Source organism: Insulibacter thermoxylanivorax (assembly GCF_015472005.1).
Taxonomy (GTDB): domain Bacteria; phylum Bacillota; class Bacilli; order Paenibacillales; family DA-C8; genus Insulibacter; species Insulibacter thermoxylanivorax.
This window is the reverse complement of record NZ_BMAQ01000003.1, coordinates 115,344-173,014: the sequence shown is the minus strand read 5'-3', so window position 1 is coordinate 173,014 and position 57,671 is coordinate 115,344. Positions and strand designations below refer to the sequence as shown.

Sequence of the window (57,671 nt, the reverse complement as noted above, 5' to 3'; positions counted from 1 at the left end):
ATGACCTGAATAAACAGAGGAGAGGCATCGAGTTTAAACCTGTTGAAACGGGGTATGTGGATATTCGAAAGAGGTTTTTGATAGCCGAAATAAATCCATATAACAACCGTAAAGAAAACTTATTAAAAAATGTCCACAAGTTAAGATCAGATCGCAGCAATATACAGGGCCGGGAAGAATTAATAGCATCATTGAAATCCAGCATAATTGATTATATGGAATTACCATCTTTAAAGATGAAGTCCGTTAATGAGAATGTTTGTAATTATTGCAATCTAAGAGACATGTGTTTAGAACATTTTAAAGCAGACACTCAGAATAAAGAAGAAGTGGAAATTTTATAATAAAAACAGCTCCGCCTATGCGGAGCTATTAATTTAATTAAGATCCTCGGGCTGGCTTTTCTACCAAATACAATAGATAGTTATCTAAGGAGGACAGTTGATCCATTTCGTTGCCCATAATTCTCAGTCCAGCTTCGATTAATTTGTGCATATACGGATCAATATCCTTATCATCAATCGGCTTATGGAGCTTTTCAATAATTAGATGTTTATACATCACATAGTCATCATCTTTGGCAATGACGCCATGGGGAACCTCGAAACCGCCGCCTTCTAATTGTTGCGGAATTTCGTCTAACGCTGCATCAACCAGCCCTTTGGCCAAAGCAAGTCGAAGGGCTTCTGGACGCGGTATATTTAATTCCACGATGACACGATCCAATAATTCAGTCGCTTCTTTGGAGAGGACAAATTTTCGATTAGCCATATTGCCTCCTAGAATTCAAAGTAACCTTCTCTAATTGTTGTTGACTGGAGCTTCTCATCATAGACCAACTCATAGCTTCGAACAAGATAATTTTGGACTTGTTTGAGATATTCCTTAGTAATTTCAGTGTCTGTTGATAAGATAATCACTTGATCACTTAATAGATTAAAATAATAACGAACGATATGGCTACGATGTAAACTATCCAATCTACCTAATGGTGTATCAATAACGAAGGGGAGTTTTAACCCTGCCGTTTTCGTTAATGCCCATATATATGCTAAAGCAATGATTTGTTTTTCGCCGGCGGAGCGATCCGCTAACTTTACTTCTGCCCCACGGTCATTGTAGATTTTGATTACGAAATCTTCTTCATCAAAATCAACTTCTACGAAATCTTGTTCTTTTTGTACTAGTCGCTCTAAAATATGCTTAAATTCAAACTTGATTTTTTGGGTTTTGATGCTAGTAACTTCTTCTACAAACTTTTCAGTAACCGTTCTTAGGTTGCTAACTAATCTTAGTTGCTGCTGTAATTCGCTTTGCTCTTCCGTAGTTTTTTCAATTTGGGTATATTTACGACGTAAATCTTCAATGGCATGACTATATTTTCTAATTCCTAATTGAGCTCGCTTCATTAAAGATTTCTTCTCGCCTAATAGAGCTCCTATTGCTTTAAGTTGTTCATCTTCTTCAGTGGTATCTATGGGATCAGGAGCATTCTCTAGTAGTTCCTTTTGTTCCTTAATCAAACGTTCATATTGTAATTTTTGATCGAGTAATTCACGAATATTGTGATTGATAGATGTTGGTAAGGACAGTAGCTTCTCCCTCATTCTAGGTGAAATATCGTGGATAATTTCGCGATGGGGTAATTCAACAGTGTTGATCCGATTAAGTTCAGCCCAAATTTTCTTCCCTTCAGTTAGAATCTGGTCCATTTGCTCAACAGTGAGAGGAGGCTCGATTCTAACACTGGTTAAACGGCTCATAAATGATTCAAATGGAGCGAATTGCGAGCGATGTTGTTGCTGTAAATCAATAAACTTTTTTTCTTCTTGTAGGGATTGCTGCATTTTTTTAATTAGTGGGGCAAGCAAGTATTTAGTTAATCCACCTTTGGCAAAATCCTCAAGTTGTTTGTTTACTTGTTCCAATCGAAGTTCATATTCTGCTAAACGTTTTTGTATTTGTACATTTGATTCCGTTGATGCAGCAAGTTTTTTTCGTCTCTTTTGGTCTATTTCTATAAAACGTTTGTTTAATTGTTCAAACTCTTCTTCAGTCTTTTTTAAGTTTGCTCGATAACGCTCTAACCGATCTTTATTCTCTTCTATTTCATCTAAAATTTCCGACAATTTTCGGTTTACTTGTTTTTGCCTTAATTTTCGTTCGAGTGAGCTTTGCAATTTTTCCAAGTCATTGACTAATTCTTGATAGATTTCGATTGAAACAATCCGTTGAATCGATTGTTTCATTAATTTATCGTCCTGTTTTGTAACCAGCTCTTGAATTTTCTCGCCATCAAATATGAAAAATGGTGCGGCTTCGAATGGAATACGGCGGTTTATAAAATCGTAGTATTCTTGTTCTGAAATACTTGTTTCTCTTGTTTTCCCGTCTGAATTATTTTTTACATAAACTTTACGATTCTCGCCAATCAGAGTTTTACGGTGATCGAAAGTCCAAGTAACTATAACCGTTACAGTTTCATGTTCATCTTCAAAACTCAATGAAACGGAGCAATCACGTCCGCCTTCTTCATAATAGCGATCATTAATTGCACCTGAGAAGGTTAGTTTATAATCTTGCTCACTCATTCCTTGTTTCCCAAACAAGACATAATAAATCGCATTAAGTATGGTCGTCTTGCCGCGACCATTGAGTCCACCGATCAAGATCAGATTCTTGGTATGGCCAGGCTCAGAATCGTCAGGAACATCTAAGTTGATTTCTTGTTTTCCGTAATAAACCTTATAGTTCTCTAGAACTAGCCTAGTTAATTTCAATTGGATCACCCATCGTATGATTTAGCCCAAACTTGGATATGATTTTCAATTTCTTTACGTAATTCATTGGCTCGTGCGCTTGATTTATAACTGTACTCCCTTTTGATTTGAATTAATGTATGCAGGTATTCAGGCTTAATGTTGTAAGTATTGCACAAATCAGCAAGAATTCTGCTTTCTTCTTGACCAAGGTTTTTCACAAGCGGATTCCCCTTATATTCCCATTGTCCTATATCAATTGAACTGCTAAATAATTCTGAAAATCTAGTATAATAATATCATAATAATAATTAAAGGTGTTGCAAATGAAAAGATTATTCTACACGCCATATACGGAAGATGTCGAAAAATATGTTATAGATTCACTTTTGCAATCGATTACAGAAAAGTCCGATTATAAAATTCTATACTTGACACCTACCATGTTTCTCTACCGTCGGCGATTGAATCGATTTCAAGTAGAATTAAAAATTGCCTCCAAAAAACGAAATGTGCAAGTACCTGAACATTTATCTGATCACTTACAGATCTATGAATTTGACCAGTGGACCAGAGAATTGGTCTATCGAATGGCAAATGAAACCCCTTTGTCTCGTACAGAAAGTCACGTATTGATTAAAAGAGCCATTGAAAATACTTTTCCTAATCGTATGGAATGGATTGCTGAATCACATCATCTATTAGATTTATTTGATCAGATTGATACAACAAATCTGTCTGTTGAAGAGCTAGCTGATATTAGCTCTTATAACGATTGGCAAGGGGTTATTTTAATATATAAAGCTTATTTAGACTTACTCTTAGAACTGCAAGTGGAAAGTTTTGGACAGTGTTTAAAACGATTGATTAATAGTGATCTACTAAATCAGTATGATGAAGTGATATTCGATGGGCCGTTTTTGTTTTTTAGACCGGTGCAAGAACTGCTTATGGAGCGAATGGATACCATGGGTCGATGGGTCACGTATATCGTACCTTACCATAGGTTCGGGGAAGAAATTAATCCGAGTCTAGAGGTTATCGAGAAGGTATATTCAAACTATGTTCCAATTCATGAATGGAAGCCTATTGGTAAGCGATTCGAGGCCGGTTCAACAGATTTACATCAATTGAGATCAGCTTTATTCACAGATCGAACGATAAAATACAGTGGATCATTATCTATTCATACTTACAGTACGATTGAAGAAGAGATAAGAAATGTCATTAGAACGGCAAAAAACTTAATCTCCACAAAGGAAAGTTTGGCCAGAAATGTGGTGATTGTTGCTCCAGACGCAATGCGTTTGCGGCCTCTCGTACGGGAAATCACGGAACAGGAACAAATAGAGGTGGAGATTCCGCAACGGCCATTACTTGGATTAACGGCAGGTGAATTTATTCAGTTTATCTACGAAACCAAATGGAATGAGAAGAAATTTAATGCTTCATCGTATTTGGACACCTCTATGTTTAAAAGAATTTTAGTGTCAGGATGGTTTCCATTTGCCGAAGACAGCATCGAAGCCTTTCAGGCCGTTGAAGATGTGTTTTTTAAACGTTGCGTCTCACTGGAGGATTGGAATACAAAAATTACCGACTTGCAAAATGCAATAGTTAAATTAAGTGATGAGGAATTCAATTATCATCCATTAAATGCGGTGACGGATTTCGATTTAGAAGCTTGGTCAACAATTATATGGGAATTACAGCAATTGCAAGAAGCGCTTTGTAGCTTAACAGGCAGTGTTCATGATCATCTGGTGGAGTTATCAGAACAATTAAATGTGCTTGCTGACCGTTATGGCTTTAATCAAAGTGAATTTGGAAAAAACTTCTTGGACCGTCTTGCTTTAATTGTGGATCAATCGGCAGCGCAACAAAGGATCGAGGTGCAAGCAGTTGAATTTCGAAGTGCATTAACACAGCTTTTGATCGAAACTGAAGAAGAGAGCTTTGAGCAGAACAATAGTAATGCTAAGAACAAAGTTACCGTCACTGGTTTGGAAAACGTCTCCTACCTGCAGTACAAATATCTATTTATGATTAACTTTACACAAGAAAAATATCCACTCTTGCTTGCACAGCAATGGCCATTGCTGGATGATCTTGAGTGGAAATTCATAACAACGACAACAAAGCTTAAGGTGAATTCGTTACGAGAATGGGAGGCCTTATTAGCATCCAGAGAAAAATATTACTTCTATATATCTTTTTATGTACCGAACATCGAAATGCATATTTCATATTCAAGGACTTTAGATGGACAACCGCAGTATCCTTCTCATTATTTGTTTGATCTTGCTCGCGCGTTCAATATATATGGTGAAAACACTAAGCAGCTAATAGAAGGGTTGGAAGGGTATAGATTATTGACCAATCATGATTTTATTGGTGAAACTAGCGAGTATCAAATACCTGAAGCCACTTTTCAGATGAAATATACACCTGAACCAATATTGCACATAGATGAATTAGCCGTCTATCGATTGTGCCCAAGGAGATTTTATTACGGGAAAAAATACCCTAATAAGAATGTATATGAAACATCATTTCAATTCGAAAGATATATGGCTAATGAATTGGCAAAATATGCGCTTAAATCTTTGTTTGAGCAATTATCCAGCCAAGATTTTAGGGTGGATTTAGAAAGTTTGTCTGTCAGAGATAAAATTATGACTCAAGAATTAGATCGTCATATTGACAACGCGCGTCAACAATTAGCAGTTTGTTTTCCTGTAGATGAGGAATTGTGGAAAAATGCTATATATTACACAAGAATTGTGGCAACCAATATCATCAATCTAATCTTCGACGGTCATGAAGTTAATCGTTTAAAATCTAGCGGCAGAGCATCTGCTGAGGTATCCTTCGCTTGGAATCCAGAGCCGGTCACAGTTCAGCTTGTACAAGGGAGAACGACGTATACTATTGTCGGTTCTCGTGAATTAGAGACACAGTTTAGTAAAAAACAAAAAACATTCTCCATTTCACATTATCCCCATTTTCTAAACATTAGCTCATATGATGATCGTGATGGGGATGACCCTTTTACCAAATGGTTCTACAATATCAAGAGCAAGTTTGGTAAAGAACAGGAATGGGAATCAGTTATTATAGAACTTGAAGAGTTAGTAAGAAAAATTACAGCCAATGAATATTCGAAAAGAACGGGAGAACATTGCAGGTATTGCCCATTTGAACGTGATTGTCAGCAGGTTTCAACACAGGATCCTTGATACTCAGGAGGGATACTATGGTCACACTCACATCGGAACAGATTGCAGCGATAACATCAAACGCATCAAAAATTCTGGTAAAGGCCGGAGCAGGTACTGGTAAGACTGAAGTATTAACAAGACGTATATTATATCTATTAGAACAAGATGAAGAGCTGACTGTACGGGATTTTGCTGTGATCACATTTACAAACAAGGCAACCGAAAACGTCAAGGATCGAATTAAAAATCATCTTTTTAACAAATATATGACTGCTCAATCACAAAAAGAAAAAGATAGATATAGGAACGAATTGGATGCACTTAACTTGGCACAAATTTCGACTATCCATCAATTTTGCCGTTTAATATTAAATTATGCGGGACCTTTTCAAACGGAAAGCTCAAACTCCTATGCTCCGTCTTACGCGGTCAGTGAACGTGCATTAAGGGAAGCTGTGGAGCAGGTGGTTTCTAATTGGATTAATAGTGATGTGAACCAAAAAGAAGTCCTATTAGAAACTTTGCCTCCGCACGATCTCAAGAAATATTTAATGAGTGCTTATCTGCTTATTCGAAATAAAGGGCTTCCTTTAGAAGATGTCCTGAGTGAAACGAAGAAAACCATGTTATTGCAAGACGTGGGGAACATAGCAACTATTAAGGGATTTTTCATCGATCTTCTTAACGCGTTGAAACAAGAGGAAACGATCCGGAAACTAAATACACTTAACACTGATGATTTACTTGCATATGCGGTAGATGTATTGCGAAATAATCCGGCAGTTGTTGAAAGACTGCAGGGGAGATTCCGCCACGTCTTTGTTGATGAGTTTCAAGACACTTCTGTATATCAAGCGGAGATCTTACGGTACATATGTGATACAGGAAATCGCCCCGCACATCTTTTCGTCGTTGGTGATGTTAAACAATCTATTTACCAATTCCGAGGAGCTGATGTTACATCTTATAAGTCCATGGAGGATTGGATTCGTCAGCAAGGTATTGTACTTAGCTTGCGTACGAACTTTCGATCAGTGAAGCCGATCGTTGATTTTGTGAATGAGACCTTTAGATGTATCGCTAATGACGAGAAGAAACCAGATTTTGAAGTGGAGGATTTGCAAGAATTCGACACATCACAGGATGACAATGAAAATGTGATTAAATACATCAAATTCAAGAATAATCCTGTTGATACTGTTGTTAAAACGATCCTTGAAGAGATAGAACAAGGTGCTCATTATGGGCAGTTTGCTGTATTATTTCGTACAAACCGCAATATGGACGAGTATGAACATGCTTTGCGTACAGCAGGAATTCCTGTACAAAAAACCGGGGCTGGGAAATTATTTGCACGACGTGAGATTAAAGAACTATATCGCATCCTCAATTGGATGGTCACACCAAAGGATCCGATCAAAAGAGAAGAAGCACTATCTGTGGATTGGATCACTGGTAGTGAAGAATATCTTTCTAGGCTTGAATATGAAATTATCCCTCATGCAGCAAAGTATACCGTCACACAAGTAATAGAAGCGGTGATGCGTCTAGCCCATGTACGTGATTATTATCTAATAAAAGATGATCGTCAATCCATTGCGAATCTGGATCGCTTGAAAGAGATCACTCGGCAGTACTGGAAGGATGAATCGATTCAATTAGTTGATTATGTGAACTGGCTATCTGTGCAAATGGCGACGAATCACGATGAAACTCAAGCTGAGATTAGTGACGATGTACTAGATGCAGTACAATTGATCACAATTCACAAAGCGAAAGGGCTTGAATATCCATATGTCATACTTCCAGAAAATGATAGAAATTTAGTGTCTCCTGGACTGATCCCATCCATTCTATATAGCGCCGGTTCTGGCTTAGAGTTTCAAATTAAGCCAAGAGTTTGGTACAAAACTAAAATTAGTTCATCCCATTATGATCAAGCTAAGGAATTGTATTTGAAAGAATATTTAGCAGAGGAAGCACGTGTACTTTATGTAGCATTGACAAGAGCTGAAAAAAAGTTGTTCCTTCTTATAAATGAGGATACTTCTAACAAGATTGTCTGCTACCAAAATTGGATTAAACAGCAAGATAACGAAGCAAATGAACTTAAAGTTGATCCTATAATCATGGAAGAATCTTATCAATATAGAAGTACAGAAGATGAGGATGAGCAGCCTATTGTTCAGACTGTTGATTTTGAAGAAGAACAAAACAGGAAGTCTCAATCAAAACTATGGCGGCATCAAGAAGAAGCAGTTGACACATTTCTTGCGTCTGGATCCGGCATCATTGAAATGGCTACAGGTACAGGCAAGACACGAACTTCCATTGAGATCATTAAACGGTTACTTGACACAAAACAAATCGATTCAGTTGTTGTGACCGTCTCCGGGAATGATTTGCTCGATCAATGGTATGAGGAACTGCTTGTACTTGATGAACTAAGATTCTTACGACAATATGGACAGTATAAACAGGCTTCCACATTCCAGTTATTATCAAAAAAATCAGCGCTCATTATTTCGCATCAAGAACTGATCAAGGTGATCAAAAATTTTAGACGCAATATTTTTGAACGCTCTATTCTGGTTTGTGATGAAGTGCATGGAATTGGAGCGGAATCCAAGGTGCTTAATTTGAGTGGAGAACTTAGAAAATTTAAATATCGCCTTGGCTTAAGCGCAACACCTGAACGAGAATATGATGAAGTGGGTAATCAATTTATTCAAGAAGAGATCGGTCCGGTGATCTACCGATATCCGTTAGAAGCTGCAATACGTGAAGGAATATTATGCGAATTCGATTATGTTCCTCTTGAATATGAATTGACGCCAGAAGATCGAAAGGCAATCAGAAGTGTAATAGCTGCTTTTCATGCTGAATCAAAAGATTTGCAAGAAAAAAACAAAACAGAGTTATATACTAGATTAGCCCAAATTCGCAAAACATCAAAAGGCAAATTACCGATTTTCGAGGATTTTATTCATAAGAATCCTCACCTTCTCAAGAGATGTATCATTTACGTAGAAACAAAGGAATTTGGAGAATGGATTCAAAATATCATTCTAAACATTAATCCGAACTATCATACTTATTTTGGTGATGATCATTCGGAAGACTTACAAAGGTTTAGCCGAGGTGAGTTGGATTGTTTGATCGCTGCAAAAAGGATATCTGAGGGGATCGATATTCGGTCGATTGAAAAAGTAATCCTAATGACGGCTGATCGTTCCCTTACTCAAACGATTCAACGAATCGGACGTTGTCTGCGAATCGACCCGAATAATCCCAATAAACGAGCTACGGTCATTGATTTAGTAGAAAAACAAGAAGGAGATTCCACAGAAGAGGAAAGAGAAGTGATAAAGGCAGACCAACAACGTAAAAATTGGCTCACTAAACTATCGCAAATTAGGAGGGAAGTTTGACCGATGACAGCTAACGAGATTATTATGCAAGCTATTAAAGATGTTGTAAACGACATCGATGAGAGCGATTTGTTTCGAAGAAGATTTGAGCGAATCATTACAGATTCTTTAACAAAAGCACATGAACGTCCAGTTCGAGATGAAGATTTATATGATTTGTTGATGATATTAATGGATGAAGAATATAGCAGAGAGGGGGTAATTACATGAAAGTTAACATTTTAGGTTGGTCTTACAGTGGGATCAGAGGAGTAAATAACCTTGATATAAATGTGGAGATGCAACCCAACGAACCTTATCGGACCAGTCTGATAATGATGCCTAATGGAACGGGAAAGACTACAACCATCACGTTAATGCGTGCGATTTTTGATGGGTCAGCAGAGTTATGGAGCTCGAATGAAGTTCGTCAGTTTCAACCGACAGATGAAGTACGTGAAGGACATTTTTCTATGAATCTACTTATAGACAATAAAGCCTTTCGTGTCTCCATTCATCTAGACTATGTGAATGGCCAAGCAAGTTACTCAACTTCTCGTGCTGGGGACCGTGGCGGGTTGAACAAAGGACACAATTTACCTTACTATGTCAAAGAAGTCTTTACGCAAGACTTCGTAAAAAGATTTGTGTTTGATGGGGAACTCGCGAAAGATATTTTAAACAGTGGAAAGGATGAGGCGGAGCAAGCGATCAAGTTTTTATATCATCTAAATCGATTATCTGATTTGCAAACATCGATTGATCGAATTGTGACTGAGGAGCAAAAGAAAAGTGAGAAAAGCCAAGCCAAGACAACAAAGGGTTTAAATCAGATAAGAAATCAATTACAAGCCCAGACAATGATAAAAGAACAGCTTCTGCAAGAGGTCGAAAAACTGGAAAATGAAAAGCGAATCATTCAATCACGAATAGACGAAATTCATACCAAATTAGAAGTATCACTAAATAAGGATGAGTCAATAAGAAAAGAGCTAGCAGAATACGAAGAAAAACTAAGAAATAATGAAATTGCTATTAAAGACTTAACAACTAGATTATTAGATGAACTGCGTAATCCGAACTTTATTAATCCTCAAATAGCACAGCGATTAACGGGTTTGTCAAATAAAATGCAAGAACTAAAATTGCCGAGGACCATGTCAAGGCAGTTTTTCGAAGAACTTGCAGAGCAAGAGTATTGCATTTGCAACCGGGAAATCACCCGTGAGATTCGACAGATCATACTAACAAAATCTACAGAATACTTAGCCGAGGATCAAATTGGCGTTATTAATTCCATTAAACAATCGGTCAAAAATCGCGACTATAATGATACTGCTTTACAACGTTCTAATCTTCTCCAGGAAAAAATTGAAATAAGATATGATTTAAAAAGCGAGTGGGGACGAATTGACAAAAAGCGAAAGGAACTTGCAGATTCCGAAGATCAGCGTTTACTCCAAGAACTTGAAAATCTGAACAAGAAATTGGATGACATTAACAAGCGATTAGAAGAGATCACTACAGAAGACAAAGATCGATTAATCAATATAAAGGAATCGCGGAATTTGCACTTAGTTGAAAGTAAAATTGAGGAATTGACGCAAAAATATTTGGAAGCTACCCACACAGTAAATTTGGCCAAGTCAGCGGAACGCCTAAAGAGTCATATACATAAGATTGAACAACGTGCGTTGCAGGGTTTAAAGCAAATGATCAAAGAAGAAACGAATATAAAATTACAACAAATTATTAAATCCGAAACCTTATATGTAGAGGACATTGATAAACATTTGGTGCTTCGGGGAAAGTCCGGATCTAGTGAAGGTCAATCGCTGGCTATAGCTTATTCATATTTAGGATCGTTATTTCATGCATCGTCCCACGATTTGCCGTTTGTTGTCGATTCACCAGCTGGTGCGTTAGATTTAAGTGTGCGGAGAGAAGTATCAAGGATTATTCCAGAACTCTTTAATCAATTAATCATCTTTATAACTTCAGGAGAAAGAGAGGGGTTCACAGAACATTTCTATACGCGTGATGGAGTGCAGTTTCTAACCATATATCGTGAACCTGGATTGGGGACTGTTAGCAAAGAAGGACCAGAGTTTTTCAGAATATTTCAAGAGGAAGAGGTGAAAGCAACTTGAGTTTTAAATTATTAAAAGAAGCGGAGCAATATTATGAAACGGTAGAACGCCGTCGAGATGACGGCGCCAAATTTAGAACGAAATTTGATTTTTATTATCTATGCCTTATGGCTGGGTTGCATTTCCGTCAGATGGGTACGCTTGAGCAAGAAAAAGAATTGAATGAAACTGCATATTTCATTGATTATTATCCCGAACCGTTTCCAGATAAAGTTGATTTAATTGTCGGCTTGTTAATTGATGCAGAGATGGAGCGGAAACACATTTTGCCTTCGGACAAAAAAGAAGTAGAAAAATTAATGTTGGATTTGATTGATCATCAATCATATACAAAATTAAGTTCAAAAGGACATAAGCTTCTTAATCTATATGCGGCAGGCGGATTTAATAGAATTAAAGAAACGATCTTGCCTACAACTGAATTGGAAGTGTTTTTGCTGCATTATATGGATTTGATGAATGAACCAGCCTAAAAGATGAATACTTATTTTAAATTTTTGAAGAAGTCTAGATCCTTCTTTTCGATATGCGGGCTTAACGAGAATCTTACCGTCTGCCTAATTTCATCAAGACTTTTGCCTATGGCACTTAAGACGTGACTAGGTTTGCTTGAGCTGCATGCTGACCCAGTTGATAGAGCTACATAAGGAGAAAGTTTCTTAAGAAGAAGCTCGTTATTAACTCCTTTAAATTGCACGCTCAAAATACCAGGTATTTTATTCGTATGATCGTTATTAAAGACGATCTTATCCCCAAAATTGGAACTTAGAATATCGACCAAGTATTGTTCTAATTCTGCCAATTTTTGTTGATCCGAAGAAGCTCTATTATGTATGAGTTCTGCTGCCTTACCAAAACCAACAATATTGTGTACGGCTAAAGTTCCGCTTCGATAATCATTTTCTTGACCCCCGCCATGTAATAAGGGGGTTATTTTTGTGTAGATATTTTCGCTTTCCTTACGTATAACAGCCGCACCAATCCCTTTAGGACCATACATTTTATGTGCTGATAATGAAAGGAAACGAAGTCCTGGAAATTCTTTCATGTCAAACGAGACTTTTCCCACTACTTGTGTTGCATCGGAATGAAACATGACGTTGTATTCCTTGCAGATTTTGGAGATCTGAGCTATCGGATTTAAAGATCCGATTTCATTATTTCCCCATATAATTGATACCAATACAGGATTTGTTTCCTGAATCGCTCGTTCTACTTGATCTGGTGAGACACGCCCGTATTGATCAACGTCTAAGTATACAATTGGACAACCTTTAGACTCTAAATATCGGCATGTTTCCAGAACGGATGAATGCTCCACGGTTGTAGTGATGATCGTCCGTTTATGATCACCATAATATTCGGAGACTCCTTTAATGATCATGTTGTTACTCTCTGTAGCACCACTTGTAAATACGATTTCATCATGATCGCAACCCAGAAGGGTTGCGATTTTTTCACGTGCTTCCATAACGGCTTTTTTGGCTTTTTCGGCAAGGGAATAATACTTGCTCGAAGGATTCCCGTATTCCTCTTTAAGATAAGGCATCATAGCGTCTAATACTTCAGGTGCGATTTTCGTTGTAGCGCTGTTGTCCAGGTAAATCATAGGTTCTTAATCTCCTCTAAATTTAGCTTAAACTCAATAGATTGCGGAACATTTTTTCGGTATTACCTGCTATTTGATATTCTCCTAATAGTAATCGAATACCACGTTCTAAATGAGCATTAAATAATCCAGGAAAGTATTCTTCATCAGAAATTTCTTTTTTCATATGTTGTGCAATCAGAGCGTGGAAAATATAGTCATATTCACCTGTGACGGTGCTTCGATTTAATACAAGTCCATCAGATGATTCCTTTTTAACTGCTTCAACGGGTTCAGGAATTCTTAATGATAGTGCCACAGCATAACGAATCAGAATATTTGGTGTGATGTTCGTTGAAGCATGCAATTGCTTTAATTTTTCAGCAGTGTATTTAGAAGTCTTCAATTGAAAGTTCATATTAGGCCAGCTCCAGTGGATATACTCCAAAATATTGATCTTCAGTAATTTTAATTTCGCGAAGCGGAGTTTCGTATTCAAGTGTATAGCATTTTGCAACCATAGGCAGCAGGTCTTCAATTTGATCCGTATTGATTTCCGAATCAGTGGATAAGATCAATACTTGCTCACCACAATTCGGAATAAAATGCTTGATGATCTGACGTTTATGATCTTGGTCTAGTCTGCCGAGCAATGTATCGAAGATGAATGGAAGACGTCTTCCTGAACAATAGAACATTGCCCAGATCAAACAGAGCATAAGCATTTCTTTTTCCCCTGCTGATAAACGTTCTTTAGTTAACTCTTCTTGATGATGATACAAAGCTAATTGGAATGTTTCATGGTCAATGTGAACTTTTGTGATGAAATTTTTCTTTCGAAACAATTTTTGAATCATTTTTACAGTTTCAGCTTGCACATGATCAAGTTTCTTACGCAATTGCATTTCGCGGAATCTGCGACTGACACGTGCTATTTTCTCTGCAATAATATACGATGTTTCAGATTTTTTCATTTCATTGATTTTCTTATTGATTGCGTCTAGTTCGCTTTGCGTCAACTTTAATTCATCTAATAATTTGGACTCTTGTTCTTCCAACTGCTCAAGTTGATACTTGTTCTGTTCAATTAGTTGAGTAATCCTTTCGATCTCTTCCAACATTACTTTAAACTCACTAGACTGATCGTGGTTCTCGAGTTGTTTCCGTTTAGCTTGTAAATCTTCTAGCAATGCTGCATTTTCATCATATAAATCAATGTAGTCTTGGGGTTTGATTTTAGTTAATTCTAGCAACAATGCGCGCACTTCACTTCGCTGAGCAAACGAAGCGCGGTGGATCGGAATGAGGTTTCCGCCTTCTAATAATGAAAAAATTCTATTAAGCGCTTCATCATGAAGATGTTCTTGCTTTTCGCCGTAAATTTGTTGAAGAATTTCTTTAAGATGTGATTGTTTCAGGTGTGATTTGACGACTTCGAAGGACTCGTTCATTTTCTCCTGTTCCATCTGCTGGTCAACATCTTGCAGCAAATGCCGCACCAGATATATAGGAAAGAGCCCCTGAGTGAATTGACGTATTTTCTCGCTATTCGTGCGCCGTTGATTTTCTATGGCGTTAATTTCAGCAACCAGCTTTTGACGCTGTTCTTTTATCAACCCACCATGTTTTTCAAAATCCCTTTTCAATAAGGTAAGGCGCTCTTTGAGTTGCTCAGATTCTGTATTCAGGCGTTCTATTTTTTCGTAAATCGAACGAAGAGAACCTTGTTGCGAGGATAATTTCTGCTCAAGTTTCTGTTTCTTCTGTTCATCTTCTGTAGTTACTGGTTTTTGTATATAGAACGTTTTGTATGTTTCGAGATCTTTTTCAAGGTTCTCAAATAAATCAAGGTTGAATAAGACTTTTGATGCTTCATGAATATATTCAGGGATCCGGTTTTCTGAAACAATACGTGAAATCTCCTCCCCGTCAAATAAGCATAATTCAAACAAACGGGGAGGGATTTCTACACGAAGACGGTTTTGGAAATTATCGATTTCATGATCTTTAAGTTCAATTCCGTTACGGTTCACGCGAAAAGATTCTCTAATTTTGTCTGTATCTGGAGATAGTGTCCATGTCCGATTAAGAATATAATTGATCGTCTCAAAATTTTCGACAGCTTCATAATATAAAATAATTTGGAACTTTGTTGCACCATTCTCAACAGCTTTGCGGTTGAAGAAGGTACGTATGCGTTTTAGGTAGGCCTCATTCTCTGTCATAAAACCATATGCTAAACAGCCGAATAGAACCAGTCGAATGGATTCTAAAATTGTTGTTTTTCCAGCACCGTTTTTTCCACCGATCAGAATTACATTTTGATCATAAGATGTAGATAGATCTAAGATATTCTTATCGCCATAATACGCACCAATATTGTGTAGGTGTAAGCTTTTAAGTTTCATAACTAATGTCTCATTCCTCTTATAAATGTAAGAAATCCTGCTTCAAAGTCTTTTCAAATTCTTGGAACAATCCTCGGCGTACTTTATAACCGGAATAGTCCCTTTCAATCGCGATTAATTTTTTCAGAGCGGATAGGCTTACGTTTTCTTCATTGCATAGGCGCTCCAAATCCGTTAATTGATCCTCTTCTAAACTTGGACGGTCATTCGTTTCCCAATCAAGCTTCTCTCCTGTTTCTTCCTCGTAGATTCGCGGGACACGATCCTCCCAATCCAAATCTTCTTCCCAGTACCTGCGAATGACTTTGAGCTCTTCGATCGAAATCAGCTCGATTGATGGATCGTGAATTTCACGGACTTTCTTCTGTGTTCTTAATAATTCTCGCAATATTTCTTCACGTGCTTTTAATGTAAACGGGCCAAGTCCGAGTTGTTTCTCCGAACCATCTTCATCAATAACAATTAAGTTCAAATCTTCTGCTGTTGCTAAATCGATGTTATTTTTCTCGAGATACTCTCCTAGTTCAGATATGTGAACTCTATCAGCTGTTTCCAAATCGATTCCTTCTAAATTTGCAGTTAGATAGACTTGGCCATTCATCCGGTATTTTTGTCTAGCGTTACGGTCTTCGCGCTTTTCAACCAAATATTGACGGAATTCATATAACGGACGAAGCCATTCGACACCACTGTTGATAAAACCGCTTAACGCTTTATCCTCTTTGACAACGGTACAAGTCCAACAACCAAAGCGGCTGTTTCCACATGAACCAGCCGACTCTTTAATTTCTTTATCGACAATCAGCGGACATTCGCTGTTTGAGTCTTGATACAGCTTGAGCAGTTCGCTATTGTCATCGCCCCAAGGCGATTCATATTGCAACAGATATTCCCACACTTCATCAGTGGTGAAGCTGCGGATCGGTGCAAAAACAAATGCGTTAGTGAGTGTGGAGTGACGCATTAAAACCTTACCTTCAATCGTGTGGGCTTGCATAACACCTGCGCGGGTACTACTTTCTGTGTCACGCACTCCCAGCACCATGACAACTTCACCAAACTTGGAGACTTTGTCCAATATAAACCGATTTGCAGGTTCGATTTTTAGACGGTCGGTACACCAACGGAAGGTCTGTCTGGGTGTTGGGTAACCTTTTCCAATAATTGAAACCCAGAAGGATTGTTCAATCTTAGGACGAACTTTATGTGTCTCAATAGGAAGATTTAATTCCATCGCTTTGTCTTGAATCTTGGCTAATGTACGAGTAATTTTATCAATAATTAATGGTGTTTCTACTAGAGTATCAGAAGAGATGATATATACTCGTTTTTTGAGATCCTCAGGTGGCAGTTGTTTCAGTGCATTAAAAATAATTTGAACTAGAGCAGTGGAATCTTTTCCGCCACTAAATCCAACAACCCAGGGACGATCATCGGATTTATAGACTTCTTGAATAAGCTGAATCGTTTGTTCAAACTTTTCGTTTTCACTAAATATATTAAGCATGAGTCTAGCTCCCTTTCTTGAATCTGTCTTCTACCCTTTGTTCATGTTCAGTTAATGGCAGACCAAGTTTTATTTTTAATAAATTTGCTGTAAGTTGAATGGTTTCATTCGTCTTATTGATTCGACCTGTCTGTCCAAATGCCCTGCCCATCCAATCTTTTTTGTTTTCTCTTGATAAATCAACGGTGGAAAGTTGTCTAATATAAGTATGCCAGCTTTTCGCATGGTTATTATACAGATAGTTGCCAACGATGCCGATCGCTTCAAGAAATAAGCCATGTGCGGCTATACATGTTGTGCGCAATTCTCGTGGAGAAATCTCCTTATTCAAAACAAGCTTCCATTCAGGAATAGAATCGCAGAGCACTTTCCAAAAAGATAGAATAAACTTTTTTTCTTCTTCTGTGACTAGCTCTCCTTTTTTCTTATTAATTAAACGGCAGTTTGTATTAAAGATATGGTTAAGAGAAAATAATTTGGGGGAATTTTTGGACAAAGAAACCCTTTCTTTATCGGTGTATCTTTCAAGCAACGGGATTTCGGCTATAACTTCTTTAGTTAATAAGGCAAGATGGTCTCTATGATCATATAGGATTCCTATTGAGGGAGTAGTGTTAACTGCGTGTCTGTTTAAATCCGCAAATATTTGCTGTGAGCGCTTGAGTCCAAGATCGTGAAAGAAAACAACGGATATTGATTCGTTCCCCAACTCAGGGGAGATTTTTAGAGCTTCTTCGATAGCTGCCCTTCTGTGTTGGCCATCATTGATTAGGAATCTAGAATCTAATGAAATGGATAACCTGCCAATGTCTTTATGCTCTTCAGAGATTGGATGAAAGGTCATTTCTCCGTCAACTGATGCAGTTAATGATGAAAAAACATAATCTTTAGGATTCTCAAGTATGTAATTGGTAATTTCGGGAATACGCGCTTTGTTCATCAAACGTTGAGCGCGGTGTTCAGGCGGTACTTCATCCTCATCAAATAAAAAAATTTTAGGGATTAATCTCATTGGACAAATTGCTGTATAAAATGGTCTTCCAGCTTGAATTCCTCGAACAGCAGGAAAATTATAACTAAAGTCCATAGTAAACACCCGCCATTTACGTGCGTAAAGTTATTTGTTTACATTGTAATTCATGATAGATGCGGGTTCAAGCAATAATTTTTTGTAGTTTAATAGTGAATTATATCTGCTTTTAAGTATACCAGACATTATGTGATATGAATGAATTATTCATTTGATCCATGTTATCCCCCCTCACAGTACCACTCACCTATCTTGCCGAATATGCATATGACAACGGCATCGCAGGGGAGTGATCGGTTTGAGGCAGCTTGAAGCCGAGGGAGAGTTTGGGCGGTTTCTGTGGATGACGGCGGTGATGAGCAGCGGGGCGCTGGTTGTCGTATCGCTTATGTATGTGACGATCCCGCTGATCGATGTCTTCGCAGAGGTCTATAACACGCAGCAGGAGAAAGCGGCATGGGCTGGCAGCATCTATGCTCTGGGATATGCTGCCGGCTGCCTGCTGGTCGGAGTGATCGGTGAGCGATATCGGAAGAGCAGGATCCTCGTTATCGGGCTGTTGATCCTGAGTCTCTGTACCCTTCTGGTGGGGGTTAGTTTATCACTGTTTTGGCTCATCTTCAGCCGCTTCATCCAGGGCGTCGTGGCAGCGCTCTTCCCGATCACCGCGCTGGCGTATACGGCCGATGTGATTCCGCCTCGTTTTCGTCCAACCGCCCTTGCCTTTATTAGCTGCAGTTTCTTCTTAGCGGGGATCTTCGGTCAGCTGTATGCCCAATGGATGGAGAATTGGCTGGGCTGGAGGATGGTGTTTTATCTGCTCAGCTTCCTCTATATCATCTTCGCATTGATCACTTGTCTCCTGCCGCAAAGTCGAAAGGTTAGGATGCACGGTCATAAGACGGATCTATTCCGACGTTTCGGAGCTTTGTTTAGAGTGCCGGGCTTGCCTATCGCTTTCGTACTGTCTTCTACGGTTTTGTTGTGTTTTGTGGCCATGTATTCCGGATTAGAGTTTTACATACCGGAGCAGTTCGGTGCACATCCGGAAGGGCTGATGCGGCTGCGGATCGTCGGCATCCCGGGCATCCTGCTCTCCCTTGCAGCAGGCATGTTGATGAGGTGGTGGGGAGCTAAAGCTCTGTTTATCGCAGGCTTAGGTGTGTCCTGTATCGGTTTGCTCATCCAGATGCTGACGGCCGCATACTTGCCGATCGCAGTCGGCAGTGTAATCACCGTCGCCGGGCTGTCGCTGGCGAACCCGAGCATCCTGGTGCTCGTAGGCATGCTGAGCGGCCGTGCGCAGGCGGCCGCCTTTGCGGTGAATGCCGCAGCTGTATTCGTCGGCGCAAGTGCAGGACCTCTCATGGCCGCCTATATCGCTTCGTATGCACAGCTCTGCGCGGTACTAATCGCTGTGTTGTTCCTGGCGATGCTCGCAGCTGCATTCGGCATAAGGGAAGAGCGTTCCAAGTCAGCCGGAGCCTTGCAAGCTTTGAGAGTTCGAGGAAGATAATGGATTGAGTCTGAATCATAATCACCGGTTTTATGAAACATCCAGCTTATATCCAACGTCCGTATAGGTGAGAATATATTGGCAAAGGAGTTGAACAGTATGACTTTAAGCAGAAGAAAGTGGCTGCTGGCATTATTGGCGGTGCCGCTTCTATTCGTTGGAGCGTTCATCGTCTCGCAATGGCAGCTTCCTGTTCAAGCTCAGGACAACTCAGCGGAAGCAAGTAAGCGGACAGTTACCGTGAACGGTACAGGTCAGATTACGATAGAACCGGATGTGGCTTACGTGAATCTTGGCGTACTGACCAATGGCAAAACAGCGGATGAAGCTCAGCAGGAGAATGCGGCAATATTCGAAAAACTAAACGATGTCCTGTTCCAGCAGTTCAAGATCGACGCGAAGGACGTGAAGACCGTCAGCTTTAATCTTCGTCCAGACTATAGTTATCAAGAGGGTAAGGAACCAACGATTACAGGATATTCCGCTTGCATATGATTCGCATCACTTACCGGGATCTGGACCGCATCGGTGAGCTGTTGGATGCAGCTGTTAAGGCAGGTGTGAACCAGATCAATCGTGTCGAATATGCCACGGAGAAATTCGAGGAATACGAATTGCAAGCGATGGAGCTCGCGATGAAGAATGCCCGACAGAAGGCTGAACGGCTTGCAGCAACAGAGGGGCAGACGATCAAGGGAGTCGTTCAGATCTCGCAGCATGGCACGAACTACGGAATCTACGCCGCAGCGGCAGCAAGTGTTGCCTTTGACGCAGTGCCCAAGAGCACGACAACGGTGAACCCCGGCGAGATCGAGATCAGCGCAGCGGTTACTGTGGTGTATGAGTTTTAATATATAAACATTGACAGCCGGTTCTTCTTCGCGGAGAATCGGCTGTTTTACTTACATCAGCAAGTGACCTTTGTTACTTATGAGGTTCACTCCCAGCAGTACAATGTTGTAGAGGGCCGAACCTCATCAAGTACAAGAAGAAAGGGTCTTTCTATATGGCAGTACATAAACCACAGCAAATCGCAGAGATAACAGTAATGAACGGTGTTAAGAAAGCACGCAACCCGATCCTTACGGTGCTGATCCTGGGCTTCTTAGCGGGTGCTTATATTGCGATCGGTTTTCTGCTTGATATCCGAGTGATCGCCAGCGCTCCCGCGGAGTGGGGCAGCATCGCCAACTTCATCGGCGCTGCCGTCTTCCCGATCGGTCTGATCCTGGTATTGTTAGCCGGCGGGGAACTGCTGACAGGCAATATGATGGCCGTCAGCATGGCGCGGATCTGCCGGCGCATCACCACGGGTGAATGGCTGCGCAATTTAATCTTAGTTACAGTAAGCAACTTCGTCGGTGCTGTGTTTGTCGCCTATTTCTTCGGTCATGTGGTCGGTTTAACCGCCGATGGTCCGTATCTGGCGAAGCTTGTCGACATGGCCGGGCATAAGCTTCATGATGGTTTCTTAGAGGCTTTCGTATCGGGGATCGGCTGTAACTGGCTGGTCGCGCTGGCCGTGTGGCTGTCCTATGGTTCGGAGTCCATGAGCGGCAAGATCCTCGGGATCTGGTTCCCGACGATGGCCTTCGTCGCCATTGGCTTCCAGCACGTAGTGGCGAATATGTTCCTTATCCCCGCCGCGATCTTCGAAGGATATTACAGCTGGGGAGAGTATTTCACGAACTTCATTCCTGTATGGCTGGGCAACTTGACCGGCGGTGCGGTATTCGTCGGCTTCATGTATTGGCTCGCCTATCTGAAAGATGCCCCTACATCAGCTTCAGAGGATGCTGCATCCGGTGCGAAACAACCTAAGAGCGCGTAGTCCGTTTAGTCTATCTGATCAAGAAAAATAAAATAATACTTCCATTATGTGAGATTATGTGGTATATTAAGTCATGAAGAATGAAGCAGAGCATCTGAGATTAAGTTGAGCATTGACGAGATATACGTTCATGGCGGTGAAGCACACCCCTCGTTTTGTTCGCGTGAGATACGCGGGCAGCGAGGGGTTTTTTATATGATCTATACGATGAATGGAGGAATTGATGATGTTAAGAGCCGTTAGACTATATGGTTCAGAGAAGGAGTTCGCCGATATGATGATGCGGCGGTTAGAGGAGGAACTGAACGTGAAACTAAGGCAGGATGAAGAGGAGCCGCTGTTGCTGTTCGGAAGAGCTGCGGACAGCGATGAGGGGGAAGATCAGTTCTATATCAGCTTGCATCACGCTTATCAGGAGTACGTCCATACCGGTGATCTGAACAGCGCCGTTGATTTTCTGAATGAGTATATCCAGACAGCACAAGAGATGATGAGTCAAGGGCTTGATGACTGGAAGCGCATCGATCTGTCCCGCGTATATCCTGCGCTGCGTGACCGCAATTATGTGGAATTGCCGGGGAATGATGATTGTCTAAGGGATGAAGTGATTCCTGGGATATATGTCGTTTATCTGGAGATGTTTGATAGGATCGGCAAGCTGATTCACCGCCCATTATTGGATGAAGAACTCGGTCAAACGGAGGAGAAGATCCGCGAGGCAGCATATCGCAATCTCCATGAAGCGGGATGGACGGGACCGAAGATGTCGCTGCCATGTCCCACCAGGAGATCCTGTACGCTTGATGTTTACATGGACAATGAGTTTCCGATCGAATACCAATTCCTCGATGATGAGCTTGCAAGCGCTAACTTGCCGGAGTCATGCTTGCTCGCCTTTCCCAATCGGAATACATCCCTCGTCCTTCGCTCCCGGGAGCCCATGCGTACCGCAGCTCAGGCGTTGAAGCTGGCGAAGGAATCGAAATTCCATGAGCTGGTGACGCGAAGTTACTATATGATGCCTTATCCGAACAGTCTGAATATCTACTGGCGCCGTTCCGGCAAAGTTACTCTTCTGAAGGTGGAACAGCGGTGCTCTAAAGGAGGTGATGGATCAGACAATCGGCCAGGTTGATCGGTACACAGGAGTTTTCATGCAAGAAGAGAGGAGGGGATGGTGAGTCCTGAGATTGAGCAAATGGGATCAAGACGTGATGGCTGTATGTAATGGATTAAGAAGAAGTCTATAGGACTAGGTTCCTGGACAGGCAGATGCTGCTGCACTGATGCTGCACAGGAACGAGGAGAAGCGTGCCTGACATTCCTATGGATTCGAAAGAGGGGCTGATGAGTGGCTTAGGTGCTTTTATTCCAGTAAACATAAACGAAGAACTCCTGCTGGGACACTCGCTTTCAAGACAATTTGTCTGTGAGCGAGTGTTTATTATTAAACATAGAAAATCCGCGAAGACTCGCGGATTTAATGTTTACTGTTGCTAGAAAATATAGTTGGCAAGGAAGTTTATTTCTTATAATGCATCTCATTGATCCCACCAGTATTTTCTCCCGTTTGCTTCTATAAAACGGTCAAACCATGCTTCAAAAGTACAGTTTAACGGGAAACAATCATCTATTGGACCATAGCTGTCGCAGACATACATATAACGATTAGAGCCTGCATGATCTTGCAATAACAGCAGCAGGCACAAGTTTCGCGTTAAGCGCAAAAAGTGGTACTATTAGATTGATATATAATGAACAAGCTTGTGCCTAATTGGAGGAGAGTCGTATTATGCCGCCTATTGTCAAAGCTTTGCTGCCCGTTGTTGTTGTCGTCGCAGTGGTCATCATCGCTTTTAGATTACATGTCCTGCTTGGGATAGGGCTGATCGCCGGGATCATCGGCTGGTCGGTCTATGCGAACCGGGCGATTATCTATGCTACCCGAGCGAATATGGCCTTCTCACGCGGTGAAGAGCAGGCTGCGCTGGAGCTGATGGAGAAGGCGCATAAGACTAAGCGTGCTCTGCCGCAGCATATGACGGGATATGCATTCCTGTTGAACCGGTTGGGGCAGCCGGAACGCGCCGAGGAGCTGCTGCAGGATCTGCTTAAGAAGAACCTGCCAGACGACATCCGGATCCTCGCTGCCGTACACTTAGCCACCTCTAACTGGCTGCAGGGGCGCAAGGACGAAGCGACCGAGCTCTTAGAAGCGCTGTATCCGGAGTTCAAGAACACGCAGTTGTACGGCACATTGGGTTATTACAAACTGCTGCGCGGGGATGACCTGGAGGAGACGCTGAAGTTTAACCAGGAAGCCTACGAATACAACAGCGATGATCTGACGATTATCGATAACATGGCGCAGAATTATTATTTCCTGGGACGATATGAAGAGGCGCGGGAGATGTATGACAAGCTGATGGAGAAACAGCCGAAGAGTGCCGATTCTTATTATTTCTACGCTCAGACGCTGAAGGCTCTGGGCAGACTGGATGAAGCCCGCGAGATGATCGCTGAGGCGAAGGGTCGCAAGCTGGCGCTGGTTACCCCGCTCACGGATGAAGACATTCATAAGCTAGCGGAAGAACTGGGTGCTGAAGCTGTTGCGAATGAATGAAGCTGAATCATCGAATCATCATCTTTGCTCGCTAATTACAAACGTAAGCCCGTCTTCTTCCAGCTCTCAGAAGATACCTGCTGAGTTGCCAGATCGAAGCGGGCTTCCGTTTGTGTTTGACGTCATTACAGGGCCATTTTGAACTTCAAGAAATATTCCGAATACTTGCCGGTCCATTCGAGACCCAGGTTCTCGTATACTTCTAAGTGCTCGCGGATCTCTTCCGGCGGGTAGAAACGCTCGTCGGTGACGACTTCTTCATCAAGCAGTTCCATGGCTGCTGCGTTCGGCGTAGAATAGCCGACATAATCGGTATTCTGGGCGCTGACTTCGGCATCCAGCATGAAGTTGATGAAGGCATGTGCGCCGTCGATGTTGCTTGCGGTCTTCGGAATCACGAAGTTATCGAACCACAGGTTGGACCCTTCTTCAGGAACACTGAATTCCAGCTCCTCATTCTCCCACATCATATCGGCCGCCTGACCGGAGAAGGTGAGGGCAACGGCTGCTTCGTTGTTCACCATGAGCGGTGTGATCTCGTCGCCGATGACCCCTTTGACGTTAGGCGCCAGTTCGATCAGACGATCGGTGGCTTGGCGCAGAATCGCATCGTCCTTCGTGTTCAGCGAATAGCCGAGGCTGTTCAGGGCCATCCCCATTACTTCCCGCGCACCGTCTACGAGGAAGACTTTGTCGCGCAGCGCGGGGTCCCACAGATCCTGCCATGTCTCGAACGTGAGATGCTCCGGGATCATATTGGGGTTGTAGACGATACCGACGGTTCCCCAGAAATACGGTACCGAATATTCGTTGCCCGGATCGAAGGGTTGATCCAGGAAGTATGGATCGATGTTCGCAAGATTCGGCAGTTTCTCATGATCAAGCGGGATGAGCAGGTCATACTCCTTCATGATCTCGACCATGTATTCTGAAGGTACGGCTACATCGTAGTTCGAGCCGCCTTGCTGGATCTTCACGAGCATCGCTTCGTTGGAGTCGAAGGTTTCATAGATCACCTTGATTCCTGTTTCTTCCGTGAACTGTTTGATCAGATCGGGATCGATGTACTCTCCCCAGTTATATACGGTGATGACGCCGGCGCCGCCTGCGCTGCCCGTCGACTCCAATGTTTCTGCCGTATAGAAGAGGAGCGCGCAGACGACGATGACGGCTATCGCGGATTGGATGAGTGATTTCATACGCGCACCTCCACATTGGATGAATCTTTGCTGGAACGTCTAAGGATGATATGGTATCCAATCACGACCAGCAGCGTGATTACGAAGACGATGCCGGAGATGGCATTCACCGTCAAGGTGATCCCCGTGCGTGCCATCGAGTAGATCTCGACGGACAATGTGCTGAAGCCGTTGCCGGTGACGAAGAAGGTTACGGCGAAGTCATCGAGCGAATAGGTCAGAGCCAGGAAGAAACCGGCGAAGATACCCGGTTTGATGTAAGGCAGGATGACCCGCGTCAGCACATCCCGCTTCGTCGCGCCCAGATCATGTGCAGCATCGATCAGCGAGCTGTTCATCTCCATCAGCTTCGGCAGCACCATCAGCACCACGATCGGAACGCTGAAGGCGATGTGCGAGATCAATACGGAGGCGAAGCCGAGACGTACGCCGATGATCGTAAACAAGATCAAGAAGCTGGCACCGATGACCACATCGGGACTGACGATCAGCACGTTGTTCAAAGAGAGCAGGGTGTTTCTCAGCTTCTTATTCTTAAGGGAGACGATGCCGAGCGCTCCCATCGTGCCGAGGATTGTCGCCAGCAAGCTGGATAGCAGAGCGATGAGCACGGTGTTGATCAGGATGACGATCAGCCGGGTGTCTTCAAACACCGCCGCATAATGCTCCCATGTGAAGGATTCAAAGTGATTCATCGTCCCGCCGCTGTTGAAGGAATAGAAGATCAAGTAGAAGATCGGCACGTACAGGATGATGAAGACGATCGCTAAGTAGATTCTTGCTGTCATGGGTAATCTGTTCATCGTACGCGACCTCCTCTTGTTCTATTGCCAGTAAACAACATGCTGGCCACCATGATCACGATCAGGAAGACGGCGATCGTCGACCCCATGCCCCAGTTCTGAGCCACAAGGAATTGCTGTTCGATCGCTGTACCGAGCGTGATCACCTTGTTGCCGGCGATCAGCCGCGTGATCATGAAGAGCGACAACGCCGGGATGAAGGTGACTTGGATACCGGATTTTACCCCGTCCATCGTCAAGGGCAGGATGACGCGGCGGAAGGTCGTCCAGCCGGATGCGCCCAGATCGCGGGCTGCATAGATCAAGGTCTTGTCCAGCTTGTCCAGCGAGTTGAAGATCGGCAAGACCATGAATGGGATGAAGATATAGACAGCTACGAATATGAAGCTGAAGTCCGTAAACAGAATCTGCTTCGGTTCGAAGCCGAACACTTGCAGAAAGGCGTTGATCGGTCCGTACAAGCCGAAGATGCCGATGAAGGCGTATGTCTTAAGCAGCAGGTTGATCCAAGACGGCACGATGATCAACATGAGCCAAAGCTGCTTGTGCTTCGTCTTCGTTAGAAGATAGGCGGTCGGGTATGCGAACAGCAGCGTGAAGAACGTGATCAGGATCGCATACCAGAAGCTTGTCAGCGTCATCTTCATGTACGAAGCAGAGAAGAAATTCACGTAGTTCGACAGGGTAAATTCCCCGTTCAGGTCCAGCATGGAATAGTAGAGGACCAGCAGAATCGGGGCAACGACGAAGACGACGATCCACAGTACATACAGGAATAAGGAACTTTTGGCTCTAATCTGCATCTTCGTCATCTCCATCCCCATCGGCGTAGGCTTCCAATCGCTTGTCAAAGTCCTCTTCCGATTCATTCAGACGCATGACATGAATGGCTTCCGGTTCGAAGTACAGTCCGATCTCTTCTCCTACTTCGGCTTTCTTCAGCGAGTGAACCAGCCATTCATTGCCGTCCTTGTCGTAGGTCGACAGCTCGTAATGAACACCGCGGAACAGCTGGGTATCCACTTTAACGACTAGTTTGCCCTTATCCACGGAAGTAATCTCTAAGTCTTCCGGCCGGATGACGACATCGACCTTCTCATTCGGCTTCATCCCGCCGTCGACACAGTCGAACACCTTACCGTTGAACATGACTTTGTAATCTTCGATCATGATGCCTTCCACAATATTCGACTCGCCGATGAAGTCTGCAACGAAGCGATTGATCGGTTCGTCGTAGATATCCACGGGCGTACCGGATTGCTGGATGACGCCTTCGCTCATGACGAAGATCTCATCGCTCATCGCCAGCGCTTCTTCCTGGTCGTGGGTGACGAAGACGAAGGTTTTGCCCAGACGCTGCTGCAGTTCGCGCAGCTCGTATTGCATCTCCGTGCGCAGTTTCAAGTCCAGGGCAGACAAAGGCTCGTCCAACAGGATGATCTCAGGGTCGTTAACGATCGCCCGTGCGATGGCCACGCGCTGCATCTGACCGCCGGACATCTCGTGGATCTCGCGGTTCTCATAGCCCTGAAGATGAACCAGTTTCAAGGCTTCGCTGACTCTCTCCCGAATCTCGGACTCCTTGATCTTCTTCACGCGAAGTCCAAAGGCGACGTTCTCGAACACGTTCAGATGGGGGAACAGCGCGTAGTTCTGGAAGACGGTGTTCACTTGTCGCTCATTAGCCGGCACATCATTCATACGTTTGCCATCGATGTACACGTTCCCGCTGGTTGGTTTCTCAAACCCGGCGATGATCCGCAGGATCGTGGTCTTCCCGCAGCCGGACGGGCCAAGCAGCGTATAGAACTTGCCCCTCTCCAGCGCGAAGTTAATATTTTTGAGCACGACGGTGTCATCGTCATATTGTTTGGACACATTCTCAAAGCGAATAATGGGTTCTTGCTTCTTCATCTTCTTCCTTGGCCTCCTACAAGTATGAATGAGTTGCCACTAACAAGATTTTCGACGGACCATCATTAGCGTTGGATACTTGATGGGATAATTTCGCATCGTAGTAGACGGCATTGCCTTCATCTGCGATGTATTGTTCATCCCCTAACTGAAGGCGGATCTTGCCCTCTAACACATAGATGAATGTCTCGGCCAGTGATGGTTCGAAACTTTTGAACTCCCCATTCTTCTCGAACGTGATGAGCACGGGCTCCATTTCTTTCTCGTTGGAAGTGGGAATGAGCCAGCGAATATCGTAACGCTTCTCCTCATCGATATAGGATGTTTGATCTTCAGGCGTATATACGATCTTCGGCGGCTCGCCTTCGTCATCGAAAAATTCCTTCGGTGTCGTGCCGAGCACTTCCAACAAGGTGAACAGCGTTTCGATGGAAGGGGAGTTCAGATCGCGCTCCAGTTGCGAGATATAGCCTTTGCTCAGATTGGTCCGCTCGCCGAGTTCTTCCTGCGTCAGACCCTTATGCAGCCGCAAGGATCTGATCTTGGCTCCAATCTGCATGTCAGCCCTCCTCAGTAAGGTTAGCTAAAAATAAACTCTGAGTAAACGAAGTTTACTTATACATTACTTTAGGTTTACTATAAACACGAACAAATAACATTATATTAAAATCGACACGCTTTGCAATAGGTTTTTCACAAACCGCCCAAAAATATTTTATGACAGCCTTTACATTTCCTAATAAATAAAAAAGCGCCATCCTGTCCTTCCCCCGTCACCAGTACATGCGGGCAAAGGCACAGAATGCCGCGTCTAATCTTATAGTCATGATTCGGTTAGCGGACAAAACATGGATTATTGTTCGGTATACCCGCTCAGTATTGCCTGCTGCATTAGGGTTCCAACTGCTCAACGGGACGGAAACCTTTCGTCTTAAGAAAACTCATCCGATGCTCAAAATTCACCATCGCCTCGGAGGGATCGATCTTCGCTAAGTTTAAGGAGTTTAACACGCCGCGGTCGATCCGTACGGAGACGATCGTCGCAAGTTCCGTCCTCCCCACCGCTTCGTTCAGCTGGTAGTCGCGGGCATGGATCAGAACTTCTGTGAGCGGCAGCAGGGCGAAGAGGTCGCGGGCGATCCGAAAGATCGTGCTGCATACATAGTCTTGCTCGAGGCTGTAATAGCGGGTTACGGGCATCTTGCTGATGGATAATCGGCCGGTTTTGGTCAGTGACTTGATCTCCTGAGGGATCACCTTCCTGGATTGCACGATGAACTCGACGACGGCGATCTTCTTGTCCTCCCGGACCGCCATGTGAAAGGCAAAATCACTTCCGAGTTCTGCCAAGTCGGCGAAGGGCTGCAGTTTCTCTATGGCTTCTTCATAAGCTGATCGATCTTCAGCCAAGATCCTCGCCGCCAGCTCCCGCTGTTTCTGCCATTCTCGGTACTCCGCCCGTTCCTCTGTTCTGGCCGTTTCGAGAGTACGCTGCAGAGCTTCCCGCTTCTTCCTGACTCTGCTGAACAGCCGATCCCACAGATTGGGCTGATAGCCCGCTAACGCTTGTTCAGCTTGGGCTTCGCGCGGACCTTTGCCGTCTGGATCTGGTTCGAAAGGTGCGGGACGATCAAGTACTGAGGTCCAGTCGACGGGCAGATCTGACTCGAGGTGAACGGTTCGCAGCATGCGAATATAGGATTCGTAGAGTTCGACTTCACGCATCGCCCGGTGCAGTTCATGCAGTTTCTGCTGTTCCTGCAGGAAATTCCGGAACTCTTGCTGCATCTGAGATGCGGTTGTTCTGCGTTTGCTGCTTAGCATCATAATGTCCGCGATTCCTCCCATTAATGTTATGGATGTTATTTTTCGCCAACATCTAACATATTCCTTCTTCATTCACTGATATTTCATGAATATTGTGTGGAGATGATGCGGCCTATGTCGATTGTGAGCAGGCAGACTTATCATCGGACCGTGCATTGGTGTATGATATTGTTCGCATCAATCATTAACGGCCTTAAACATGAAACATAAATCCTATTCATCATCTGGCGGGAGGCTGGCTTCTATGGGTTTAGCTGCATGTCTGATCTTCATCGTCACATTGGTCCTGGTGATCTGGCAGCCGAGGAACTTGAATGTAGGCTGGTCCGCCAGTGCCGGGGCTGTGCTGTCTCTTCTGCTTGGCGTTGTCAGCTGGTCAGATGTCCTCGCTGTGATCGATATCGTATGGAATGCTACATTTGCCTTGATTGCACTGATCATCATCTCCCTAGTCCTCGATGAGATCGGCTTCTTCGAATGGGCCGCTTTGCATATGGCCCGCCTCTCTCGGGGCAATGCCAGGCATTTGTTTGTCTGGATCATCCTGCTCGGGGCGGTGATGTCTGCGTTGTTCGCCAATGACGGCGCGATCCTCATCATCACGCCGATTGTGCTGTCGATGATGAGACAGATCAATATGACAGGGAGATGGATCCTCCCCTTTGTGATGGCCAGCGGATTCATCGCAGATACCGCTTCGCTGCCCTTTGTGATCAGCAATCTGGTAAATATACTGTCAGCGGATTTCTTCGCCGTTGGTTTCGTGGAGTATGCCAGCCGGATGCTCGTGCCGACCATAGTATCCGTCGCCGCCAGCCTTGCTGTGCTGTACCTGGTCTATCGCCGGACGCTGCCCAAGTCCTATGAGCCGGATCATTTGCCGTTCCCGCAAGAAGCCATCCGAGATCCGCGCATCTTCCGGATGTCATGGATCGTCTTGGGCGGATTGCTTGCTGCTTATTTCGCGAGCGAACCCCTTGGGATCCCAATCAGTTTCCTCGCTGGGGCGGCAGCCCTCCTCTTGTTGCTTATGGCAAGGCGAAGTCCAGCAGTGGATGTGCCGGGACTCCTAAGATCGGCACCCTGGAATGTCGTCGTCTTCTCAGCGGGGATGTACATCGTCGTCTATGGTCTGCACAATGCGGGGTATACGGACTTGCTTGCATCACTCGTGCAGAAGCTGGCGGAAAGCGGCTTGTTCGCAGCAACCATGGGCATGGGCTTCATCGCCGGCATCCTGTCCTCGGTGATGAACAACCTGCCGACGGTGGTCTTCGATGCCCTTGCGATCCAGAGCACGGAGACGGAGGGCCTGCTGCGGGACTCGCTGATCTACGCGAATGTCATCGGCTCTGACCTTGGTCCGAAGATGACACCGATCGGCAGTTTGGCCACCTTATTATGGCTGCATGTGCTTTCGCGAAGAAGGGTGAAGATCAGCTGGGGGTATTATTTTCGCATAGGAGTCTTGCTTACGGTGCCCACATTGTTCGCAACATTGGCAGGGCTTTGGTTATGGCTGTCTGTCGTCGACGCCCTTGAATGGACCGTATGGCAAGCTGCCGCGGTCAGTCTGCTGCTGACAGCGGTCTTAGGCTTAGGAGCAGTGCTTATGGTCTTATGGACCAAGAGAAGGAGAATCAAAGCATCCGAGCAGATGGATCTTGGCCAGCATTCCTCCGCTTAGGCGGAAGCGCGGAAGCTTGGAATATATACGCAGGATGGCGCAGTAAATTGCATATGGGAGCAGAAGCTTGGCCCTGGCATGTGAAATGGAATGGGCCAAGCTTTTTTGGTGTAAATTAACTTGAAGATGCCGTGCTCAACCGATTGTCCTTTGGCTTCGATTATTGGATAATACGAAAGACTTGGAAAGCCTATTAATGACAAATGACTGGAAGGGGACTACCTCGGCAGAGTGTTCGGCGTGATGAGCATGATCACGACATCGATGATGCCCATCGGCATGCTCATCTTCGGTCCGATGGCTGACTATATCGCAATCGAATGGCTGCTCATGGGTACGGGATTGCTTATGATGGCTGCTGCCTTCGCGAGGTTTAGGAACCGGGTATTGATCGAAGCGGGCAGATCGGCACCGGCTGCCGAGTAAGAAGCATGAAGAGCGGAGCATGAAGTCGTTTCGCGGCGCCTGTCGATATTTTCAAAATATATTAAATGGAGTATGCTTAATAGAACAAGCGAATTTGGCGGATAATAACGGCCGGATCGCTGTCAAGATTTTATAGGGATATGAGGGAAACGCATGGGAGACAAGCTTCAAGCCTTGGAAGTCAGACTGAAAGAACTGACTCGTGAGATGAATCGTGAATATGCATTTCAAAGCAAGGTCCTCACTTCGCTGCCGGACATCTTATCGCTGTATACGAAGAAGGAATTGTATCATCTTGCAACTGCCTATGAGATTGCCGGTCGCTCGAAGATGAATAAAGAGGAACTGGTTCGGGCAGTTGCGGCTGCCTGCTGCGAGCCCGGCAATATGAAACGAAATCTATTGAGACTCGATAAAGAACAATGGGCGTTCTTCATGCGGGTTCTTCGGGCTGAGCGCCTGGTGGACGATGAAATTCACCCTAGGGATTACATGGAAGCGAGTTTGTATGGATTGATCTTCAATTTCTATCATGAGGGCGAAGTAACCTACATCGTTCCTGCTGAGATCAAAGATGCCGTCAGCCGCATTGATCTGGACCAATTGAAGCGCATCCATGATCGGTATCAGCTGGTCATTCAGTATGTGAAAGCTCTGGTTAACTTATATGGAGCCTATCTGCCGGACCAATTAATTGAGATCTTCAACAGCCAGAATGAGGAGCCGCTGACGGAAGAGGAATTGTTCAGCATTCTTGACTTGTACCTGCAGGCGAACCAGAAATTTGACATGCTCGGGCCTTATATCGTGGATGTGTATTATACTTCCGGAGAACCCAAGGAACAAGAGAAGTTTCACGAACTGCTGGAGCGTGCGGAGGGCAAGCCTTACTATGTACCGGAACGGGACGAGCTGTTAAAGTATGCAAGCAATGACTACTTTGAGATGACGCCGCAGCTGGAGGCGCTCAAAGCGTATGTCTTGAAGCACCTTCACGGCGATGAGCAGATGGTGGATGCGCTCATCGATGATGTTCAATTTCATTGTTGGATGGAGGCGCCGCTGCAAGAGATCTTCTGGGAGTTTGAACGGCGGAGGATTTATTTTGACAGTGAGAAGCAGATTCGTGAGATCGTACCTCTGATCATCGACGTCTACAACCATACCCGTCTGAGATCCAACCGCGGCTACACACCGAATGAACTGAGCAAGATCACTGGACGGAATACGCTGTATAACAGCAGCATACCCATAGAGGTCGAGCATCAGGGCAAGGTGGTGCCCTTTAGACGAAGCGGAAGCAAAATCGGCCGCAATGACCCTTGTCCCTGCGGCAGCGGTAAGAAGTATAAGAAGTGCTGTGGAAAATAGGGCTGCCAGCAAGTCAGCAATGACTGGCTGTTGAGCAGACCCGCACGTGATCCATAATGAAGATTACTAGTTTAGGTATGTTTTCAGCGGCGGGACTTATTTTTGTAATCTTGACGCTTCCGTTATTCTTCTTTAACGACTTGGAATTAATATACCAGAGCAAGAACCTTGAATTAATGACGCTTTATGATGGGGCACTGTATCAAGCTGTTGCTGATGCCGCTTATGCTTTGCAGCTAGCAATTTTGATATACTTCACGATCCAATAGCTCAGGAAGTCCTACAAGCGTATGTTCCTCTTGTGGCCATCGTTGATTATGATGGCCTGTGGATCCACGCGGGGGAAGAGTTTAGGGATTTTAATGGAGATATGCATTACAAGCATGTATGGCAAATGAAACATCTCTTTACCAGGGGAGATCTAGAAGGGAACACATTCTCATTCACCTTGGATGATTATGTATATTTTTACGATCAAAGCACCGGCATTCGCTACGAAGGGACCAGGGAGGAAGTTAATCTCGCCGCAGGAGGCAGGATTGATGTTTTGAATGACGAGGATTTATTCGAAGAAGTAAGGAGGCTAACAATAATACAGACCATCCAAGATCACCTGGCAGCAACTATTAATGCGCACAACGAAAAAGTTAAGAAATATGGGATTGTTTATCAATTTACGCTGCCGGTATTCAGCCAAGAAGAGTGGAGCAATACGATCGATGATATTTCAGTTATAGCATTCTTGCAAGGAATCCCTATGTATAACCAGCATTATAACAATTATGCCCTTGGGGGTAGCAGGCTTATGGTTCGGGATGGGTATTTTGGGACGATTGAAGATGGAATTAAAGTCTATTATCCCGGAAGATGCCTGAATGGCCATGAGGTTATCGAAACTTTTTCCTCAGCGAAGCAGGCGGCTCAATCTGGGTACATACCGAGAAGCTGTTTAAATCGCTGATGATTATTCGATGAGGGCGGACAAAAGGTGGCAAACGACTTGCCGCCGCGCTTCACGATATCACAGCCCTCCGCCGCGGCAAGGGAGAGCCTGTCGGCCGCTGCGGCATATGCTCCCGGCATGGCCGGTCCGCTAATCCTCGCGCCCTTGTCCGCGTCGAGCCGTCCACTCCGCTTGTCTTGGTCTTCGCAGCATAGACTTCGCCGCCGCCAAACGGAGGTACCGGGACGGCGATCGGGCGAAGCATACTCAAGATGTTTCTTCGATGTGATGATCGTTTGCCGGGCGGCAAGTATTTTTTGTCTGTTTAGGAGAATGATGTGTATGAAAAGAATCGTATTAGTGTTAGTTGCATTAGCTGTGATGTTTATGATTGTTCCTGTTTATGCAGCTGAGATGAAGCCGATTAATATTGTCATTAACGGTGAAATCTTTGTTAGTCCCGAAGGGGAACCGGCGCCTTATGCTAACAAAGATCAGCGAACACTGATTCCGATTCGTTTCTTTGCCGAGAAGCTGGGAGTACCAAATGATGAAGAACACATTAAGTGGGATCAAGCAAGTCAAACAGCAACGATTACAGACGGCACTAATATTGTAGAGATCCCAATGGGTTCGAAAGAGATTAGGGTTAATGGTGAAAAAGTATTGATGGATACAGTCGCTGAGGTTAAGAATCAGCGTATCTTTATCCCTGCCCGTTACTTAGCAGAAGGGTTAGGGGCGAATGTTTACTGGGATCAGGAAGATCAGACGGCAGTCTTTATGACGCAAGAATATATAGACAATCATAGAGTAAAGAAAACTAAGCGAGCCATGGATATTGATGATCCTTATCTAGCATTAGAGTATTATGATTTACTTTCAGAAAAATATAGAAATATCCGTTCTTTCGGTGATAGCCAGACTTTCTTAAAGCGCATGAAGGAAGCTAGAGCTTTAGCAAATAAAATCAAGATTGATGTTGATAAGGAGAATGGTACTGCCTCTATTACACTTCCTAAGTACGATAAAGACGACTTCTACATTATCCTAGATACGGTTACGGATGGTAAGCAGTATTTAGATGCAGGTACGTATTCTGTAGCATTTAAAGATGCAATGGAAGGACGTAAGTTATTCTATATCGATATTTCCGACAGGAATTATGGTGCAGCTGTTTTGTACGGCTTGTATGGAATGATCATTGATGATGAATTTATGGCTATTGAGGGCACAAAGGGATTTGATATGTTCGTGTCTCTTAATTAAGGGGGAGTAAGCATTGCGTAGAATTTTCTCTTTAATGTGCGTTCTAGCTTTACTTACTCCGTTGCTTCCTCTTTCTCTTTTTTCTTTGCAAGTTTATGCAACGCAGAACACATATAATGGCATACAGGCAGCGAATGAATTGGATCAGTTTAAGCGAATTCCCGATTCGTATCCTTCATACCGTGTAAGTGGCGATGATTTAGATATGATGACAGCTAGATTCGCATATGTAAAATTTGATGATCTTCCCGTACAGCTCTATATGGCTGTAGACACTGAACTAACAGCGAACAACGGCTATATTCTCATCCATGAACAGGATGTTGCTTCTTGGATTGCATATTACGGACAGTACAGCACGGATCAGTTTATTACGCATATTAAAACTATTACTCCAAAAATAAGAGTAATGGTAGGCGGAGTTCCGGAAATCTTTTATAACCACGCAAAGATTGCAACATATGCCGGTGGATCTCCTGGTGAGTTCTATTTCCGTCAGCTTCCAAACGGGAACTGGGAACCAAGAGTATCCGGTATCCAGCAGTATGATACTGTGTACAAGCATCTCATAGAGATGAATATGCCGAATAACGCGGAAGTTGGCGAGGAAGTATCCATCAGTTTACGAATTAGAGATGGAAGTGTGTTTTTAAATCAACAGCAATTTTGGCATTTAAGTGTTACAAAACCCGATGGCAGAGAGTATTTGCTGCATAACCATCGCGTCTTGCCAGATTCATTCACCCATGAGTACCAAGAGATAGTACATTTTTAAATTTGAAATTGAAGATGGATCTTATCACAACGATTACCGTACTCAAACGGAACTTTATTCTGTTACCGTTGAAGTTACGGTCGGCGATGCAGAAGCACCTGGACCGGAACCAGAAGATCCACCGGGCCATGGCCTGATCCCGGTCCTTCTCCCGGCGGATGTTCCGTGGTGATCCAATCACCGTCCAACGGTAGATCTCTTGCATCGGAGGTCCTTAATCCCAATGCTTACGGCGTTATTAGAGCCGACAGCAGAGGGAATGAAAGATTTGATGTATTGCAAGGCATTCCAACAAGCGAATCTTTATATGCAAACGCTTTTGGACTTAATTATTTACTCAAGTATATGTTCCAAGAGAAGACCGGCAAGGTAACGTATAGTGTGCCGGTTCAAAAAAAGAATCGAGAATCGGGAAGGTTCGTGTGAAGAATGACAGCTTGACCTTTAACGGATCGACGGTTATGAGCGGAGCTTTCCAAGAAGAAAGAACCGCTGATCCAAGCGCTGTTCCAGAGCCAACGATGATTAATCAGAATGTCTTATATCGTCCGGGATTGGTTAAACCCTTTATTTACCTGTATGGGTAGATGTTGATACACAAGAACGAAGATTTAACTCCTGCATGTATTTGCTGACCGTGCGTTCCACAATGCTGTATCCTTCTGAAAGGAGCTTCTGGGTGATCTTCGGACTTCCGTATCGCTGCTCATTGTCATAAAAGTGATAGACGATTCGTTCCTTGATTTCCTTGCGTTTTCGTTCTGTTTCACTTGGTTCTGCCGACCGCCATTTATAATAACCGCTCCGGGATACTTCAAGAACCTTGCACATCTTCTACACCGAGTGCTCGGAGCGATGCTGCTCGATGAACTGGAACCTTAATTCCTTGGTTTGCTGAAGATGTGCACAGCTTTTTTTACAATCGTGAGTTCTTCTTTGAGGTTTTCAATTTCTCGGTTTTTTGATGTAAGCAGCCGTTCTTTTTCTTTGAGTTCCTGCTCTAACTGACGTACACGTTCGGCGCTTGGCACATCGTCAAACCTGCGGTACTTAGCTGCCCACTGCCGCAGAGTACCGATAGGAATTTGAAGCTCATCTGAGATCTCAGGCAGCGTTTTGGTTTGATCTTGAATGTACTTGACAGCTTGTTTTTTGAAGTCCTCATTGTAACGAGTTTTGGTCATTGTGGAACCCTCCAAATAGTATGATTACATTATCCACTACTTCTTAGAGAGTGTCCACTTTTTATACTAAATCTATATCTGACGTTTCACACACTCACAGCCCGTTTGCTGCCAGCTCTCGTCCTGCCGTCTCAAGCACTTATCTCCTCGTCTGCATGTTCATATAGAGCAGATCCAGATAGGCGGCAGCGCCTTGTCTGCCTGCAGGTCGTCCCCGTCGATCATACCCATCCGTCCGAACCTAGACCAAAGTCGGGGATCAAACCCGACTGGGGCATGTTTGCGAGAAGGTGGAAACGTAATAGGATGGTGTTGGGATTGTGAACATCAAAATTTTACCTGCCAAAGGGTTCTTAATTCCGAGATGTTCTACTACAATGAGATAACTCTATGAGTCGCGAGCATAAGACATCAGACCAGATGAAGATCAATGATGGAAGGGAGATTGAGATTATGGCTGTATTAACCGTGCAGAATCTGCGCAAATCCTTCGGCAGCGTGCAAGCTGTTGCGGATATCAGCTTTGCTGTGGAAGCCGGTGAAGTGTTCACCATCATCGGTCCCAACGGCGCCGGCAAGACGACAACCTTGGAGATGATCGAAGGGCTGATCAAACCCGATGGAGGCAGCATCTCCTTCGGCGGTATGAACTGGGAGAAGGATGCTGACAAGATCAAGATGATGATCGGCATTCAGCCGCAGACGGAAGCGATGTTCGATCTGCTGACGCCGAAGGAACATCTGGATCTCTTCGCCAGCTTCTACAGTAATCCGATGTCCACGCTGGAGATTCTGGATATGGTGAATCTCACTGAGCATCGCAATAAGAAAGTGAAGCACCTGTCAGGCGGACAGCGCCAGCGGCTGGCCATCGGTCTTGCGATGATCGGTGATCCGCAGATGCTGTTCCTCGATGAACCGACGACAGGCCTCGATCCGCAAGCCAGACGCAATATCTGGGACATCGTGCTGCAGCTGAAGGAGATCGGCAAGACGACGATTCTTACCACTCACTACATGGATGAGGCCGAGAAGCTGAGCGATCGCGTGTGCATCGTCGATCAGGGCAAAGTCATCGCCATGGATTCACCGGCTGCCTTGATCAACAATCTAACGAAGGAGCGGGAAGTCAAGCTGTCGTTTATCGACGGGGAATTCGCAGCGGAAGATGCCGAGCAGTATGCGCGAAGCCTGCCGTCGGTTGTACGAATCGAACGCTCGGGCCGCGATTTGCTGCTGTGGACGATCCAGCCGGAAGATGCGCTGCACAGCATCTTCGGATATACGAAGGAACAGGGGTATCGAGTAGATCAGGTATCGATCCGTGAGATGAGCTTAGAAGATGTCTTCATCTCTTATACGGGTAAGGAATGGAGGGATTAAACGCGATGATGAAACAGTTAAAGATGATGTTCCTGGCCCAGTGGAGGTTGAGCTTCCGCGAACTGCAGGCTTGGTTCTGGGGGATCTTCTTCCCGGTCATCCTGATGGTAATCTTCATGGTCATCTTCAGCGGCGGTTCGGAGGATGATTTCCAAGTGAAAGTCGCCGTTGTCTCCGAACAGCCAACGGAGGCTGCGGTCATCATACTCGAACAGATCAAACACATCCCGGTTCTGGAATTAACGGAAGACAGCCCAGCCTCACGGGAAGAAGCTGAGGCTCTGGTTATAGATGGTGAAGTCGCCGCGGCGATCCTGCTGCCGGATGCTGAAGACGGGGATGAGCTGACGCTGATCGTGAACAAAGAAAAGGAAACCAATGCCGCTGCGATGACGGTCAGAGGAATATTGAGCCAGGTGGTGCAGCAGACAAATCTCATCGTGTCAGGAGCGGCGCCGGCCTATGGGCTGAAGATCGAGTCCGTATCAGCTGGCAGCGATGATCTGAAGGCGCAAGATTTCATCATGACGGGAATGATCGCCCTTGCCATCGCACAGAGCGGGCTCTTCGGCATGGTGGATATGGTGGAGATGCGCCGCAGAGGCCTGCTCAAGCGCCTCCGCATGACGCCGGCGAAGATGGGTTTGTTCGGCTTCAGCGATATGATCATGCGGCTGGTGTTCGCCGTCATCCAGATCGTGCTTCTCTCGCTGATCGGCGTCTATATCTTCGGCGCGTCGCTGCATATCGATCTGATCAGCCTGTTGGTCATCTTCTTAGTTGGGGTTCTGTCATTTAATGCGATGGGCTATTTCTTCTCTTCGATCAGCAAGACGTCGGAAGCCTATATGGCTATGGCGAATATCCTAAACTTCTTGATGATGTTCTTAAGCGGCATCTTCTTCGCTGTCGAGACGATGCCGAGCTGGCTGCAGCCCTTATCCAATATCCTTCCGCTCACCTATTTCGTTAACGGGATCCGCGACAGCATGGTCTACAACACCGGCATATTAACGGGTTCGTTCTGGTTCAGCATCGGCGTGATCACCCTCTGGGGTGCGGCAGCCTTCATCCTCGGCTCCCTCTTCTACCGCAGCCGCTCTATCACCACCAGGTAATCCAGGCGAATGAATGATCACAAGATGGCTAGAGCACGCGAGACGGGGAAGATCACCCCAGGAGATGGACTTCGCAAGGGATGTCGCCGATCGGGTGATCTTCATTGACGGCGGCACGATCGTCGAACAAGGGCCGCCGCTGCAGATCTTCCATCAACCGCAAAGCGGCCGGCTGCAGGCTTTTTTAAGCCGCTTCCGGTCCGCTTCTTTGGGATGAGCACAGCATATCTTATCAATCGTTTTATCATAATTTAAATACAACGGTTTTTTGCTTGAGATTAGCCGCTTCCTCCCGCAGCATCTCGGAGGAGGCGGTAATTTCTTGCATAACGCCGGTTTGCCCCTGTGCAGCGCCGGCGATATTCACGCTGTCCTCAGAGAGCGCCTTCGCTGTATCAGCGATGCGGCGGGCTTGTTCGTATGTCTTCTGGATATGCTCCGTCTGCAGGCGGATTCCCTGCACGATCTGCTGCAAGGCGTTTTCTGTCTCATGAACGGAGGTGTCGATCTTCACAAGCACTTGTCTCGCGGATTCCCCGGCTTCTGTCTCCCGGCGGATCAGATCGACCTGCCGATCGGATTCAGCAACCACAGTGAGCGCCTGCTTCTGCATCATATTAACCAGTTCATTGATCTGCTCAGCTGCCGAACCGCTGTCCGCAGCCAGTTTGCGAATCTGCATGGCAACAACGGAGAACCCCTGTCCATGTTCACCGGCATGGGCGGCTTCGATCGAGGCGTTCAGCGCCAGCATGTGGGTTTGATTTGCAATTTCGCGCACCATTTGAGAGATATTGCTGATCTCTTGAGCCTGGTGTTCCAGTGCATGGACGAACTGTAACGTCTGCTCGCTGGTCTCAGTAATATGCTGCATGCTGTCAACGATGGAACGGAACAGCTCCGTGCTCTCGCGAATGGTGTCCACCATGGATGAAGAGATCTGCAGTGCATGCTGCGCTTGTTCATTCATGCGGCTCGATGTTTCGTTCGATAACTCAGCCGTGTCCAGCAGTTCCTTGGCCGAATTGGACTGGTCGGCTGCTGCATCCGACATGCGTTCAATCGTCGTGGATACCGTTTCGATTTGGTCCGTGGCTTGCGTAATAGCCTCATTCAACGCTGCAACGCTTTGCTCGGTAATTGCAGCGCTTTCAGAAACATCAGCAATCATGCGCCGCCAATTATCCAATAGGACTTGAAAGGAAGCGTTCAACGATCCGATCTCATCCTTCCAAGGATAGTTGGGGATCTGTACTTGCAGATCGCCGGAAGCCATCGTGTTCACTGCTCTCGTCAGCCTCGTCAAGGGGAGAATGATGAGCTTCGCTGCGATCCATCCCAAGAAACACGTCCACATAATCCCCAAGGTCAAGACTCCTAGGATGTAGATCCAATCTTCGAGCTGCGGGGCCAGGAACGGTTTGAGGACGAAGATAAAAAATGCGCTGGTCCCATATGTGGTGACTGAGACGATCAGGATGCCGACGACCAATTTTTTAACCAGACTATTAAAGAACGTATTCATGATGTGATTAATGAGATTAAGCAAATGGTATCTCCCTCCTTGTTTAGGAATTAATTACTATAACAAAGAAACCTATTGTCACAAATATATCACAATCACAGCGACTATTTAACCAATTTAATATTACTTTTTGCCCAAAAAAGTTTACAAAATCATGAACAATGTTGATTTATGTCACAATCAAAGAACCGAATGACCGTATAAACGTATGAGATGACCAGATGGAATGAGCTTCAGTTCTGATTAGAATGTGCGCAATTCCATTATGTGAACGATTATTTATGTGATAATTTAATTAGTAGAAGCTCATGTACTATCCCATGACGGAGGTCGTCTGATGAAAGGACAACATGATCCGAAGAAACAGCTCGTCTATTATCTGCTCATCGCCTTCGCGATTGTACTTGTGATGAATGCTTTTCTCATTCCGACGATTCTGAAACGGCAAATCGCCGAAGTTGATTACGGAACATTCCTGGCTTGGGTGGAATCCGGCAAGGTGAACAAAGTCGAAGTCCAGGAGACGCAGATCACTTTCTCGGCATTGGATGAAACCGGGAGAGAGAAGTTTTATACGACAGGCCGCATGGATGATCCGCAGCTCGTCGAACGCTTGTATGAGGCGAACGTACATTTTACGAGCGTCATTCCACGGGAGAATTCCCCGCTCATCACGTTCCTCCTCACCTGGATCCTGCCGCTCATCATCTTCATCGCCATCGCTCAGTTCTTCATGAATCGGATGGTCAAGCGGTTCGGCGGCAACAATGCGATGACCTTCGGCAAGAGCAATGCGAAGGTCTATGTTGAGGCGCAGACGGGGATCTCCTTCCGCGATGTAGCGGGGCAGGAGGAAGCGAAAGAGGCGCTGCAGGAGGTCGTGGACTTCCTGCATAATCCGAAGAGATATACGGAGATCGGTGCGAAGATTCCGAAGGGGGTGCTCTTGGTCGGTCCGCCGGGAACGGGGAAGACCCTGCTGGCGAAAGCCGTGGCAGGTGAATCCAAGGTGCCGTTCTTCTCGATCTCCGGTTCGGAATTCGTCGAGATGTTCGTCGGGATGGGGGCAGCCCGTGTTCGCGATCTGTTCAAACAAGCACAGGAGAAGGCGCCCTGTATCGTCTTTATCGATGAGATCGATACGATCGGTAAGAGCCGTACCGCAGCCGCTACCATCGGCGGCAACGACGAGCGGGAGCAGACTCTGAACCAGCTGCTCACGGAGATGGACGGCTTCGAAGCGGATAAGGGAGTCGTCATCCTCGCTGCGACGAACAGACCGGAGACGCTGGATAAGGCACTCCTAAGACCGGGCCGCTTCGATCGCCGTGTGCCCGTCGAACTGCCTGACTTAAGGGGCCGGGAAGCGATCTTGCGCGTTCATGCACGCAAGGTGAAGATGGCGGATAACATCGACCTGCATGCCATCGCTAAGGCGACACCGGGGGCATCCGGAGCGGACCTGGCGAATATCATCAACGAAGCTGCCCTAAGGGCGGTGCGGCTGGGGCGCAATCAGGTTACCCAGAGCGATCTGGAGGAATCGGTAGAGGTCGTGATCGCCGGCTATCAACGGAAGAATGCGGTTCTTACGATGAAGGATAAGTTAACCGTCGCCTATCATGAGATCGGCCATGCCCTCGTGGCTGCCAAATTAACCCATGCGGCGCCGGTGCATAAGATTACGATCATCCCCCGTACATCGGGAGCGCTGGGCTATACCTTGCAGGTGGAAGAAGACGATCAGGTCCTGATGTCCAAAGAGCAGCTCTTCGACAAAATCACCACCTATATGGGAGGACGGGCTGCGGAAGAGATCGTATTCAACACGATCACATCAGGTGCGGCCAACGATATCGAACAAGCCACCAAGATCGCGCGGGCGATGGTCACCCGCTTCGGGATGAGCGAAGAGTTCGATATGATGGCACTGGAAACGGTGAACAATCCTTACCTCGGCGGCGATACGACCTTGATGGTATCTGCCGTTACAGCGGCTAAGGTGGATGAGGTGGTGCTTGGGATCATCAAGAGCGCCCATCAGAAGGCCCTTCAGATCTTGCGGGAACACTGCGGCAAGATGCATGAACTGGCCAAATACCTGCTTGAGAAGGAAACGATCACCGGAGAAGAATTCATGGCGATGCTGAACAAGGATACATCGTCCGAGTATTCGACTGATTCAGCGGAGTAGCGAATTCAGCCGATTCGTCCACGGAAGGCAGAACAGCGATCGGATAATTTGGAATCAAATAATAGAATTAATAGAAATTAAAATCATTTTCTCCTCATCTTTTGTCAATATAACGACTGGTTGTTGACGAAAGATGAGTAAATTTGTATGATGGTGTAAACGCTGTTATTCCAATTATTACTCCTGGTAGGAAAGATTAACTCGCTGTCATCTTACTATAGTCTGAATCAGCAGAGCCGGCACTGCTCCGTCCGCATTGCGCGGCAGAGTCATTATAAGGGAAGAAACGGACAAGCAGCGTGATTTTTAAGTTTTCATCATTATGATCAACGGCATATCTAGCAGGGAGGCGGCAACTGAAAGATATGATACTAGCTGATGCTATTGGCAAAAGGACGAGAAGAGATATCTTCAATGATAGAGGGATCCTGTTAATCCCGCGACATGTCATCATTCTCGAAGAACATCTGGATATTCTGTACAATCACGGCGTCTATCTAAACGAAGACGACCTGGCAGATCCCGATGAGAAGCTGACTTTCAATACTCAGCAAGAGCTTGATGAATCCGTTAAGATGGCATGTTCCTATTTTGAAGATATTCGAATGACGAAGAAGGTACCGCTTGCTGAACTTAGACAGGATGTGCTGCCGGTCATTCAAGAGGCTTGTTCGGAATCGACATTATACGATCTATTCACCTCCCTTCAAGCGAAGGATGATTATACGTATCGGCATAACATCGCAGTCGGCACATTCGCCAACATGCTCGGCAGCTGGCTTGGCCTTGATAAGCAAGAGCTGCTGCAGTTGACAACAGCAGCGCTGTTGCACGATGTGGGCAAGATGCTGATCCCGGAGGAGATCTTGAATAAGCCCGATAAGCTGACCGACGAAGAGTACGAAGAGATGAAGGAACATACCATCTACGGTTATGAACTCCTGAAGCAGACGACGGGGATCAACCACAGACAGGCCTTGGTAGCCTTGCAGCACCATGAGCGCCTGGATGGCAGCGGATATCCGCATGGCATCAAGGGAGACCAGATTGATCTGTTCAGCAGGATCGTCGCTGTAGCTGATGTCTTCCATGCGATGACCTCGCAGCGGGTGTACCGTGAACCATCGCCTTTCTATGAAGTGCTGCTGCAGATGAGCGACGATACATACGGCGCCCTCGATCCGAAGATCACGAATATCTTCATCGAGAAGCTGATGTATACGTTGATCGGGCAGCAAGTGATCTTAACCGATGATCGACAAGGCATCATCTTGATGGTCAATGCTCATGATCCGATCCGGCCGCTGGTTCAAGTCGAGGACGAATACGTCGATCTAAGCAAAGATTACTCCATACATATCAAGCAGGTCCTGTGATTCAGTCGGAGACGAAAATGAGGGGCTGTCCAGTAAGTCAATCATGATTGACTTACTGGGCAGCCCCTTTTTTGAAATCAAGCATATCAGCGATAGAGCTTTGTCAATTCAATCATCTGCAGGTTAGGATTCCATGCCACTTCATAACCGAAGGCTTCCGCAACTGCGCGGATCGGCACGTACGTATAGAACGAGCTGGGCACGCCATGTTGGAAGGCACCGCTCGGAATCTCTTTCGCCGTACCATTGATGATGATGATATTTTGGTTCAGCGGCAGCTCGACTCTGATCTCACTGCTGAGATCGGTGAATACCACGGATGTTTCCAGATCAGCCGATTGATCCAGCACGAGGCCCAGTTCCCGGCTGATCTGATAGGCGGTCATGAACGAGACCCCGTTCTCGGCATGGACTTGATCAGCAGGGAGCAGGACGGTCTTCTGATTCAAACCAAAGGCGCTCAGCAGTTGACCTAGCGGCGACTGCCAATCGATCGCCTGCAGGATCTCTTCTCCAGCGAGCGGATTGTCCAGCATGATGCCGTTTGTGCTGCCCAGCTGTTCTGCTTCGACATCGGCGTTTATATTCCAGATCTGCGTAGAAGTGGTGATCCGCAGGCTTCCTGCTGCATTGGCCGGCGCCAGCAGGAGCTCAACATCGGATTGGACGATGTTCATATTGCGGTTCAGATACAGATCCACGGTCATATAGGTGTCGTCATGGAAGACGTTGTTCCAATCTTCATCCTCGGTCAGCACCGGCAGACGATTCAGAGCGATGTTGTATCCTTGCGTGATCGTCGTATACAAGAACTCGGTGACTAAGGTTTTGTTGTTGAGATAAGCGAGGACCAATTCCTCGATCGGATCCGGTTCCCTGTCAGATCCGTATTGCGCTCCGGCCTCTTCGATCACGTCCAGGATGAAGGGCATGAGCGCATCATAAGCCTCGCTGAGGAACTCCTTCAGTCCTTCTTCATCCTCGGCCAGGCTGCTAAGCAGCTGCTCGAGCAGTCCATGGACTTCGCTGCCGGGGATCTCCGCATGAATCTTCCGCACCTGTTCTTGTTTGCCGTTGAGTTCGATCGAAGCGGACGAGATGTCGATCTTCTTCGGATTCGGCAGGTTCGGAATGAGGTATTCATATGCGGCGAGGGTCAGTCCCAATGAAGCCTCATTGATCTGTTCGTAATCCAGCTCGAAGAAGAGATCGTTGTATGGCTTATGTACATCCATGACGAGCGGTCTCTCGATGCCCTCGATCTCTATGACGATCAGCGACGGGGAGACGGACATGGCGATCGGCAGCGCGAGGTCGCCTAACTTGAGATCCCCCTTCATCGAAGCCGTCTGCAGATCTTGCTGTCTGACCTCATACAGATCGAGCTCGAGCTTCGGCATCACTGCCAGCAAGCCCAACTCCGTTGCAAACTTCTGGGCAGTATCCGAGATCTCCAGTTCGCTGGGCTGCCATTCGATGCCCATGAGGAGTCGGCCTTCGTAGGAGGTTTGCTCTAAGGAAGCCTTCATCACTTGGTTCAGGTTGACACCGCTTACAGGGTCACAGGCTGTAAAGACAAGCATGAATGACATAACGAATGCGATGAGTGCGAATACTTTTCGTGCTCTTATCATCCTTACCTCTCCTTTCAATGAAATATTATTAAGATTACCCTAAGATTACCTATAGAATATCACGGGTTGTGAAGATTTTACCATGCTTTTTTGCATTCATTCCCCTCTCTCCTGCAAATATTTGCCTTAGAGGTCATGGCAACGAATAAATTGGGCACATTATACATGTTGCTGTAATTTTGACTAACCCCTTGGAGGCATCGTCATGATCACGGAAATCATCATCCTCATCATCCTGATCTTCGCCAACGCCTTCTTCGCTGCATCTGAGATGGCCTTGATCTCTCTCAATGACAACAAAATCAAACTCATGGCTGAAGATGGAAACAAGAGGGCCGCCCTGGTGTACAGACTGCTGCAGGAACCGAGTCAATTCCTGGCGACGATTCAGATTGGGATTACCCTGGCCGGCTTCTTAGCCAGCGCCTTCGCAGCGGAGAGTTTCGCCGGTAAACTGGCGGCTGTGCTCCACGATGCGGGGGTGCCGATCTCTCGCAGGCTGCTCGAAACACTGTCGGTGATCGTCATCACCTTGCTGCTGTCCTACTTCACTCTCGTCTTCGGTGAACTCGTTCCGAAGCGCTTCGCCATGCAGAAGGCAGAGCCGATCGCGATGGCGGCAGTACGGCCGCTCCGCTGGTTATCCTTCATTACGCTTCCCTTCGTGAATCTGCTCACCGCCTCGACGAATCTGTTCGTCAAACTGCTGGGCGGCGACCCGCATGCCGACGATGAGGAAGTGACGGAAGAAGAGATTCGTATGATGGTACACGCCGGCAGGGAACGGGGAACGATCCAGGAGACGGAGAAAATGATGATCGATAATATCTTCGACTTCGATAACAAGATCGTAGAGGATATCATGACCCACCGCACGCATATCGCGGCCATCCCGAAGTCCGCATCACTGGAGGAAGCCCTTAAGATCATCGATCAGGACAAATATACCCGTTATCCAGTCTATGAAGATACCCTGGACAATATCGTCGGGATCCTCCATGTGAAAGAGCTCATCGCTTACATACAGGATTGTGACCAGCGGCAATTCCATCTGGCGGAGATCATCCGCAAACCGTACATCGTGCCGGAATCGATGCGCACCGACAAGCTGATGCATGAGATGCAGAGGCGCAAAGAGCACATGGCCGTCGTCATCGATGAATACGGCGGTACAGCAGGGATCGTCACGATGGAGGATCTGATCGAGGAGATCGTCGGCAATATCTTCGATGAATATGATGTGGAGGAGAAAGATATTCTGATCCTCGACGACAACACGTTCCACATGCGCGGCATGATCCCCCTGGATGACGTGGAGGAATTCTTGGATGTGGACTTGCCGACGGAAGATTATGATACCTTGAGCGGATTTATCATCGGCCAGCTGGGGCGATTCCCAGAGCCGCACGATAAACCGGAGATCGAGTGGGAGGGCCTGGTGTTCAAGGTTGAAGAAGCGGATCGGAAACGGATCCTGAAGGTCAAAGTTACTCGTACTTAAGGCTGCGGGTAAGCGGATCGAGAACCGATGCCCATCGAATAGACGCAGGGAATCGAATAGATGCTGTATGCCGTCCCGGTAATCGACCTGATGCCGGGACGTTGTTCGTTTGGCCAATCTGCTGCGATCTGACCGCTTGTGCGGCTTTACGCAGTTCTTGGCCGCCAGCGGTAAGCAGCCAGTTGATGAAAGGCATCTGGTTGGCGTATTGTTTGTGCCATTTTCTTGCTGGATTGGAACTGTAAGCTGCATGGCATAAGAAAAACAGCGCGATTCTTGCCGCAGCATACGGCAATACCTCGATCTCCTCCTCATGCAGCGCGCCGTATCCTGCCAAGAAAGCGCGGCGATAACTTGCCGCCCGGTTCGGCAGCAGGATGTGGATGATCCACATCGCATAGGCGACATCCATGATGCGCGGTCCACTGTGCATGTAGTCCAGATCTAGTACGGCCGTTACTTGATCATCGGTATAAAGCTGATTCCAGAAATGCCAATCGCCGTGCAGAATCGTCTGCGGTAGATTACCCTCGGCTGCTGACCAGCGCGCATAGACCCGTTCTGCCGCGTGTGCTGCTTCCGTCAATCCGAAGCGGGAGATGCGCTCGACGTCTTCCAGCTGCTGTAGCGCTTCCCGGCAATAGTCATAAGTGCGGTGGAAGTCGACGGGCGGATTGAGCGGACATCCTTCCCCTGCCAAGGCTTCGTGGAATCTGCGAAGCATCGCGCCGCTGGACCTCACTTGACATTCCCCGCCCCTGAATGGTTCGCCGGCGATATAGGGCAGGACTTGGATCAGCTTCTCATCTATTCGGATACAAGGCTCCCCGTTCTCGGCTAAGTGCGGCAGCGGTACGGGGATGCCCTGCGCGGAGAGTCGCTGCTGCAATCGGTAGATCTCCCTTAACTGCTCTTCTGATGCCGCGGCGCCGGAGATACGCAGCACATATTCGCTGCGGCCTGCGGCGATGCGGATATTGGTATTGAAAGCCCCGCCCAGCTTCTTCTGCTCACTCACTTCTTCTTCGATCGCGAAACGTTTGCAGATCATCTCGATCATCGATTTATGAATCCCCAGCCCATCCATCCTGTCCATGTCGAACGCCTCCCGGTTAATAGGCCAACTAATCTTACTATATTCGGTACAAGCGTGGAGCAACAGGGTATTCGCTCATTTTGCGGATAAAAACCGAGAATCTCCACTCTTGTACATATCGTCATCCGCTGATGAGTCATATGCATAACAGGAAAGGACCCATGGGAGGTGGCATGAAGTGGCCGGTGGAACGAAACGTCCCGTCCGCAGCAGGAAACGCAGATCAACTGTCAGCAGCCGGCGTCCAGTAAGACCGCTCAAAGTCCTCATGGTGTTGGACCAATTCAACATAGGCGGTACGGAGACCCATGTCTATGCGCTGAGCAAACAGCTGTTAACAAGAGGGGTTGGCGTGGTCGCGGCCGGCAAGCCGGGACGAATCTTGGACCGGTTCGCTGCGCTGGGGATTCCCTGTTATGAGATTGACTTTGTACTGGATAACCATGAATACGACAGCAAGAACAGCGAACGCCATCAGCGGCTGCTGGAGTGGATCATCGAACAGGAGCGCATCGATCTCGTTCATGGTCACCAATATCCTTCCGGGTATCCGGCATCCCAAGCTGCGGCAAGGAAGAACGTGCCCTTCGTGTTCACCCAGCACAGCGTATACTGCGATGAAGGATTCCTGCGCCGAATCGCTGAAACCGGCACTTTCATCAGCGTGAGCCCGCCGCTGCAAGCGTTCCTGCGAAGCCGCGGCATCTCGAGCACCCTGATCGCCAATGGCATCACAGCAGAAGAATACCGGGCTTATCGCGATCCTGCTTCACCATACCGCACTTATATCCGCAGGCAATTGCAGCTGCCGGAGCAGGCGAAGGTGATCCTGTATGCGAGCAGGCTGTCTTGGGAGAAAGCCGCCGTATGCGAGGAGATCATCCATGCTCTGTCAGCTTTGCGCATGTGCGGCTTAAAGGATTGGCATCTGGTGATCATCGGCGCAGGTAAGGATGATCGACGTATCAAACGGTTGGCTGCCGCACACAATGACCTGTTCGGAGCAGCTTATATCCATTATTACGGAGAGGTGACGAATATTCATACTTATTATGCTGCCAGCGACCTGGTCATCGGCACGGGCAGGGTCGCCCTGGAGGGAATGGCTTGCTGCCGGCCTGTGATCGCTGCAGGGAGCAGGGGATATGCGGGGATCGTGCGGACGGACCGCTGGTCAGAAGCTTGGCAGACGTGGTTCGGCGATCATGATGCCCATCGGCGTTTGACGCGGAAAGGGCTGATGCGCGACATGAGGGAGGTGATCCTCATGTCCAGGGATGACCTCGATGCACTGACAGCGGCGAATCTAAGCATGGTACAGCGCAGCTATGCCATCGACGGCATCGCCAGGGAGACCGTGCAGCTGTATGAAGGCTTAACCCGAAAACAGTCACAGCCGCGATCATCGCGGCGCGTGAGGAAGAAGTTGAACAATCGATTCTAGTCAGGAGGAATTCATCGTGAGTGAGGTTATCGACACGAACGGTTACATCATAGAACCGTGGGATCATCTGGCGATGACGCAATCGCCTGACGGAAGCGTGCATGATCAGTACGTGCCGCCGGAATTGGAGGCGCTGGCCAGGCAAGTGATGACTCGATATGAGATGAGCGTCTCGGAGATGACCCTGATCACCGCGAAGCCGGACAAAGGCGGAGCCATATGGCGCATCATGACGGATCAGGGACCGCGCAGCATCAAGGTGCTGCACCGAGAGCCAAACCGCAGTCTCTTCAGCATCGCAGCGCAGGATTACCTTGTAAAACAAGGAGCGCGGGTGCCGTCATTGATCGAGACGAGAAGCGGCGAGCAGTATGTCAATGCCGGGGGAAAATCCTGGATCGTCACGGAATGGATCGAACCCCTCGAACCCGTATCCAAAGTCGATATCGCAGGTGTCCAGGAACTGTGCCGCGGGCTTGGCGAATTCCACCGGTTGTCGCGGGGGTATGAGCCGCCCTTCGGCGCGATCAAGGCCTCGAGGCTGTATCGCTGGTCGAAGCACTATGAGAAAATCATGGCGAAGCTCCAGTGGTTCGAAGATATCGCGGAAACCTATGCGGAATATCCCGCCTCGAATCGGCTTCTCTCCATGCTGCCGCAGGTGAAAGCAGAGGCACAGGATTACTATATGATGTTTCGCGATTCCGCTTATGAGCGGATGATCGCGAAGGGGGAGCCTTACTGGGGATTAGCGCATCAGGATTACGGCTGGTCCAATGGACAGATGGGGCCGGGCGGGATCTGGATCATCGATTTGGACGGGGTGGCTTATGATCTCCCGATCCGCGATCTGCGCAAGCTCATCACAAGTACCATGGTTGACAACGGCGGCTGGGATCTGGAGTGGATCCGGTCGATGATCGCCGCTTATAGCGAAGGCAATCCCATCGATCGCGAGATCTTTGAACTGCTCTGGATCGATATGGCTTTCCCGAATGAGTTCTATAAACATGTCAAAGAAGTCGTCTATGAACCGGAGCTCTTCATCCCGACGGAGCTCGAACCGATCTTGCAAGTGATGCAGAACGTGGAGATGAACAAATGGGATGTGTTGAACGAGCTGCGGAAAGATATGGAGCTCTACCCATCCGGGGATTATCCGTCTGTGGAGGAGGCACCTCCGCTGATGATGCCGATTACACTGCCGCAGGCTGCGGCTTGGAGCGAACTTGCGAGCTTGCCTGTGGATGAAGTGCCGCTGTCGCAGCCGGCAGAACCAGAACCCGTTATGCTGCAAGAAGCGGTTCATGAGGCGCCGCTTACGATCCCGATGCCCGCTCCGCCCTTGGTGGCTGCTGAAGCGGCGCTGCCGCTTCGATCGGTTCGCAGCCGCAGGCCGAGACGAGCGGGAAGAAAACGTATATCAAGCACCGGACGCAGAGGGACGATGGCGGCATCGCGTTCGAGACGAACCGCTGCCCGCACCGGCACAAGCAGTCGGCGCCGCACAGGCTCGAATACGCGGACCAAGCGAACAGCCGGCGCTTCCTCTCAGAGCGGTGCAAGATCACAGGCCAGAAGCCGCATGAGAGCGTCTGGAGGACGAAGGCAACGGAGGCATTCGACTGCCAGACGACAACCAAGGGCTAAGCGGCATCGCCAGGGCGTGCTTCGCGTCCCCGTTCGCCGCCGGCGGTCGGAAATGGTTCGCAGAACGACCTCAGTTTCGTCCTTACGGAGACAGATGGAAAGACCGAGGAGACTGCGCGTCCGCCGGGCGGCCTCGATATCAGCGTAACTGTGTTTAGAAAGTAAAGGAGAAAGGCGGCTTAACATGAATATTCTCATGATCTGTACGGAGAAACTGCCGGTGCCGAATATCCGCGGCGGCGCGATCCAAACGTATATTGACGGCGTTTCCGGCATGCTGGCTCAACATCATCAGCTTACCATCCTCTCCAGAACCGACCCGGATCTGCCGGACACGGAGCAGGCGGGGGGCGTGAGGTATGTGCGCGTTCCCTCGGACGGGATCTTCGAGATCTATGCTGCGAACGTTGTTCAGTATCTGCAAAGCACGCAGGAACAATATGATATTATTCATATCTTTAACCGGCCGAGGCTTGTCCTGCCGGTGCGGCAGATGAGGCCGGCTGCGAGGATCATCCTCAGCATGCACAATGATATGTTCGAGTGGAATAAGATCGACAGGCAGGAAGCGACCGCGGCGCTCGAACAGACGGAGCGGATCATCACCATCAGCAACTATGTCGGCCAGCGGATCAGCACCTTGTTTCCGCAGGCACAAGGAAAGGTTCGTACGATTTATTCCGGTGTTGATCTGAGCAGATATGCGCCCTGGATGGAATCAGAAGCAGCCAGGCAAGTGCGCGAGCAGGTGCGGCAGCAGCATCAACTCAGTTCGCGGAAGGTGATCCTCTTCGTGGGACGATTGTCGCGCAATAAAGGGCCGCACGTCCTTATACGGGCGATGAATCATCTGCGGCATCAGGATGCGAGCCTCGTCATCGTCGGCGGGGCCTGGTACAGCGATGACCGGGTGAGCGATTATATCGCTTATCTGCGGGCTCTTGCTGCTCGCTCACCGATTCCGGTGATCAATACGGGTTTCATCCCGGCACAGGAAGTGTATCAATGGTTCAATGCGGCCGATGTCTTCGTCTGCACCTCGATCTGGAACGAGCCCTTGGCCAGAGTGCATTACGAAGCCATGGCTTCGGGGCTTCCCTTCATCACCACGGCGCGCGGCGGCAATCCTGAGATTGTTACCGGCGAGAACGGGCTGCTCATCCAGAATCCGGAGGATCCGCTGGAATATGCGCAGGCCTTGAATGAACTGCTGTCGGATCTCAATCGTGCCAGACAGATGGGTTTGAATGGACGCCGCATGGTGGAACAGCATTTCACATGGCAGCGGGTGGCTTCGGAGATCCTCGGCGTATGGGAACAGACATTATAGATAGAACAAAACAACCCGCCGCGATCGATTCAGGCATTAACCGAGGCGGGTTGTTTTTATGGAGCTTTTTACTTAAACATCCTCGTCGTCTTCATCGTCTTCATCGTCTTCATCGTCCTCATCATCATCTTCATCTTCATCTTCGGCAAAAACGACATCGTTATCCTCGTCGTCATCATCGTCCTCATCTTCGTCATCAATGTTATCCTCGTCGTCATCATCGTCATCGCTGTCTTCAAGCTCTTCGAAGTCCACTTCACGCTCTTCCCCGGTGGCGTATTCCAGTTCGATTTCCTTTACGCGCTCCCATTCGATGTCGTCAAGAACGGATTCTGCACTGCTTTGCAGAAGGTTATAGTCTTCCACCTCGCCGTTCGTGTATTGTACCTGCAGTTCAACGACGTCATCCCGCTCGTTAAGCAGTTCCCTGATGATATCCTCTCTTGCCAAGATTCACTCATCCCTTTCATGTGGGTAATAGGTTTTGTCTCTGCATGTTATTCATCAGGCTGCGGCTTGGTATGGACGAACGAGGGAAAAAGATTGTCTAATATTTACTTGATATTTGCTCAAGCCTGCGCCTGTGATTTTACACGGGATTTACATTGCTTAAACACATTTTACAATTCCTTGGTTACTTACCCCTGCCAGTCCTTAGAAGATATTCATACAGTAGATTAACATTCGAAGGAGGGGGGTAGGAGATGAAGATCCTAATCATGGGCTTGGGATATGTCGGTGCAACGACTGGACTTGTGTTTGCAGATTTGGGCTGGAATGTCATCGGCTATGATCCGAATGAAGAAAGACTGTCAGCCTTAGCCAGAGGAAGCCTTCCTTTCTATGAACCCGGTCTCAGCGACAAGTTGAAAGAACATGGAGAGACCGGCAGGATTCGATTTACATCGGATCTCCAAAAAGCGATCTCCGAATGTGAGACTATCTTCATCTGTGTTGGAACGCCTGCGAAGGAAGACGGCAGTGCGGATTTACAATATATCGAGCAAGCTGCGGTAAGTATCGGCAGATACATGCAAGACGACAAACTCGTCGTCATCAAAAGCACGGTGCCGGTGGGGACGAATGAGAAGGTGGCTGCCTGGATTGCCGGAGCTCAACCATCGAATATATCCTTTGATGTTGTATCCAATCCGGAATTCCTGCGCGAAGGAAGGGCGCTCTATGACGCTTTTCACCCTGAACGGATCGTCATCGGCAGTCATCAGCCTGAGGCTGCTCGTAAAGTACAGCGGTTGTACAAGGGCATCTCCTGTCCGATGGTGCTGTGTTCGCCGCGTACGGCGGAGCTGATCAAGTATGCATCTAATGCATATCTTGCTGTGAAGATCTCCTACATCAATGAATTGGCGAGGTTATGCGACCGCATCGGCGTCGATGTAAGGGATGTGGCGGCGGGAATGGGACTGGACAGCCGGATTGGCAGGCGGTTCCTGCATGCGGGTATCGGCTTCGGCGGTTCTTGTTTTCCCAAGGACATCCAAGCTTTGATCCATGAGGCGCATCGCCATGGGACGAAGTTGACGATCGTTGAACAGGCTCACGAGGTCAATCGCACTCAGGTACGGTATGCAATCGATCTCTGGGAACCAGCGATTGGAGGTTTCGAGAACAAGACGGTGGCCGTGCTCGGCCTGTCTTTCAAAAAGGACACCGATGATCTGCGCGAATCGCCTTCTCTAGCGATAATCGATGAGCTTCTCCGGAGGCATGCCTATGTGCAAGCTCACGATCCATTAGCCCGCTTGCCGGAGATTTATCCTAGGACGCGGGTGAAGCAATTTGAGACGATGGAAGGCGCGCTGTATGATGCGGATGCTGTGATCATCGCAGCCGATTGGGATCAGTATGCCGGAGCGGATTGGGCGAAGCTGAAAGCGAAGATGCACCGGCCGATCATCTTCGACGGGAAGAATATGCTGAGCGGCCGGCGCTTGCGGGAGCTGGGCTATGAATACTGGGGAATCGGGACGAATGCGGAATCGATCGGGCCTGACGTCTCTTGCAGCGAACATCACCCGGAGAGGATGAACAGTCAAGTATGAGGATCTTGGTCACGGGGGCGGCCGGCTTCATCGGCTCCCATCTTTGCGAGCGGTTGTTAGCGGATGGGAATGATGTGATCGGGGTCGATGCCCTGCTGAAACCGCGGATTGCTGCTTATAACCTGCGCTTGTTAACCACTCATCCTCGGTTCCGCTTGATCGAAGGGAATCTGATGGATCTGCCTTTGCATGAATTATTGGAAGGCGTGGACACGGTCTTCCATCTGGCCGGCATGCCGGGGGTGCGCACCAGTTGGGGAAGCGACTTTCATCGATACAGCGTCTATAATATCGAAGCGACACAGCGGCTCTTGGAAGCCGTTGCAGCGGTGCCGCTCAAGCGCTTCATCTATGCGTCCACTTCTTCGATCTATGGAGAACAGTTGGGAGCTGTGACTGAGGATCGAACCCCAGCGCCGTTATCCCCCTATGGGGTGACGAAACTGACGGGTGAATACTTGTGCCGGGTGTATGAGCATAATCACGATGTGCCCGTGATCATCCTGCGCTTCTTTACCGTGTATGGACCGCGTCAGCGGCCGGATATGGCCTTTCATCGCTTCATCCGCAGCTTCATCGATGACTGTCCGATTACGATCCATGGGGACGGTCTGCAGACGCGGGACTTCACGTACATCGGCGACGGGGTAGAGGCGATTGCGGCCGCTGCGTACGCGCCGGGGATCATCGGTGAAACGATGAACATCGGCGGCAGGCAGCGCGCTTCTGTGCGGGAAGCCGTCGCCATCTTGGAGGAACTCTTCGGCCGCAAAGCAAAGATCGAATGGCGGCCCAGGGCGCAGGGCGAACCGCGCCATACGTGGGCAGATATCAGCAAGGCGGAACGGTTCCTCGGTTATCGCCCGCGGACCTCCCTGCATGAAGGGCTGCGGATGCAGATGCTGGATATGTTAGCCTCGATGCAGGAGATGAAGGGTAAGATATAGGGAGCCTGAAGTGTCTGAGGGTGTCGGGTGAGCGGAATAAGCTGAGCAAGCTGAATAAGTCGGTGGAGCCTGGGAAGCCTGGGAAGCTGGGCGCTGATAGCTTCCCCTGACAGCCAACTGCCCCAGAATCGATTTGCTGACTCGGCATCTCGGCACAGGAGAGAAGCGGGCGGCAATAGGCAATAAGCGTTCTGTAGGTCGGCTTGGCTGCCCTGGTTTAAGCGGGGTTGCCGCCGCTTTGGCGCACGATCTGGTCTGCGATCGATTTGATGGCTGAACAGCCGAGGAGCGGGGGGCGGGATGTGCAGGTCAGCTGTAAAGAACGACTGCTTTTGTTCCAGGCATAGCGAAAGTGAATCTTCATTCCGGCGGCCTGCACGGTAAATCCGCCCGACGGTGTCTTCGGAATCGCAAATCCCTGATCTCGTCCCAAATCCTGCAGTTTCTGAAAAACTTCATTGGTAATCCCATGGTACGTCCATGTTGGACAATAAGTCACAGCGAACACCTCCTGTACGTTGTGGTTAAGAAGGGCTCGGCCGGCGGCGTATGGATCTGACTCATGGATCAGGCTCATGCATCATAGGAGGATGTATGCTCGATAGATCGATTCATGATGCCCGGGATCACGCGCCGGCTTCTGCTTTTGAACGGAAAGCGCCAGTTTATTATATGATTCAGGACAAGGAGGGTATGCTGCTTATAAGAACATCATAGCTGCCAAGAATGTGAAATGTCGTTGAAGGAAAGGGAGGCGCTGTGTACAATTAACTTAGGAATCATATGTATGTTATTATAAAGGATTAAACTAGATGAGGATAGAGGAGATATTAGCATGAAGTCGATTACTGTAAGCGACTTAGTGAGACAGTTTCGGTTGGAAGTGCTGGCTGGTGAGAATCAGCTGGACCGTAAGATCACGAAAGCCAGAGCGCATCGTCCGGGTCTCGAGTTCGTCGGTTACTTCGA

At 47.0% G+C, this 57,671-nt stretch carries 54 protein-coding genes (2 of these 54 cut by a window edge); 32 read left to right on the top strand and 22 right to left on the bottom strand.

Annotated elements, in window-relative coordinates:
- Positions 1-344, top strand: the end of a protein-coding gene (locus PRECH8_RS02410) for a hypothetical protein (RefSeq protein WP_200965472.1). It extends 2,431 nt beyond the left edge of the window; 344 of the gene's 2,775 nt are visible here — the last part of the coding sequence; its start codon lies beyond the left edge, outside the window; the stop codon is at positions 342-344.
- Positions 345-381: 37 nt separating this feature from the next.
- On the opposite strand, the gene PRECH8_RS02405 is transcribed toward PRECH8_RS02410, so the two are convergent.
- From PRECH8_RS02405 to PRECH8_RS02395, 3 genes are read right to left on the bottom strand one after another with little or no spacing between them, the layout of a single operon-like run.
- A complete protein-coding gene (locus tag PRECH8_RS02405) occupies positions 382-771 on the bottom strand; it encodes a hypothetical protein (protein ID WP_200965471.1) in 390 nt (129 codons plus the stop codon).
- A gap of 8 nt (positions 772-779) precedes the next feature.
- On the bottom strand, positions 780-2,789 hold the full coding sequence (dndD, locus tag PRECH8_RS02400; protein WP_200965470.1) for a DNA sulfur modification protein DndD: 2,010 nt from the start codon (positions 2,787-2,789) through the stop codon (positions 780-782).
- Positions 2,786-2,980 carry a DNA modification system-associated small protein gene (locus PRECH8_RS02395; protein WP_200965469.1) on the bottom strand — a complete coding sequence of 65 codons (195 nt, stop codon included), beginning with the start codon at positions 2,978-2,980 and terminating at the stop codon, positions 2,786-2,788. The genes dndD (PRECH8_RS02400) and PRECH8_RS02395 overlap by 4 nt, the downstream gene beginning before the upstream one ends.
- A 105-nt stretch (positions 2,981-3,085) precedes the next feature.
- On the opposite strand from PRECH8_RS02395, the gene PRECH8_RS02390 reads away from it, so the two are divergent.
- Genes PRECH8_RS02390 through PRECH8_RS02370 form a run of 5 tightly spaced genes read left to right on the top strand, consistent with a single transcriptional unit; the run spans position 3,086 to position 12,013 of the window.
- Positions 3,086-5,998 (top strand): PD-(D/E)XK nuclease family protein, encoded by a 2,913-nt coding sequence (locus PRECH8_RS02390; RefSeq protein ID WP_200965468.1) that lies wholly within the window; start codon positions 3,086-3,088, stop codon positions 5,996-5,998.
- A 17-nt stretch (positions 5,999-6,015) separates the two neighbouring features.
- Positions 6,016-9,411 carry a UvrD-helicase domain-containing protein gene (locus PRECH8_RS02385; RefSeq protein ID WP_200965467.1) on the top strand — a complete coding sequence of 1,132 codons (3,396 nt, stop codon included), beginning with the start codon at positions 6,016-6,018 and terminating at the stop codon, positions 9,409-9,411.
- 3 nt (positions 9,412-9,414) lie between these two features.
- Positions 9,415-9,621 carry a hypothetical protein gene (locus PRECH8_RS02380; RefSeq protein ID WP_200965466.1) on the top strand — a complete coding sequence of 69 codons (207 nt, stop codon included), beginning with the start codon at positions 9,415-9,417 and terminating at the stop codon, positions 9,619-9,621.
- Entirely contained in the window at positions 9,618-11,540 is a 1,923-nt protein-coding gene (locus tag PRECH8_RS02375) for an AAA family ATPase (RefSeq protein WP_200965465.1), read from the top strand. The genes PRECH8_RS02380 and PRECH8_RS02375 overlap by 4 nt, the downstream gene beginning before the upstream one ends.
- A complete protein-coding gene (locus tag PRECH8_RS02370; RefSeq protein WP_200965464.1) occupies positions 11,537-12,013 on the top strand; it encodes a hypothetical protein in 477 nt (158 codons plus the stop codon). The genes PRECH8_RS02375 and PRECH8_RS02370 overlap by 4 nt, the downstream gene beginning before the upstream one ends.
- Positions 12,014-12,024: 11 nt before the next feature.
- Here PRECH8_RS02370 and PRECH8_RS02365 read toward each other — a convergent pair whose 3' ends face one another.
- From PRECH8_RS02365 to dndB, 5 genes are read right to left on the bottom strand one after another with little or no spacing between them, the layout of a single operon-like run.
- Positions 12,025-13,149 carry a cysteine desulfurase family protein gene (locus PRECH8_RS02365; RefSeq protein ID WP_200965463.1) on the bottom strand — a complete coding sequence of 375 codons (1,125 nt, stop codon included), beginning with the start codon at positions 13,147-13,149 and terminating at the stop codon, positions 12,025-12,027.
- 22 nt (positions 13,150-13,171) lie between these two features.
- On the bottom strand, positions 13,172-13,546 hold the full coding sequence (gene dndE / locus PRECH8_RS02360; protein ID WP_200965462.1) for a DNA sulfur modification protein DndE: 375 nt from the start codon (positions 13,544-13,546) through the stop codon (positions 13,172-13,174).
- A 1-nt stretch (position 13,547) separates the two neighbouring features.
- Entirely contained in the window at positions 13,548-15,536 is a 1,989-nt protein-coding gene (gene dndD / locus PRECH8_RS02355; protein WP_200965461.1) for a DNA sulfur modification protein DndD, read from the bottom strand.
- A gap of 19 nt (positions 15,537-15,555) precedes the next feature.
- Positions 15,556-17,043, bottom strand: coding sequence for a DNA phosphorothioation system sulfurtransferase DndC (dndC, locus tag PRECH8_RS02350; RefSeq protein WP_200965460.1), 1,488 nt, complete (start codon positions 17,041-17,043; stop codon positions 15,556-15,558).
- Between the two features lie 4 nt (positions 17,044-17,047).
- Entirely contained in the window at positions 17,048-18,130 is a 1,083-nt protein-coding gene (dndB, locus tag PRECH8_RS02345) for a DNA sulfur modification protein DndB (RefSeq protein WP_200965459.1), read from the bottom strand.
- Positions 18,131-18,371: 241 nt separating this feature from the next.
- On the opposite strand from dndB, the gene PRECH8_RS02340 reads away from it, so the two are divergent.
- The 6 genes from PRECH8_RS02340 (at position 18,372) to PRECH8_RS02315 (ending at position 24,043) form a co-directional block, all read left to right on the top strand.
- Entirely contained in the window at positions 18,372-19,589 is a 1,218-nt protein-coding gene (locus PRECH8_RS02340) for an MFS transporter (RefSeq protein WP_200965458.1), read from the top strand.
- Between the two features lie 99 nt (positions 19,590-19,688).
- Positions 19,689-20,084, top strand: coding sequence for an SIMPL domain-containing protein (locus PRECH8_RS14595; protein ID WP_200965457.1), 396 nt, complete (start codon positions 19,689-19,691; stop codon positions 20,082-20,084).
- Positions 20,081-20,440, top strand: coding sequence for an SIMPL domain-containing protein (locus PRECH8_RS14590; protein WP_200965456.1), 360 nt, complete (start codon positions 20,081-20,083; stop codon positions 20,438-20,440). The genes PRECH8_RS14595 and PRECH8_RS14590 overlap by 4 nt, the downstream gene beginning before the upstream one ends.
- A gap of 155 nt (positions 20,441-20,595) precedes the next feature.
- On the top strand, positions 20,596-21,420 hold the full coding sequence (locus PRECH8_RS02325; protein ID WP_200965455.1) for a formate/nitrite transporter family protein: 825 nt from the start codon (positions 20,596-20,598) through the stop codon (positions 21,418-21,420).
- Between the two features lie 226 nt (positions 21,421-21,646).
- Entirely contained in the window at positions 21,647-22,555 is a 909-nt protein-coding gene (locus PRECH8_RS02320; protein WP_200965454.1) for a hypothetical protein, read from the top strand.
- Between the two features lie 657 nt (positions 22,556-23,212).
- Positions 23,213-24,043, top strand: a complete 831-nt coding sequence (locus tag PRECH8_RS02315; protein ID WP_200965453.1) for a tetratricopeptide repeat protein — start codon at positions 23,213-23,215, stop codon at positions 24,041-24,043.
- Positions 24,044-24,168: 125 nt separating this feature from the next.
- On the opposite strand, the gene PRECH8_RS02310 is transcribed toward PRECH8_RS02315, so the two are convergent.
- From PRECH8_RS02310 to PRECH8_RS02285, 6 genes are all read right to left on the bottom strand, one after another.
- Positions 24,169-25,242, bottom strand: coding sequence for an ABC transporter substrate-binding protein (locus PRECH8_RS02310; protein WP_200965452.1), 1,074 nt, complete (start codon positions 25,240-25,242; stop codon positions 24,169-24,171).
- A complete protein-coding gene (locus PRECH8_RS02305; protein ID WP_200965451.1) occupies positions 25,239-26,045 on the bottom strand; it encodes an ABC transporter permease in 807 nt (268 codons plus the stop codon). Before PRECH8_RS02305 ends, PRECH8_RS02310 begins: the two co-directional genes overlap by 4 nt.
- Positions 26,042-26,848, bottom strand: a complete 807-nt coding sequence (locus PRECH8_RS02300; protein WP_200965450.1) for an ABC transporter permease — start codon at positions 26,846-26,848, stop codon at positions 26,042-26,044. The genes PRECH8_RS02305 and PRECH8_RS02300 overlap by 4 nt, the downstream gene beginning before the upstream one ends.
- Complete coding sequence (locus PRECH8_RS02295; protein WP_200965449.1) at positions 26,838-27,959, bottom strand: ABC transporter ATP-binding protein; 1,122 nt, start codon at positions 27,957-27,959, stop codon at positions 26,838-26,840. The genes PRECH8_RS02300 and PRECH8_RS02295 overlap by 11 nt, the downstream gene beginning before the upstream one ends.
- 16 nt (positions 27,960-27,975) lie before the next feature.
- Positions 27,976-28,518, bottom strand: a complete 543-nt coding sequence (locus tag PRECH8_RS02290; RefSeq protein WP_200965448.1) for a helix-turn-helix domain-containing protein — start codon at positions 28,516-28,518, stop codon at positions 27,976-27,978.
- 332 nt (positions 28,519-28,850) lie between these two features.
- Positions 28,851-29,747, bottom strand: coding sequence for a DUF4236 domain-containing protein (locus PRECH8_RS02285; protein ID WP_200965447.1), 897 nt, complete (start codon positions 29,745-29,747; stop codon positions 28,851-28,853).
- Positions 29,748-30,030: 283 nt separating this feature from the next.
- On the opposite strand from PRECH8_RS02285, the gene PRECH8_RS02280 reads away from it, so the two are divergent.
- The 5 genes from PRECH8_RS02280 to PRECH8_RS02260 all read left to right on the top strand — a co-directional run bounded on the left by PRECH8_RS02280 (position 30,031) and on the right by PRECH8_RS02260 (position 34,231).
- Positions 30,031-31,473, top strand: coding sequence for an arsenic transporter (locus PRECH8_RS02280; protein ID WP_200965446.1), 1,443 nt, complete (start codon positions 30,031-30,033; stop codon positions 31,471-31,473).
- 249 nt (positions 31,474-31,722) lie between these two features.
- The gene (locus tag PRECH8_RS02275; RefSeq protein WP_207161760.1) at positions 31,723-31,899 is read left to right on the top strand and encodes a hypothetical protein; all 177 of its coding nucleotides are present in this window, start codon (positions 31,723-31,725) and stop codon (positions 31,897-31,899) included.
- Between the two features lie 153 nt (positions 31,900-32,052).
- Positions 32,053-33,270: a YecA family protein gene (locus PRECH8_RS02270; protein WP_200965444.1), complete on the top strand. Its 1,218-nt coding sequence runs from the start codon at positions 32,053-32,055 to the stop codon at positions 33,268-33,270.
- A gap of 56 nt (positions 33,271-33,326) precedes the next feature.
- A complete protein-coding gene (locus PRECH8_RS02265; RefSeq protein WP_200965443.1) occupies positions 33,327-33,539 on the top strand; it encodes a hypothetical protein in 213 nt (70 codons plus the stop codon).
- A 32-nt stretch (positions 33,540-33,571) separates the two neighbouring features.
- Positions 33,572-34,231, top strand: coding sequence for a hypothetical protein (locus PRECH8_RS02260; protein ID WP_200965442.1), 660 nt, complete (start codon positions 33,572-33,574; stop codon positions 34,229-34,231).
- A gap of 52 nt (positions 34,232-34,283) precedes the next feature.
- Here PRECH8_RS02260 and PRECH8_RS02255 read toward each other — a convergent pair whose 3' ends face one another.
- On the bottom strand, positions 34,284-34,484 hold the full coding sequence (locus tag PRECH8_RS02255; RefSeq protein WP_200965441.1) for a hypothetical protein: 201 nt from the start codon (positions 34,482-34,484) through the stop codon (positions 34,284-34,286).
- Positions 34,485-34,555: 71 nt separating this feature from the next.
- Here PRECH8_RS02255 and PRECH8_RS02250 point away from each other — a divergent pair, with 71 nt between their 5' ends.
- The 3 genes from PRECH8_RS02250 to PRECH8_RS14440 all read left to right on the top strand — a co-directional run bounded on the left by PRECH8_RS02250 (position 34,556) and on the right by PRECH8_RS14440 (position 36,683).
- Positions 34,556-35,482, top strand: coding sequence for a copper amine oxidase N-terminal domain-containing protein (locus tag PRECH8_RS02250; RefSeq protein ID WP_200965440.1), 927 nt, complete (start codon positions 34,556-34,558; stop codon positions 35,480-35,482).
- A gap of 13 nt (positions 35,483-35,495) precedes the next feature.
- On the top strand, positions 35,496-36,257 hold the full coding sequence (locus PRECH8_RS02245; RefSeq protein WP_200965439.1) for a hypothetical protein: 762 nt from the start codon (positions 35,496-35,498) through the stop codon (positions 36,255-36,257).
- A 165-nt stretch (positions 36,258-36,422) separates the two neighbouring features.
- Entirely contained in the window at positions 36,423-36,683 is a 261-nt protein-coding gene (locus PRECH8_RS14440) for a DUF5704 domain-containing protein (RefSeq protein WP_308808415.1), read from the top strand.
- Between the two features lie 141 nt (positions 36,684-36,824).
- On the opposite strand, the gene PRECH8_RS14725 is transcribed toward PRECH8_RS14440, so the two are convergent.
- Positions 36,825-37,088: an IS3 family transposase gene (locus PRECH8_RS14725; RefSeq protein WP_200965438.1), complete on the bottom strand. Its 264-nt coding sequence runs from the start codon at positions 37,086-37,088 to the stop codon at positions 36,825-36,827.
- 47 nt (positions 37,089-37,135) lie between these two features.
- Positions 37,136-37,441: a transposase gene (locus PRECH8_RS14430; RefSeq protein WP_200965437.1), complete on the bottom strand. Its 306-nt coding sequence runs from the start codon at positions 37,439-37,441 to the stop codon at positions 37,136-37,138.
- A gap of 390 nt (positions 37,442-37,831) precedes the next feature.
- On the opposite strand from PRECH8_RS14430, the gene PRECH8_RS02230 reads away from it, so the two are divergent.
- The 3 genes from PRECH8_RS02230 (at position 37,832) to PRECH8_RS02220 (ending at position 40,159) form a co-directional block, all read left to right on the top strand.
- The gene (locus PRECH8_RS02230) at positions 37,832-38,824 is read left to right on the top strand and encodes an ABC transporter ATP-binding protein (RefSeq protein ID WP_242457394.1); all 993 of its coding nucleotides are present in this window, start codon (positions 37,832-37,834) and stop codon (positions 38,822-38,824) included.
- 5 nt (positions 38,825-38,829) lie between these two features.
- Positions 38,830-39,942: an ABC transporter permease gene (locus tag PRECH8_RS02225; protein WP_242457393.1), complete on the top strand. Its 1,113-nt coding sequence runs from the start codon at positions 38,830-38,832 to the stop codon at positions 39,940-39,942.
- A 64-nt stretch (positions 39,943-40,006) separates the two neighbouring features.
- On the top strand, positions 40,007-40,159 hold the full coding sequence (locus PRECH8_RS02220; protein ID WP_371871162.1) for a hypothetical protein: 153 nt from the start codon (positions 40,007-40,009) through the stop codon (positions 40,157-40,159).
- A 27-nt stretch (positions 40,160-40,186) separates the two neighbouring features.
- Here PRECH8_RS02220 and PRECH8_RS02215 read toward each other — a convergent pair whose 3' ends face one another.
- Positions 40,187-41,491 carry a methyl-accepting chemotaxis protein gene (locus tag PRECH8_RS02215; protein ID WP_200965436.1) on the bottom strand — a complete coding sequence of 435 codons (1,305 nt, stop codon included), beginning with the start codon at positions 41,489-41,491 and terminating at the stop codon, positions 40,187-40,189.
- A 313-nt stretch (positions 41,492-41,804) separates the two neighbouring features.
- Here PRECH8_RS02215 and ftsH point away from each other — a divergent pair, with 313 nt between their 5' ends.
- Both ftsH and PRECH8_RS02205 read left to right on the top strand, forming a co-directional pair.
- Positions 41,805-43,661, top strand: a complete 1,857-nt coding sequence (ftsH, locus tag PRECH8_RS02210) for an ATP-dependent zinc metalloprotease FtsH (RefSeq protein WP_200965435.1) — start codon at positions 41,805-41,807, stop codon at positions 43,659-43,661.
- A gap of 365 nt (positions 43,662-44,026) precedes the next feature.
- Positions 44,027-45,037, top strand: a complete 1,011-nt coding sequence (locus tag PRECH8_RS02205; RefSeq protein ID WP_200965434.1) for an HD-GYP domain-containing protein — start codon at positions 44,027-44,029, stop codon at positions 45,035-45,037.
- 86 nt (positions 45,038-45,123) lie between these two features.
- Here PRECH8_RS02205 and PRECH8_RS02200 read toward each other — a convergent pair whose 3' ends face one another.
- Positions 45,124-46,671 (bottom strand): stalk domain-containing protein, encoded by a 1,548-nt coding sequence (locus tag PRECH8_RS02200; RefSeq protein WP_200965433.1) that lies wholly within the window; start codon positions 46,669-46,671, stop codon positions 45,124-45,126.
- A gap of 205 nt (positions 46,672-46,876) precedes the next feature.
- Between PRECH8_RS02200 and PRECH8_RS02195 the strand changes: the two genes are divergently transcribed.
- Positions 46,877-48,172: a hemolysin family protein gene (locus PRECH8_RS02195; protein ID WP_200965432.1), complete on the top strand. Its 1,296-nt coding sequence runs from the start codon at positions 46,877-46,879 to the stop codon at positions 48,170-48,172.
- Here PRECH8_RS02195 and PRECH8_RS02190 read toward each other — a convergent pair.
- On the bottom strand, positions 48,159-49,268 hold the full coding sequence (locus PRECH8_RS02190) for a phosphotransferase (protein WP_200965431.1): 1,110 nt from the start codon (positions 49,266-49,268) through the stop codon (positions 48,159-48,161). The two genes, PRECH8_RS02195 and PRECH8_RS02190, sit on opposite strands and share 14 nt — an antisense overlap.
- A 178-nt stretch (positions 49,269-49,446) precedes the next feature.
- Between PRECH8_RS02190 and PRECH8_RS02185 the strand changes: the two genes are divergently transcribed.
- Genes PRECH8_RS02185 through PRECH8_RS02175 form a run of 3 tightly spaced genes read left to right on the top strand, consistent with a single transcriptional unit; the run spans position 49,447 to position 53,692 of the window.
- Positions 49,447-50,712, top strand: coding sequence for a glycosyltransferase (locus tag PRECH8_RS02185; protein WP_200965430.1), 1,266 nt, complete (start codon positions 49,447-49,449; stop codon positions 50,710-50,712).
- A gap of 16 nt (positions 50,713-50,728) precedes the next feature.
- Positions 50,729-52,510, top strand: a complete 1,782-nt coding sequence (locus tag PRECH8_RS02180; RefSeq protein ID WP_242457392.1) for a CotS family spore coat protein — start codon at positions 50,729-50,731, stop codon at positions 52,508-52,510.
- 36 nt (positions 52,511-52,546) lie between these two features.
- Complete coding sequence (locus tag PRECH8_RS02175) at positions 52,547-53,692, top strand: glycosyltransferase family 4 protein (protein WP_200965429.1); 1,146 nt, start codon at positions 52,547-52,549, stop codon at positions 53,690-53,692.
- A gap of 72 nt (positions 53,693-53,764) precedes the next feature.
- Here PRECH8_RS02175 and PRECH8_RS02170 read toward each other — a convergent pair whose 3' ends face one another.
- Positions 53,765-54,142: a hypothetical protein gene (locus PRECH8_RS02170; protein ID WP_200965428.1), complete on the bottom strand. Its 378-nt coding sequence runs from the start codon at positions 54,140-54,142 to the stop codon at positions 53,765-53,767.
- Between the two features lie 254 nt (positions 54,143-54,396).
- Here PRECH8_RS02170 and PRECH8_RS02165 point away from each other — a divergent pair, with 254 nt between their 5' ends.
- Both PRECH8_RS02165 and PRECH8_RS02160 read left to right on the top strand, forming a co-directional pair.
- A complete protein-coding gene (locus PRECH8_RS02165; protein ID WP_200965427.1) occupies positions 54,397-55,755 on the top strand; it encodes a UDP-glucose dehydrogenase family protein in 1,359 nt (452 codons plus the stop codon).
- The gene (locus PRECH8_RS02160) at positions 55,752-56,702 is read left to right on the top strand and encodes an NAD-dependent epimerase/dehydratase family protein (protein ID WP_200965426.1); all 951 of its coding nucleotides are present in this window, start codon (positions 55,752-55,754) and stop codon (positions 56,700-56,702) included. Before PRECH8_RS02165 ends, PRECH8_RS02160 begins: the two co-directional genes overlap by 4 nt.
- Before the next feature lie 217 nt (positions 56,703-56,919).
- On the opposite strand, the gene PRECH8_RS02155 is transcribed toward PRECH8_RS02160, so the two are convergent.
- Positions 56,920-57,201: a hypothetical protein gene (locus PRECH8_RS02155; protein ID WP_200965425.1), complete on the bottom strand. Its 282-nt coding sequence runs from the start codon at positions 57,199-57,201 to the stop codon at positions 56,920-56,922.
- 336 nt (positions 57,202-57,537) lie between these two features.
- Between PRECH8_RS02155 and hprK the strand changes: the two genes are divergently transcribed.
- Positions 57,538-57,671: the start of an HPr(Ser) kinase/phosphatase gene (gene hprK, locus PRECH8_RS02150; protein WP_200965424.1), read on the top strand. 778 nt of this gene lie beyond the right edge of the window; 134 of the gene's 912 nt are visible here — the first part of the coding sequence; its start codon is at positions 57,538-57,540; the stop codon falls past the right edge of the window.

What these genes read in the sequence shown, in the direction of transcription:
- PRECH8_RS02405 (WP_200965471.1), bottom strand. Translation starts at nt 771, where the DNA reads ATGGCTAATCGAAAATTTGTCCTCTCCAAAGAAGCGACTGAATTATTG.
- PRECH8_RS02390 (WP_200965468.1), top strand. Translation starts at nt 3,086, where the DNA reads ATGAAAAGATTATTCTACACGCCATATACGGAAGATGTCGAAAAATAT.
- PRECH8_RS02385 (WP_200965467.1), top strand. Translation starts at nt 6,016, where the DNA reads ATGGTCACACTCACATCGGAACAGATTGCAGCGATAACATCAAACGCA.
- PRECH8_RS02380 (WP_200965466.1), top strand. Translation starts at nt 9,415, where the DNA reads ATGACAGCTAACGAGATTATTATGCAAGCTATTAAAGATGTTGTAAAC.
- PRECH8_RS02375 (WP_200965465.1), top strand. Translation starts at nt 9,618, where the DNA reads ATGAAAGTTAACATTTTAGGTTGGTCTTACAGTGGGATCAGAGGAGTA.
- PRECH8_RS02365 (WP_200965463.1), bottom strand. Translation starts at nt 13,149, where the DNA reads ATGATTTACCTGGACAACAGCGCTACAACGAAAATCGCACCTGAAGTA.
- dndE (WP_200965462.1), bottom strand. Translation starts at nt 13,546, where the DNA reads ATGAACTTTCAATTGAAGACTTCTAAATACACTGCTGAAAAATTAAAG.
- dndD (WP_200965461.1), bottom strand. Translation starts at nt 15,536, where the DNA reads ATGAAACTTAAAAGCTTACACCTACACAATATTGGTGCGTATTATGGC.
- dndC (WP_200965460.1), bottom strand. Translation starts at nt 17,043, where the DNA reads ATGCTTAATATATTTAGTGAAAACGAAAAGTTTGAACAAACGATTCAG.
- dndB (WP_200965459.1), bottom strand. Translation starts at nt 18,130, where the DNA reads ATGGACTTTAGTTATAATTTTCCTGCTGTTCGAGGAATTCAAGCTGGA.
- PRECH8_RS14595 (WP_200965457.1), top strand. Translation starts at nt 19,689, where the DNA reads ATGACTTTAAGCAGAAGAAAGTGGCTGCTGGCATTATTGGCGGTGCCG.
- PRECH8_RS14590 (WP_200965456.1), top strand. Translation starts at nt 20,081, where the DNA reads ATGATTCGCATCACTTACCGGGATCTGGACCGCATCGGTGAGCTGTTG.
- PRECH8_RS02325 (WP_200965455.1), top strand. Translation starts at nt 20,596, where the DNA reads ATGGCAGTACATAAACCACAGCAAATCGCAGAGATAACAGTAATGAAC.
- PRECH8_RS02320 (WP_200965454.1), top strand. Translation starts at nt 21,647, where the DNA reads ATGTTAAGAGCCGTTAGACTATATGGTTCAGAGAAGGAGTTCGCCGAT.
- PRECH8_RS02315 (WP_200965453.1), top strand. Translation starts at nt 23,213, where the DNA reads ATGCCGCCTATTGTCAAAGCTTTGCTGCCCGTTGTTGTTGTCGTCGCA.
- PRECH8_RS02310 (WP_200965452.1), bottom strand. Translation starts at nt 25,242, where the DNA reads ATGAAATCACTCATCCAATCCGCGATAGCCGTCATCGTCGTCTGCGCG.
- PRECH8_RS02305 (WP_200965451.1), bottom strand. Translation starts at nt 26,045, where the DNA reads ATGAACAGATTACCCATGACAGCAAGAATCTACTTAGCGATCGTCTTC.
- PRECH8_RS02300 (WP_200965450.1), bottom strand. Translation starts at nt 26,848, where the DNA reads ATGCAGATTAGAGCCAAAAGTTCCTTATTCCTGTATGTACTGTGGATC.
- PRECH8_RS02295 (WP_200965449.1), bottom strand. Translation starts at nt 27,959, where the DNA reads ATGAAGAAGCAAGAACCCATTATTCGCTTTGAGAATGTGTCCAAACAA.
- PRECH8_RS02290 (WP_200965448.1), bottom strand. Translation starts at nt 28,518, where the DNA reads ATGCAGATTGGAGCCAAGATCAGATCCTTGCGGCTGCATAAGGGTCTG.
- PRECH8_RS02285 (WP_200965447.1), bottom strand. Translation starts at nt 29,747, where the DNA reads ATGCAGCAAGAGTTCCGGAATTTCCTGCAGGAACAGCAGAAACTGCAT.
- PRECH8_RS02280 (WP_200965446.1), top strand. Translation starts at nt 30,031, where the DNA reads ATGGGTTTAGCTGCATGTCTGATCTTCATCGTCACATTGGTCCTGGTG.
- PRECH8_RS02275 (WP_207161760.1), top strand. Translation starts at nt 31,723, where the DNA reads ATGATCACGACATCGATGATGCCCATCGGCATGCTCATCTTCGGTCCG.
- PRECH8_RS02270 (WP_200965444.1), top strand. Translation starts at nt 32,053, where the DNA reads ATGGGAGACAAGCTTCAAGCCTTGGAAGTCAGACTGAAAGAACTGACT.
- PRECH8_RS02265 (WP_200965443.1), top strand. Translation starts at nt 33,327, where the DNA reads ATGAAGATTACTAGTTTAGGTATGTTTTCAGCGGCGGGACTTATTTTT.
- PRECH8_RS02250 (WP_200965440.1), top strand. Translation starts at nt 34,556, where the DNA reads ATGAAAAGAATCGTATTAGTGTTAGTTGCATTAGCTGTGATGTTTATG.
- PRECH8_RS14725 (WP_200965438.1), bottom strand. Translation starts at nt 37,088, where the DNA reads ATGTGCAAGGTTCTTGAAGTATCCCGGAGCGGTTATTATAAATGGCGG.
- PRECH8_RS14430 (WP_200965437.1), bottom strand. Translation starts at nt 37,441, where the DNA reads ATGACCAAAACTCGTTACAATGAGGACTTCAAAAAACAAGCTGTCAAG.
- PRECH8_RS02230 (WP_242457394.1), top strand. Translation starts at nt 37,832, where the DNA reads ATGAGTCGCGAGCATAAGACATCAGACCAGATGAAGATCAATGATGGA.
- PRECH8_RS02225 (WP_242457393.1), top strand. Translation starts at nt 38,830, where the DNA reads ATGATGAAACAGTTAAAGATGATGTTCCTGGCCCAGTGGAGGTTGAGC.
- PRECH8_RS02220 (WP_371871162.1), top strand. Translation starts at nt 40,007, where the DNA reads ATGGACTTCGCAAGGGATGTCGCCGATCGGGTGATCTTCATTGACGGC.
- ftsH (WP_200965435.1), top strand. Translation starts at nt 41,805, where the DNA reads ATGAAAGGACAACATGATCCGAAGAAACAGCTCGTCTATTATCTGCTC.
- PRECH8_RS02205 (WP_200965434.1), top strand. Translation starts at nt 44,027, where the DNA reads ATGATACTAGCTGATGCTATTGGCAAAAGGACGAGAAGAGATATCTTC.
- PRECH8_RS02200 (WP_200965433.1), bottom strand. Translation starts at nt 46,671, where the DNA reads ATGATAAGAGCACGAAAAGTATTCGCACTCATCGCATTCGTTATGTCA.
- PRECH8_RS02195 (WP_200965432.1), top strand. Translation starts at nt 46,877, where the DNA reads ATGATCACGGAAATCATCATCCTCATCATCCTGATCTTCGCCAACGCC.
- PRECH8_RS02190 (WP_200965431.1), bottom strand. Translation starts at nt 49,268, where the DNA reads ATGGACAGGATGGATGGGCTGGGGATTCATAAATCGATGATCGAGATG.
- PRECH8_RS02175 (WP_200965429.1), top strand. Translation starts at nt 52,547, where the DNA reads ATGAATATTCTCATGATCTGTACGGAGAAACTGCCGGTGCCGAATATC.
- PRECH8_RS02165 (WP_200965427.1), top strand. Translation starts at nt 54,397, where the DNA reads ATGAAGATCCTAATCATGGGCTTGGGATATGTCGGTGCAACGACTGGA.
- PRECH8_RS02160 (WP_200965426.1), top strand. Translation starts at nt 55,752, where the DNA reads ATGAGGATCTTGGTCACGGGGGCGGCCGGCTTCATCGGCTCCCATCTT.